54 protein-coding genes are annotated in these 47,064 nt (G+C 35.6%); 6 read left to right on the top strand and 48 right to left on the bottom strand.

The window, feature by feature from the left end; translation table 11 throughout:
• Nucleotides 1-191: 191 nt before the first annotated feature.
• The 3 genes from G4Z05_RS13660 to G4Z05_RS13650 all read right to left on the bottom strand — a co-directional run bounded on the left by G4Z05_RS13660 (nt 192) and on the right by G4Z05_RS13650 (nt 4,527).
• On the bottom strand, nt 192-578 hold the full coding sequence (locus tag G4Z05_RS13660) for a CotD family spore coat protein (protein ID WP_163252384.1): 387 nt from the start codon (nt 576-578) through the stop codon (nt 192-194).
• A gap of 392 nt (nt 579-970) precedes the next feature.
• Complete coding sequence (locus tag G4Z05_RS13655; protein WP_163252383.1) at nt 971-2,233, bottom strand: ribonuclease H-like domain-containing protein; 1,263 nt, start codon at nt 2,231-2,233, stop codon at nt 971-973.
• A complete protein-coding gene (locus G4Z05_RS13650; RefSeq protein ID WP_163252382.1) occupies nt 2,224-4,527 on the bottom strand; it encodes a DEAD/DEAH box helicase in 2,304 nt (767 codons plus the stop codon). Before G4Z05_RS13650 ends, G4Z05_RS13655 begins: the two co-directional genes overlap by 10 nt.
• 204 nt (nt 4,528-4,731) lie before the next feature.
• Here G4Z05_RS13650 and G4Z05_RS13645 point away from each other — a divergent pair, with 204 nt between their 5' ends.
• The gene (locus G4Z05_RS13645) at nt 4,732-5,430 is read left to right on the top strand and encodes a Crp/Fnr family transcriptional regulator (protein WP_163252381.1); all 699 of its coding nucleotides are present in this window, start codon (nt 4,732-4,734) and stop codon (nt 5,428-5,430) included.
• A gap of 120 nt (nt 5,431-5,550) precedes the next feature.
• Nucleotides 5,551-6,027 (top strand): Hsp20/alpha crystallin family protein, encoded by a 477-nt coding sequence (locus tag G4Z05_RS13640; protein ID WP_240465394.1) that lies wholly within the window; start codon nt 5,551-5,553, stop codon nt 6,025-6,027.
• Nucleotides 6,028-6,070: 43 nt separating this feature from the next.
• On the opposite strand, the gene G4Z05_RS13635 is transcribed toward G4Z05_RS13640, so the two are convergent.
• Nucleotides 6,071-6,625: a YppG family protein gene (locus G4Z05_RS13635; RefSeq protein ID WP_240465393.1), complete on the bottom strand. Its 555-nt coding sequence runs from the start codon at nt 6,623-6,625 to the stop codon at nt 6,071-6,073.
• A 179-nt stretch (nt 6,626-6,804) separates the two neighbouring features.
• Here G4Z05_RS13635 and yppF point away from each other — a divergent pair, with 179 nt between their 5' ends.
• Nucleotides 6,805-7,017, top strand: coding sequence for a YppF family protein (gene yppF / locus G4Z05_RS13630; protein ID WP_163252380.1), 213 nt, complete (start codon nt 6,805-6,807; stop codon nt 7,015-7,017).
• A 17-nt stretch (nt 7,018-7,034) separates the two neighbouring features.
• Here yppF and G4Z05_RS13625 read toward each other — a convergent pair whose 3' ends face one another.
• The 3 genes from G4Z05_RS13625 to G4Z05_RS13615 all read right to left on the bottom strand — a co-directional run bounded on the left by G4Z05_RS13625 (nt 7,035) and on the right by G4Z05_RS13615 (nt 9,049).
• The gene (locus G4Z05_RS13625) at nt 7,035-7,406 is read right to left on the bottom strand and encodes a DUF1798 family protein (RefSeq protein ID WP_163252379.1); all 372 of its coding nucleotides are present in this window, start codon (nt 7,404-7,406) and stop codon (nt 7,035-7,037) included.
• Nucleotides 7,407-7,485: 79 nt separating this feature from the next.
• Nucleotides 7,486-7,749 carry a hypothetical protein gene (locus G4Z05_RS13620; protein WP_163252378.1) on the bottom strand — a complete coding sequence of 88 codons (264 nt, stop codon included), beginning with the start codon at nt 7,747-7,749 and terminating at the stop codon, nt 7,486-7,488.
• A 322-nt stretch (nt 7,750-8,071) separates the two neighbouring features.
• Entirely contained in the window at nt 8,072-9,049 is a 978-nt protein-coding gene (locus tag G4Z05_RS13615; protein WP_163252377.1) for a DUF2515 family protein, read from the bottom strand.
• 192 nt (nt 9,050-9,241) lie between these two features.
• On the opposite strand from G4Z05_RS13615, the gene recU reads away from it, so the two are divergent.
• Nucleotides 9,242-9,844, top strand: coding sequence for a Holliday junction resolvase RecU (gene recU, locus G4Z05_RS13610; protein WP_163252376.1), 603 nt, complete (start codon nt 9,242-9,244; stop codon nt 9,842-9,844).
• Between the two features lie 93 nt (nt 9,845-9,937).
• On the opposite strand, the gene G4Z05_RS13605 is transcribed toward recU, so the two are convergent.
• The 18 genes from G4Z05_RS13605 to G4Z05_RS13520 all read right to left on the bottom strand — a co-directional run bounded on the left by G4Z05_RS13605 (nt 9,938) and on the right by G4Z05_RS13520 (nt 25,821).
• Nucleotides 9,938-10,291 (bottom strand): YpoC family protein, encoded by a 354-nt coding sequence (locus G4Z05_RS13605; protein ID WP_163252375.1) that lies wholly within the window; start codon nt 10,289-10,291, stop codon nt 9,938-9,940.
• Nucleotides 10,284-10,949: an endonuclease III gene (gene nth / locus G4Z05_RS13600; RefSeq protein WP_163252374.1), complete on the bottom strand. Its 666-nt coding sequence runs from the start codon at nt 10,947-10,949 to the stop codon at nt 10,284-10,286. Before nth ends, G4Z05_RS13605 begins: the two co-directional genes overlap by 8 nt.
• Nucleotides 10,950-11,013: 64 nt before the next feature.
• Entirely contained in the window at nt 11,014-11,712 is a 699-nt protein-coding gene (locus G4Z05_RS13595; RefSeq protein WP_163252373.1) for a DnaD domain-containing protein, read from the bottom strand.
• A 126-nt stretch (nt 11,713-11,838) separates the two neighbouring features.
• Nucleotides 11,839-13,026, bottom strand: coding sequence for a pyridoxal phosphate-dependent aminotransferase (locus G4Z05_RS13590; RefSeq protein ID WP_163252388.1), 1,188 nt, complete (start codon nt 13,024-13,026; stop codon nt 11,839-11,841).
• A 32-nt stretch (nt 13,027-13,058) separates the two neighbouring features.
• Nucleotides 13,059-13,532 (bottom strand): cell wall elongation regulator TseB-like domain-containing protein, encoded by a 474-nt coding sequence (locus G4Z05_RS13585; protein ID WP_163252372.1) that lies wholly within the window; start codon nt 13,530-13,532, stop codon nt 13,059-13,061.
• A gap of 12 nt (nt 13,533-13,544) precedes the next feature.
• Nucleotides 13,545-13,715 carry a YpmA family protein gene (locus G4Z05_RS13580; protein WP_163252371.1) on the bottom strand — a complete coding sequence of 57 codons (171 nt, stop codon included), beginning with the start codon at nt 13,713-13,715 and terminating at the stop codon, nt 13,545-13,547.
• Between the two features lie 114 nt (nt 13,716-13,829).
• The gene (locus G4Z05_RS13575; protein WP_163252370.1) at nt 13,830-14,681 is read right to left on the bottom strand and encodes a ComEC/Rec2 family competence protein; all 852 of its coding nucleotides are present in this window, start codon (nt 14,679-14,681) and stop codon (nt 13,830-13,832) included.
• 48 nt (nt 14,682-14,729) lie between these two features.
• A complete protein-coding gene (gene dinG / locus G4Z05_RS13570) occupies nt 14,730-17,531 on the bottom strand; it encodes an ATP-dependent DNA helicase DinG (RefSeq protein ID WP_163252369.1) in 2,802 nt (933 codons plus the stop codon).
• Between the two features lie 365 nt (nt 17,532-17,896).
• Nucleotides 17,897-18,280 (bottom strand): aspartate 1-decarboxylase, encoded by a 384-nt coding sequence (gene panD, locus G4Z05_RS13565; protein ID WP_163252368.1) that lies wholly within the window; start codon nt 18,278-18,280, stop codon nt 17,897-17,899.
• 23 nt (nt 18,281-18,303) lie between these two features.
• Entirely contained in the window at nt 18,304-19,152 is an 849-nt protein-coding gene (gene panC, locus G4Z05_RS13560) for a pantoate--beta-alanine ligase (RefSeq protein ID WP_163252367.1), read from the bottom strand.
• Complete coding sequence (gene panB / locus G4Z05_RS13555; RefSeq protein WP_163252366.1) at nt 19,149-19,985, bottom strand: 3-methyl-2-oxobutanoate hydroxymethyltransferase; 837 nt, start codon at nt 19,983-19,985, stop codon at nt 19,149-19,151. The genes panC and panB overlap by 4 nt, the downstream gene beginning before the upstream one ends.
• Nucleotides 19,986-20,220: 235 nt before the next feature.
• Nucleotides 20,221-21,210, bottom strand: coding sequence for a biotin--[acetyl-CoA-carboxylase] ligase (locus tag G4Z05_RS13550; RefSeq protein WP_163252365.1), 990 nt, complete (start codon nt 21,208-21,210; stop codon nt 20,221-20,223).
• Complete coding sequence (locus G4Z05_RS13545) at nt 21,195-22,394, bottom strand: CCA tRNA nucleotidyltransferase (protein WP_163252364.1); 1,200 nt, start codon at nt 22,392-22,394, stop codon at nt 21,195-21,197. The genes G4Z05_RS13550 and G4Z05_RS13545 overlap by 16 nt, the downstream gene beginning before the upstream one ends.
• Before the next feature lie 9 nt (nt 22,395-22,403).
• A complete protein-coding gene (bshA, locus tag G4Z05_RS13540) occupies nt 22,404-23,531 on the bottom strand; it encodes an N-acetyl-alpha-D-glucosaminyl L-malate synthase BshA (protein ID WP_163252363.1) in 1,128 nt (375 codons plus the stop codon).
• Between the two features lie 3 nt (nt 23,532-23,534).
• On the bottom strand, nt 23,535-24,242 hold the full coding sequence (gene bshB1, locus G4Z05_RS13535; RefSeq protein WP_163252362.1) for a bacillithiol biosynthesis deacetylase BshB1: 708 nt from the start codon (nt 24,240-24,242) through the stop codon (nt 23,535-23,537).
• Complete coding sequence (gene mgsA, locus G4Z05_RS13530) at nt 24,232-24,651, bottom strand: methylglyoxal synthase (RefSeq protein ID WP_163252361.1); 420 nt, start codon at nt 24,649-24,651, stop codon at nt 24,232-24,234. The genes bshB1 and mgsA overlap by 11 nt, the downstream gene beginning before the upstream one ends.
• 11 nt (nt 24,652-24,662) lie before the next feature.
• Nucleotides 24,663-25,469 (bottom strand): 4-hydroxy-tetrahydrodipicolinate reductase, encoded by an 807-nt coding sequence (gene dapB, locus G4Z05_RS13525; RefSeq protein WP_163252360.1) that lies wholly within the window; start codon nt 25,467-25,469, stop codon nt 24,663-24,665.
• 1 nt (nt 25,470) lies between these two features.
• Nucleotides 25,471-25,821, bottom strand: coding sequence for a nucleotide pyrophosphohydrolase (locus tag G4Z05_RS13520; protein ID WP_163252359.1), 351 nt, complete (start codon nt 25,819-25,821; stop codon nt 25,471-25,473).
• A 162-nt stretch (nt 25,822-25,983) separates the two neighbouring features.
• Here G4Z05_RS13520 and G4Z05_RS13515 point away from each other — a divergent pair, with 162 nt between their 5' ends.
• On the top strand, nt 25,984-26,856 hold the full coding sequence (locus G4Z05_RS13515) for a YitT family protein (protein ID WP_163252358.1): 873 nt from the start codon (nt 25,984-25,986) through the stop codon (nt 26,854-26,856).
• 29 nt (nt 26,857-26,885) lie between these two features.
• Here G4Z05_RS13515 and G4Z05_RS13510 read toward each other — a convergent pair whose 3' ends face one another.
• From G4Z05_RS13510 to G4Z05_RS13400, 23 genes are all read right to left on the bottom strand, one after another.
• Nucleotides 26,886-27,566 (bottom strand): zinc metallopeptidase, encoded by a 681-nt coding sequence (locus G4Z05_RS13510; protein ID WP_205597561.1) that lies wholly within the window; start codon nt 27,564-27,566, stop codon nt 26,886-26,888.
• 58 nt (nt 27,567-27,624) lie between these two features.
• On the bottom strand, nt 27,625-28,419 hold the full coding sequence (ypjB, locus tag G4Z05_RS13505; protein WP_338036764.1) for a sporulation protein YpjB: 795 nt from the start codon (nt 28,417-28,419) through the stop codon (nt 27,625-27,627).
• Nucleotides 28,420-28,477: 58 nt separating this feature from the next.
• On the bottom strand, nt 28,478-29,071 hold the full coding sequence (lhaT, locus tag G4Z05_RS13500) for a lipoprotein heptaprenylglyceryl N-acetyltransferase LhaT (RefSeq protein ID WP_163252357.1): 594 nt from the start codon (nt 29,069-29,071) through the stop codon (nt 28,478-28,480).
• A 295-nt stretch (nt 29,072-29,366) separates the two neighbouring features.
• The gene (locus G4Z05_RS13495) at nt 29,367-30,140 is read right to left on the bottom strand and encodes a menaquinol-cytochrome c reductase cytochrome b/c subunit (RefSeq protein WP_163252356.1); all 774 of its coding nucleotides are present in this window, start codon (nt 30,138-30,140) and stop codon (nt 29,367-29,369) included.
• Nucleotides 30,141-30,202: 62 nt separating this feature from the next.
• Complete coding sequence (qcrB, locus tag G4Z05_RS13490; RefSeq protein WP_038535845.1) at nt 30,203-30,877, bottom strand: menaquinol-cytochrome c reductase cytochrome b subunit; 675 nt, start codon at nt 30,875-30,877, stop codon at nt 30,203-30,205.
• Between the two features lie 3 nt (nt 30,878-30,880).
• Nucleotides 30,881-31,387 (bottom strand): QcrA and Rieske domain-containing protein, encoded by a 507-nt coding sequence (locus G4Z05_RS13485; protein WP_038535846.1) that lies wholly within the window; start codon nt 31,385-31,387, stop codon nt 30,881-30,883.
• A 141-nt stretch (nt 31,388-31,528) separates the two neighbouring features.
• On the bottom strand, nt 31,529-31,993 hold the full coding sequence (locus tag G4Z05_RS13480; RefSeq protein WP_163252355.1) for a YpiF family protein: 465 nt from the start codon (nt 31,991-31,993) through the stop codon (nt 31,529-31,531).
• A gap of 327 nt (nt 31,994-32,320) precedes the next feature.
• A complete protein-coding gene (locus G4Z05_RS13475; RefSeq protein ID WP_163252354.1) occupies nt 32,321-32,881 on the bottom strand; it encodes a ReoY family proteolytic degradation factor in 561 nt (186 codons plus the stop codon).
• Nucleotides 32,882-32,914: 33 nt separating this feature from the next.
• Complete coding sequence (locus G4Z05_RS13470; RefSeq protein WP_163252353.1) at nt 32,915-34,180, bottom strand: tetratricopeptide repeat protein; 1,266 nt, start codon at nt 34,178-34,180, stop codon at nt 32,915-32,917.
• Between the two features lie 29 nt (nt 34,181-34,209).
• On the bottom strand, nt 34,210-35,109 hold the full coding sequence (locus G4Z05_RS13465; protein WP_163252352.1) for a hypothetical protein: 900 nt from the start codon (nt 35,107-35,109) through the stop codon (nt 34,210-34,212).
• A 94-nt stretch (nt 35,110-35,203) separates the two neighbouring features.
• Nucleotides 35,204-36,490 (bottom strand): 3-phosphoshikimate 1-carboxyvinyltransferase, encoded by a 1,287-nt coding sequence (aroA, locus tag G4Z05_RS13460; RefSeq protein WP_163252351.1) that lies wholly within the window; start codon nt 36,488-36,490, stop codon nt 35,204-35,206.
• A 26-nt stretch (nt 36,491-36,516) separates the two neighbouring features.
• The gene (locus G4Z05_RS13455) at nt 36,517-37,623 is read right to left on the bottom strand and encodes a prephenate dehydrogenase (protein ID WP_163252350.1); all 1,107 of its coding nucleotides are present in this window, start codon (nt 37,621-37,623) and stop codon (nt 36,517-36,519) included.
• 2 nt (nt 37,624-37,625) lie between these two features.
• Nucleotides 37,626-38,744, bottom strand: a complete 1,119-nt coding sequence (gene hisC / locus G4Z05_RS13450) for a histidinol-phosphate transaminase (RefSeq protein ID WP_163252349.1) — start codon at nt 38,742-38,744, stop codon at nt 37,626-37,628.
• A complete protein-coding gene (gene aroH, locus G4Z05_RS13445) occupies nt 38,741-39,154 on the bottom strand; it encodes a chorismate mutase (RefSeq protein WP_163252348.1) in 414 nt (137 codons plus the stop codon). The genes hisC and aroH overlap by 4 nt, the downstream gene beginning before the upstream one ends.
• A 16-nt stretch (nt 39,155-39,170) precedes the next feature.
• Entirely contained in the window at nt 39,171-40,241 is a 1,071-nt protein-coding gene (gene aroB / locus G4Z05_RS13440; RefSeq protein WP_163252347.1) for a 3-dehydroquinate synthase, read from the bottom strand.
• Entirely contained in the window at nt 40,241-41,413 is a 1,173-nt protein-coding gene (gene aroC / locus G4Z05_RS13435) for a chorismate synthase (RefSeq protein ID WP_163252346.1), read from the bottom strand. The genes aroB and aroC overlap by 1 nt, the downstream gene beginning before the upstream one ends.
• Before the next feature lie 163 nt (nt 41,414-41,576).
• Nucleotides 41,577-42,023 carry a nucleoside-diphosphate kinase gene (ndk, locus tag G4Z05_RS13430; RefSeq protein ID WP_163252345.1) on the bottom strand — a complete coding sequence of 149 codons (447 nt, stop codon included), beginning with the start codon at nt 42,021-42,023 and terminating at the stop codon, nt 41,577-41,579.
• 107 nt (nt 42,024-42,130) lie between these two features.
• The gene (gene hepT / locus G4Z05_RS13425; protein WP_163252344.1) at nt 42,131-43,093 is read right to left on the bottom strand and encodes a heptaprenyl diphosphate synthase component II; all 963 of its coding nucleotides are present in this window, start codon (nt 43,091-43,093) and stop codon (nt 42,131-42,133) included.
• Between the two features lie 40 nt (nt 43,094-43,133).
• A complete protein-coding gene (locus G4Z05_RS13420) occupies nt 43,134-43,838 on the bottom strand; it encodes a demethylmenaquinone methyltransferase (RefSeq protein ID WP_163252343.1) in 705 nt (234 codons plus the stop codon).
• 4 nt (nt 43,839-43,842) lie between these two features.
• A complete protein-coding gene (locus tag G4Z05_RS13415; protein ID WP_327990016.1) occupies nt 43,843-44,661 on the bottom strand; it encodes a heptaprenyl diphosphate synthase component 1 in 819 nt (272 codons plus the stop codon).
• Between the two features lie 197 nt (nt 44,662-44,858).
• The gene (gene mtrB / locus G4Z05_RS13410; RefSeq protein WP_163252342.1) at nt 44,859-45,095 is read right to left on the bottom strand and encodes a trp RNA-binding attenuation protein MtrB; all 237 of its coding nucleotides are present in this window, start codon (nt 45,093-45,095) and stop codon (nt 44,859-44,861) included.
• Between the two features lie 27 nt (nt 45,096-45,122).
• Nucleotides 45,123-45,689 carry a GTP cyclohydrolase I FolE gene (gene folE / locus G4Z05_RS13405; protein WP_163252341.1) on the bottom strand — a complete coding sequence of 189 codons (567 nt, stop codon included), beginning with the start codon at nt 45,687-45,689 and terminating at the stop codon, nt 45,123-45,125.
• A 176-nt stretch (nt 45,690-45,865) separates the two neighbouring features.
• Nucleotides 45,866-46,138: an HU family DNA-binding protein gene (locus tag G4Z05_RS13400; protein ID WP_038535872.1), complete on the bottom strand. Its 273-nt coding sequence runs from the start codon at nt 46,136-46,138 to the stop codon at nt 45,866-45,868.
• Between the two features lie 448 nt (nt 46,139-46,586).
• Here G4Z05_RS13400 and G4Z05_RS13395 point away from each other — a divergent pair.
• Nucleotides 46,587-47,064 (top strand): transposase (locus tag G4Z05_RS13395; RefSeq protein WP_205597402.1); only part of this gene is annotated, 478 nt, incomplete at its 3' end.

Genomic DNA, 47,064 nt, shown 5'->3' with positions numbered 1-47,064 from the left:
TAAAGAAACTGGCAAACTGGACTTGGACTAGTCCAAAAATGGTATAATAATTGACCCCGTAGGGGTCAAATTAAAGTTAATATAGACCAAAAATTGCTTAAAATTTGAAAAGGCATTTCGAATTAAGCTTATTCGGAATGCCTTTTGTCTACAATCTGAACAAGGGCTAAATAGCCCTTGTAATAAGAAATTTACGGTCTAGGTCCCATCGGTGCTCCCATGCCCGGAGCTCCAGGGCCAAATCCAGGGCCGCCCATACCATAGCCAGGTGGAACATTTGGCATCGCATTTGGTAAGGCATTTGGTAAGGCATTTGGTAGAGCATTTGCAGCTGGCATTACTTCCGGCATCGCTCCTACAGGTGGACATTGATTGCAGCAATCTAAATGTTGATTGCATACATCTTGGGCACACGAAGCAGTATGCGGACAATAATGTTTATGTTGGAACAAATGATGATTTACAGTTGTTGTGTGTACAGGATGAATGTGCGGAACCACCGTTGTGGAAAAAGTGTGATTTACAAAATGCTTAGTCGGGTGTATAACTGGTGGAGCAAAATTACTACCTAAAAACATAATAAGCTCTCCTTTCTAAAGTTCTGTTTACATTAACAGCCTATGTTGAAAGGAGTACTCTTGTACTAATGAAAATACCTATTTTTCTTCAGCCAAATCCGTTTGTTATAAGCCAGTTAGTTTTATAAAAATGAATAGAAGCTATCTTTTAAACTTGAAAAAACAACAGCCGTTAAACAAACAACAACAAAAAATAAATAAAGAATTGCTTTATACATATAACCAGCTCCATCTAATTTACAGTCAATTTTTCTCAACACAATATTAAATTTTACATTTTTAATACAATATTAACAATATGGAATTGCTGTTTTATGCAAAAAAAATGTGAACATTTTGTTACAAATTTAATCAACAAGAAACAACAATAATTATTATTTTATTTTAAAAACTCAACATGAAGTTTTTAATAATTTTCTCTTTATACGTTTTTGCCTTAACTCTAATTGTTCCAAAGATTGAATGGCCGTTAACTTTAAATTGCTATGTTTTACCCTTTCAATTGCCCGTTGACAAAATTCAAATGCTCTAGCTAAATCTTTTAATTTATGTTCATAAATTTTAGCAAGCTCAACATATGCCTCTACCTTCATTTTCTCATCTCCGAAATCTGCCACCTCTAAAAATAATTGTTTGGCACTTTCCCATTCATGATCATTCTTATATTGATAAGCCAAAGTTAATTTGGCCTTACACGATGTAAAATCGCTACCAGTTGCAATATTCTTTAAAACACTTTTGGCTTGCTGCTTTTCCCCTATCGCTGCATACCAGCGTCCTACTTCATAGATCTCCATCCTCGATTGTTCCTGATCCACTCCACACAATTGAAAGGTCAAATGTGTGTATAGTGTAATGAGTGACAGGATATCCATTTCATTATGCTTAAGCACACCAAGCATACCATCTGGCCTTTTACTTTCAACAAAATCGAAATATATCATCGGAGCCAAAAATCCAGGGATGTCGTCTTTCCTTTCTACTCCAAGAACTTCCTTTTCCACAATCGATAATTTCATCCGTTCCAATTTATGCTTCCAGAGTCTTCTGGCCGCGTGAAATAAATCAAAATGACCAAAGGCAGGGAGCTTAGGTACATGTTCCCTAATAAGGGTATGCCTTGTTTTGACCTGTGGCCAATCAAAAGCCTTTCCATTATATGTAACCAATGTTTTATAATTAATTTTTTCTAAAAAACTCTGATATAAAGGAACCTCTGCTCCCGGTTGTGGAAGGATATGCTGTCGTAAAATTATTGATTCATTTGATAGGCTAGCATATCCTAATATGAAAATCGTATTACCAACCCCGCCTCCGAGTCCGGTTGTTTCTGTATCAAAAAAAAACAATTCCTCTGCATTGTATCCTTTCGCTGATAATGGATGACTGTTTTCATTCTGATTCCATAGTTTTACTGCTGTAAGAAAATCTCGAAAACAATAATGGCCATGCTGATAAGATAAGGGGTAACTAATTTCTCGAATTAAGCAGTAGTTTTGATCAAAGAAATAAGGGTAAACATTTTCTTTTTCCCACACTTCTTTATATGGAACATGGATGACATTTTCGTTTGGTGGCTGTTGGATTTTATTTTTAGTTGACTGTTCAATCGATAAGTGAGGCTTTAACCGATTTAATTTACTCCTTAATGACATTTCTCTACACCCTTAGTTAATGAAAACTGGTTGATAAATGTATCAATAATCTTTAATGCATCATTTTTTGCACTATCATTTTTCATATCAGTTCCAATACAAGAAGGACAGCCGGCCTCACACTGACATTGACGGATCATTTTTTTTGTTGCATAAAATAATTCTGCCATTCCATAATAAAGTCTTTCGCTCAATCCTACCCCTCCCGGGTATCGATCATAAAAAAAGATGGTAGGCTTTTCATTATGATCAGCTTTCACTTGTGGAGTGACATGAATATCCTGTGGGTCAGTCATCACAAATAATGGTGCAACGGCTCGTAAGGCATGTGCAGCTCCAATCAGTCCTTGTTCAAGCCGCTCATTTCCAAGTTCGGTTAATGAGTTATTCAAAGAAATCCAGGTAGCATTTGTATGCAGTTCTTCCTCTGGTAAATGGATAGGACCAGAACCGATATTTTCATGTGTTTCAAATTTGATTTTTTTAAAAATGGTAGCCATTGCTCTCACGCAGACATCACCATATCCAATTTCAGCACCATCTAATTCTTGAAGTCTGTCTATCTCTAACACTTTCATTTGAACGGCTAAGTTAGCATCTGTAAAATAGTCTACATCTACTTCACGAACAAACGCTTTTTTCTCCTCCCAATCCAGCTTCTCCACCTGAAATTGTTTTCCTTGATGTAAGTAGATCGCTTCTTCATGAAGTAATGTCATAGCTGAAAAACGATCCATTTCCCCAATAACCTTCACATTGGCTACATTTGTTTGATCGATAATAACGACATTTTCCTGAGAAGCCGACCTTAGACTAATATTATGGGCCGGAAAGGAATCATTCATCCAATACCATTTATCACCGTTCTGAAAAAGAACGCGTTCCTCGGTCAAATAATCTAACAAGTCCTCTGTATCTAACCCGCCAAATTTCTCCCCTTTTTTAAATGGCAGTTCGTAAGCAGCACATTTCATATGATCTATTAAAATAATAAGATTATCAGGATGAATCCTCGCTGTTTCCGGACTTTTATTGAAAAAATAATCCGGATTTTGAATGATATATTGATCAAGTGGACTTGAGCTAGCAACCATTATGACAAGGGATTCTCCTTGTCTCCTACCTGCTCTTCCAGCTTGTTGCCATGCACTTGCGATTGTTCCAGGATAACCTGACATAATACAAACCTGAAGTTGGCCGATATCCACTCCTAATTCCAGTGCATTCGTGCTAACAACCCCATATATTTCCCCCGATCTCAATCCTTTTTCAATCTTTCTCCTTTCCGTTGGAAGGTATCCTCCTCGATATCCCATAATGGATTTAGTACCTAATTGGTGTTGTACTAATTCCTGTAGGTAAGTTAAGATAATTTCTACTCTTACACGGCTTCTAGCAAATACGATCGTTTGAATTTTGTTTTTCAATAATTCACCGGCAATCTTACGAACCTCTAATGTAGCACTTCGTCTAATATTTAACGGCTTATTTACAACCGGAGGATTATAAAAGAGAAAATGCTTTGTCCCAGTAGGTGCACCATTATTATCGACAAGCTCCATTTTCTTATCTGTCAATTTTTCCGCTAATTCTAATGGATTGGCAATCGTTGCAGATGTGCAAATAAAAATCGGATTGCTACCGTAATATTGACAGATCCGCCTCAATCTTCTAATTACATTTGCCACATGACTACCAAAGACTCCACGGTACGTATGAAGTTCATCAATCACAACGTATTTAAGATTCTCAAATAATGAAACCCATTTTGTATGATGAGGTAAAATTCCCGAATGAAGCATATCTGGATTTGTAATGACAATATGGCCTGCTTTTCTTATTCTCTGGCGAATATTTGCTGGAGTGTCACCATCATATGTATAGCTATTAATATCGAACTTTGCCTTCTCAATAAATTCATTCAATTCACTTTTTTGATCTTGAGCTAATGCCTTCGTCGGAAATAAATATAAAGCTCTTGTTCCGGGATCAGTAAGTATCGTTTGGATTATCGGAAGATTGTAGCATAATGTTTTTCCAGATGCAGTTGGAGTGACTGCTACAATACTATTACCCTTCATAATTGTTTTATAAGCAGTTTCTTGATGAGTATACAACTGGTCAATCCCCCGTGAGATTAAAGCTTCCTTCAAAAGTGGATGTAAATTTTCTGGAAGCGGAACAGTTTTAGCAGGGCTCTCAGGAATGGTTCGCCAAGCAACAATATTTTTATTAAAGTCATCATTCATTTTAAATTCAGTTAATAGATCTTGTAGATTTTTTTTATATTTCATCGTACTCACCTCAACACTTCCATTTTAACGAATAAACGTTCGGAGTAAAAGAATATATCAAAAACCCCAGCGAATTTCACCGTTTTATTTTCCTCTATCTATTCTTTTTTTGCTTATTTTGTGCATAAGATTTAAAATTAGAAGAAAAGAGATTTTAATTTTTGTTAAAATAGAAGCATCTCAATATATTTTGTAGGTGATTCAATGAAAATAGAAGAAATTAAAAAAGTATTATCTGAATTCACATTGTTTCGTTCATTAAATGATACCGAATTATCTAAGATAACCGACATTGCCATTGTAAGGGAATGGAAAAAACATAGCCATGTTTTCCATCAAGGGGATCCACTCGAAAATGTATATTTTATTTATAGTGGGAAAATAAAAATTTATAAAAGTGATATAAGTGGCAAGGAACAAATTGTCGCAATTATGAAGAAAGGTGAAATGTTTCCTCATGTAGGCTTTTTTAGAAAAGGCAACTATCCGGCCTTTGCAGAAGTACTTGAACCTTCTATTCTAATTGCCGTTCCCATTACACGCTTTGAACATGTTCTCATTGAAAATCCCGAACTTTGTATAAAAGTATTTAAAGTTCTTGGGGAAAAAATTGTTGATTTACAAAATCGGTTAGAGGAACAAATTTTAAATAATACGTACGAGCAAATTGTAAAACTTATTATTCGACTCGCTCAAAAAGATGGGAAAGAACAAGAAGATGGAACCATACTTTTGAAATCTGAATTTACAAATAAAGATCTTGCCAATATGATTGGGACAACGAGAGAAACAATCAGCCGTACACTTACAAAAATGAAAAAAGATGAGTTAATTGAAGTCGATCATGACGGAAACATGATAGTTGATGTTAAACTTTTGATGGAAGAAATAAATTTAATCTAGAATCATGCACCGCAATCATTTCATTGCGGTGTTTTTCTTTTTACCTAAAGAGGGAGGGCACCTACCTTGTTCAAATTGCATATATTATCGTGAAAATACTGGGAAAGTGAGGTTTTTAAGTTGTCTTCTAATCTTCCAGGAGATCATAAAAACTCAAAAAAACCTGAACCTTTTGGAGAATTAATGAAATCCATGAATGAGTTTTTTAATGAAAAACCGATCAAAGGTTTTCTCCAAACAATGGATGAATTTTTCAAAAGACCATTTCCTTTTGATGCTGGCTTTCGTTTGGATTTGAGAGAAACGGATAATGATTATATTGTTACCGCAGAACTGCCAGGTGTAAAAAGAGAACAAATCCATATTCATGCTAATGGAAATTACTTAACCATTACTGTCGAAAATAATGAATTGGAGACTAGAGAGGATGAACGGAACAACAGTTTTCAAAGAAAGTATTTAAGGCAGCACTCCAGTAGAACAATTACACTTCCCCAATCCATTAATGAGAAATTGGTGAAAGCATCCTATAGGGATGGATTATTACAGATCAAGATTCCTCGTATTAAAGGAACCGTTATTGAAATCGATGATTAATATTTTTCGCTAATATTTCAGGACGGCAATATGCCGTCCTTCTTTATGTTTTAAATATACCTCCAAAACTTTTAACGAGAGATGTCACTTGTGAAACTGCATTCATCATTTGACCAGCAGTATTTATCATTTTGTTGAGGTCCAAAGTTCCATCTTGTGATTTAAATGAATTCATGAAGGTTTGTAATCCTCCTGGTGGTTTAGGTATAAAGCTTTGTTTTGGATAAGGATTCATTAATGGATACCCACTCATGGGTTGATACGGATTTGTCATCATTTCCTCTTTTGGTTGCAATGGGTTTTGAAATAAAAATTGAACATCTTTCTGTAAATGATTCTGATTATAATGTATATGTGTTGGCATAATACCAGATTGAAAATTTTGGCCAAATGGTTGTATTGTATGCGGTACATTTACAACTTGGTATAAATTGGAGTTCAGGCCACGAATTTGCATTGGAGGTGGATACATAATTGCCTGATTTCGATAATCCTGTTGCCCATCCCATCGCACTCCAAATGAACCGTGATGAATCATTTGTGATGGAAACCCATAATGATAATTGTCCATCAGTCTCATCTTGCCAAACACAGGCATACATCTCCTCCGTATTTTTCTCTGTTACACACTATGAAAAATAACGCTAAAAGGTGTTACATCGAAATATTAGAGACTGTCGCAAACAGAAGAATTTTGTCTGAAGTTTAAATTTTTTAAAAACTAAGGAATTTTTTATTTTATGGTACGATAGAAAAAATGGTGAAGGAGGATCTACTATGGACATTAGCGAAATTAAAAGCAGATTTTTTCAAAGTCGTGACTACAGCACTGAAGATGTTAATGCATTAATGGATTTTGTTAAAAAAGCCTATATCCACAACGAAATTAGCATAATAGATTATCGCAATTATGTCCGTGAACTAGAAAAACTAGGAGCGGTTTTACCTGAACATACCGCTAATGACTCCCTCATCAAAAATAGTAATTAAAATCAAAAGAGATGCTTCTAGGCATCTCTTTTCATTTTTTCAAGTTCTTTTTTAACCTCTAGCAAAAAATATTCAACTGTCCGATACATATCCAAAAACCTTTTTTTACTTGTTTCTGAAAAAAATGATTGAATAGATAATTGTTCTATATAACTTGAAATGGTATCTATCTGTTTGAAATGTATAGTTTTTGGGGAAGCCTCTGAAAGCCATTTTTTCATTAACAAATTCCACTCGTCATTTACAGCCTTTACCTCATCCACAAATGGTTTAATTATTTCATAAAAATCCTTTTTATCCCTAGTTTCTTTTACTTCATAAAAATTTTCCATGTATATCTTTTGGTACATTATTAATTTCTCTGTTTTATTATATAGCTCCTCTAGCATTTTGATCTCCCCGGTTCATACAATATAAAAAGCAGCAAGGATAACCATGCTGCTATTCTTTCTAACTATCTTATCGATATTAATAACCCATTTCAAGATTTAATGATTGTGATACGATTGGTGTTCGATTGATTTCTTCTCCAATTAAATTTTTATTTAACTTTATTTCAAGCATAGAAAGCTTTTGTTTTGAAACAGCCAATTTCTCCTGCTCTTCTTTATTTAAATTTTTCCTAAGTTCAGAAAAAGAAGCCTCTAAAGCACACTCCAACTCTTCTAATTGTTCATGAATATCCGTTAACTTATTTAACAGTTTTTCCTTTTCAATGGATCGATCAGCCATGTTTGAACCCTCCCTGTGAATTCTTATTGTTATTATTCTCCTTCTCTATTTTGCTTCCTGCCCTCTTGACAAAACTAGAAGCTATTCGGCAAAGAAAGTGCCTATCTGATAATTCCACATTTCCATTCGACAAACATTCATTCGAATGAAAAAGACAATTACGTACATCCTAAAATTGGAGGTGTTAAAATGGCTAAAAATAAACAAAACAAAAAACAAGGGCAACCAGTCAATGAAGAAAAAAGAGTTGGCTATGGTGATAAAAAACTAGAAGGACCTAACCGTCCAGCAGAATAAAAAGCAAGGTTTATCCTTGCTTTTTTTATTCCCATTTTTTAAGATGAAAAACTTTATGAAATGAGAGTAGAAGCATGAGTTGATTAGACTTTTCTATGTACCAGTCTGTTAGATGGATTGGGTTCCGATGTTTGACCGGATATTTCATCCAAATGGAAGGAACTTTTCGTTTCTTACTCCAATCATTCGAAATATTTTGCTGATGCTCAATAATGGGGTACGTCATTCTTAAAATTGGAGTTTTTATCCCTGTCTTCACCTTGAAATATTGTTCATAATCATTTCTTGATCCTGTGTGAGAGGTTTTTTCCGCAAATTCAAAGAAATGTGGGAATAATCTCGGATGAAATAAGATGTTAGCCAATCTCTTACCTAAATTAATCCGTTTATAAAGCGATCGAAATCCATTTACACTCGCCCCATAAACTTCCCCTCCCGTTGTAGGAAATAATACACAACTAAAATGCAACCAATCTTGAAATTGAAACATAAGAGAGCGAAATACTCTTTTCTTTAATAGCGGATGGTCAATCACTGGAGTTTGAATCACATTTTGCTCATTAATAATTAAAGCTGTCATTAACCTAAAACGATCTTTTTCCTTCCAATATTTATACCATTCCTTTTGTATAAATGAAGAAACATGAAAATATGGTAATAAATGAAACATGGGGCGGTTCATTTCCCTCGAATATTGATAAATCAAAAGCTGGGGATAAACATCGTGAAAAATAAGCCAATTTGCTCGTTCAAACACTAAAAACAGCTGTTTTCTATATTCAGGTGCCAATAGTTCACGAAATATAGAACCTTCAAGATCACACATATTCCAACCACCATTACGTGATACCATACTCGCAAGAAATGCCCAAAGAATATCTCGATTATTTTTAAAATATGAAAAGTAAGCATTGGTCCTCGAGATATTATCCATGTTTCTCTTATCAGTTTCAAAACGAATTTGACGAATAAGGTTTTGTTCTTGTATTGTAAGATCGTTCATTTAAATATTTCGCACCCTTAAAATAAAAATAGACTTTTAGGTAATATCGAAAACTTTTAGTTTGATGAAATTCTTTTAATGATGAACAATTTGAGTTCAATTATTAAAATTTGCTTTAAGTTTAATTTTATTCACCTATCAATCCAAAGTTTTGTTATGATAAGGTATGATTTAAAGAGGTGAATATAATAAATGAATTATCCAAATGGTAAAAAATTCATCAAACAAGAACAAAAAAAGAATTTATCGATTTACGGGAAAGATAGAGGTATTTATAGTAACAGAGGGATGACGCTAGAAGAAGATTTAAATGAAACGAACCAGTATTATCGTGAAAAAAATATTGCAGTCATTCATAAAAAACCCACACCCATTCAAATTGTTCATGTAGATTACCCAAAACGAAGTGCTGCTGTTATTAAAGAAGCCTATTTTAAACAAGCCTCTACAACCGATTATAATGGTGTTTATAAGGGTAGATACATTGACTTTGAAGCAAAAGAAACGAAAAATTCGACCTCTTTTCCATTAAAAAACTTCCACGATCACCAAATTTTCCATATGGAGCAAGTGCTTAAGCATGGAGGCATTTGCTTTGTCATCATTCGCTTCTCCATAAATGATGAAATCTATTTACTTGAAGCAAAACACTTATTGTCTTATTGGGATAGAATGAAAAATGGAGGCAGAAAATCAATAACAAAAGAAGAAATCAAACAAAATGGATATTTTATTCCTATTGGTTATCAGCCAAGAATTGATTATATTAAAATAATAGATAACTTTATAGGTTAAAGAATAGAAAATTATTAAGGTAAATTGGAACAACAAAGGGACCTAGTTTTATATTAATAACAAGCTCATAAATAGCAAAATCGTCTAAGTAAACTACTTAGACGATTTTTTTAAAACAAGTTTCTTTGCATACAACTTTTCTTGTTCTCCCATTAATTCTGAAAGCTGTCTGAACGAATGATATAAATTCGGTCTAGACTTAATAAAACTTAACCTTTCTTCCAAATTGACAGGTTTAATTTTCAACTGTGATATTGATGTTGTATTTCTTTCGTTTTCTTCAATGTCATTCGTGAAATATAACAAGTCCGTAAATAATTCAATACCTCTTTGCATGAAGTCGGTGGTTTCTTTCTGCTTTCGTTCCTGTATAAGTACTTCAATCTGTGTTTTTATTTTTGTCCAATTTTCCAGAATTTTTGATACCTGTTTTGACGAATTATTCATGGCCTACATCAGCCTTTTTCTTCATCCGCTTTTTCCCTTCCCTGCACAGGTCCAATAATGGACAGCTCGGACACTGCGGATTTTGAGCCTTGCAATGATAACGGCCAAAAAATATTAATCGGTGGTGAGTAATTGACCATTCTTCTTTCGGAACTTTCCTCATTAAAGTTTTTTCCACCTCAAGGACAGAATCCTTCCAACGACAAATACCAAGACGCTTACTTACTCGTTCAACATGGGTATCCACCGCGATGGCAGGAATTCCAAACGCAACAGAAACCACTACATTCGCGGTTTTTCTGCCTACACCAGGTAGTTTTGTCAATTCATCCCTGTCAGTAGGAATTTCACCATTATATTCTTCCAACAACATTCGACAAAGTTTTTGAATATTTTTTGCTTTATTTCGGTAAAGACCTATTGAACGAATATCATTTTGTAATTCTTCCAGTGAAACCCTTAAATAATCTTCAGGACTTTTATATTTCTTAAATAAATCTTTTGTCACTTTATTTACAAGGGCATCCGTACACTGTGCAGATAAAGAGACTGCGATAATCAATTCAAAAGGGTTTGAATGATTTAACTCGCAATGAGCATCCGGAAACATCGCTCCTATTTGATCCAAACAATAGCGAATTTGTGTATTATTCAGCAAAAATATCACCTGCCTATTAAACATAAAAGAAACGAGAGGTTTCTCTCGTCAAACGGTTTCCTATTTATTGCTCTAGCCAGTTATAAAATGGAACGGAAGACTGATGGATTTCTTCTTTTGTCATCGTTTTTTGTATTTGCTTTTGTCGGAATTTACGCCCATGATTTTTAGCTTGTTCTATTGTTTTAATTCCATTTTTCTTCCATTCAAAAAGAATTCTATCAATATAACGAAAATTTAATTTTCCAGACATCACAGCTTCCCGTAGAGCAGCCTTGATAATGATAGGATCATGATGATCATCATCCATCCACATGGCCAATGTCTCACATTCAAATGGTGATAATGGACGACCAAATTCCTTTTCAAAGCAAGTATACAAATCCGTTTCTTCTGCCATTTTCGTCGATACTTGATTATTTTGACGTTGGGCCAGAAATTGTGTAACAATCCTTTCCCATAATGGCTTAATCGAATACTTCTCAAATCGTATTCCATCCGCCGAATATTCATCTATAATTTCCAGAAATCCTCGTTGAATCATTCTTCTAAGAATTTCATTACATTCGGCCGTAGAAATTGTCATTCGGGCTGAAATTTCTTCCGGGGTGGGAAATTGATTCCCTTTTTCTAAAAAGGTAAGGATATTTAATAAAAGAACGAGTTCTGTTTCGTTTAAATTTAAATTACGATATTCAGAAAATAAAATAGAGGGAATAGTTATATTTCCTTCTTCAAGCCATGCCAATAAGTTTTCTTTCATTGATTGGACACCTCCTGTTAAGTATATCATGAACACACCATCTAAGTAATAGCATTAGGTATCCAGCTATGGTAAAGAAATCAAAAAGTCTGCTAGTAGCAGACTTTTTGATAATATAAAAAACTTTTATGCACGCATTTTTGATTCCACAAATTGATGAATTCTAGATATAGCTTTTTCCAGTTGTTCAAGAGAAGTTGCATAAGATAATCGTATATTATCTGGGGTTCCAAAACCAGAACCTGGAATCACAGCCACATTTGCCTCAACCAGTAATGCTTTAGCAAAGTCATCTACATTTTCAAACCCTGTATTTATTGCTGCCTGTTTCACATTTGGATACAAATAAAAGGCTCCTTGAGGTTTTACACAAGTAAAACCAGGAATAGCAGTTAATTTTTTATAAACAATCTCTAATCTTTCCTCAAATGCTTGACGCATGGTCTCAACAGGTTCCTGTGGTCCATTATAAGCAGCTATGGCAGCATATTGAGCTGTAGTCGTTGGGTTTGAGGTACTATGACTAGCGAGGTTTGTCATGGCCTTAATAATTTGTGAATTTCCTGCAGCATAGCCAATTCTCCACCCTGTCATAGAATGGGATTTGGAAACACCGTTAATAATAATCGTTTGTTCTTTCAATTCCGGAGAAAGTTGAGCAATGGAAACATGCTTTGCATTGCCATAAACTAGTTTTTCATAAATCTCATCGGAAACTATAAGAATATTTTCTTCAAGACAAATTTTCCCTAATTCAAGTAACTCTTCTGCTGTGTAAATAACACCAGTAGGGTTGCTTGGCGAGTTAATAATGACTGCCTTTGTCTTGTTGGTAATGGCTTTTTTCAATTGTTCCGGAGTTATTTTAAATTGATTCTCTTCTAAACCTTCAATATAAACTGGTACGCCACCTGCTAATTTTACTTGCTCAGGGTAACTAACCCAATATGGAGTAGGAATAATAACCTCGTCTCCATCATTTAATAATACTTGAAACAATGTGTAAAGAGCATGTTTGGCTCCATTTGTCACAATTATCTCATTTGGTTCATAGATTAAACCTTGATCCATTTCAAATTTTTTACTAATTGCCTGTTTTAAAGTCGGAAGTCCCGCTGAAGGCGTGTATTTAGTATGACCTTCATTCATAGATTGGAAAGCTGCATCCAAAATATGTTGTGGGGTATTAAAATCAGGTTCTCCCGCTCCCAATCCAATTACATCTTTCCCTTGTTCTTTTAATTCCTTTGCTTTTGCTGTTATGGCCAATGTTGAAGAAGGTGTAAGAGACAACACCCTTTTTGCCAGCTCCATTACCATGTTCTCTTCCTCCCATCAAGTTTCTACTAAAGATTTTCAATTTCTTTTAACCATTCTCCAGTTTCAAAATGAATATAATAATAATTTATTAAATTATTATTTGAACGATAATGAATCTCCCATAATGGAATATTTTTTTCCATTCCCAACCGCACTGAGATAATTTCCACCGAATTTTTCTCTTGCAGCAGTTTCTGAATGGCGTCCCCTTTTGCAAGTCCATTCTTGGCTTTTCTTACAATTACTTTTTTACTTTTTTCAGGTATCCATATAATGATTTTTTCACCACGTTTATTTTTCCCTTCAATAACGTTAACGGTCTCTTGACCATGATAAAGATGAAAATCCTCAACTTCTTGAATGTCTGTCTCTTTTTTTGCCAGGGAGTATGCTTTTTTTTCTGCCATTTTCAATGGTTCCATTGCATTTACATAAACCTTAATGCCAAATCCTAATATAGCAATCGTAAAAAATACGAATAAAAAAATCCATTTTTTCATCTAAGATCACTCTTATGTACGATAAATAGTAAATATCGCTTTATTTTTATCTTCTTGATCCAATGCAAGTCCAAACATTAAATCATTATGTTTAAGGGTACGATTAAGCAAATCAACTATTTTATATAAGTCTGAATGATGCTCGACTTTCACAGTCGATAATATTTCAATTTTACTTTCCATCCAAATTCCTCCATAACCTTCAACTCATCCAATAAAAAATTCTATCCACTATTATATCAGTTTCAGTTTGAACTTGCTGAAAAACATGCACGTTCAAAAAAATTTTTTCAAGTATTATTCTTTTTCTCCAGTAGGTATCTTAAAAATTTCATATTTCGTTTCTGTAAATTTCAAAGTGACTGTACCATGTCTTTTAGTAAAATAAACTTCTGCCCACGAATCATGTAAATGATGCAAAATATCAGAATCAAGATGCTCCTCTTCCGGAGTAAATAAAACAGCAATTTGAGGATTTAAAAAATGGATCAGTTTTCGGGAAACTGAATTATTTTTTGTACTATTAGGGACTTTAAAAACATGTATATCCTCTAGATTTTTCTTTAATAGTACATCCTCCGCTCGGGAACTTAAAGAAGACATGATAAAGATTCGATGTTTAAAAAAGCTTAATAAAACATCCAATCCTTCATTTTGCTCGTTACCTGCAAATTGTACTTCAGCAGTAAGGTCAGGAAGTAAGTTCTTTCTTTCTCCTTCCCCCCAAACAATTACTCTAGGATTAGATGATAATGATATTTGGTTTGTTAATTTTTTAGCTATTTTTGGAGTTGTCATGATTTCTTCAATATCATAAGTATCAATTAACTGATTGATTTGATGAATGGATAGGTTTGATCCATCTTCTGTTAAGATTAAAGTTTGTAGTTTCTTTACATCATAAAGTGTCAGCCATTCCTCTAATTCTATCTCCGTATCTTCTCCACCAATATTGATTAACACGGCCTCTTTATTGGGTCCTTGGATTAAGGTTGCTTCCCCTGCAGATAATCCTATAAACGTGATAGCCATTTCATGGTCCTTCAAGTTTAAATCAATATTCTCTACACTATTTGATACGGATGGAGCAGCTTGTACAAATGCTGTACCAATGAACAAGAATGATATTAAGAGTAACCATGTTCTCATATACATTCCTCCTATATAGCTATAGGATATGTACTCTTCCAAAATTTATCATAACCATGATTGGATCAACCTAACCAATTCATCTATTTTACCTTTTTTTATTGGTATTGGTGGAATCGAGTTTAAGAAGCATTTACCATACTTTGAAGAAATAATTCTTTTATCGAATACCACTACAATCCCTCTATCATTTTCTGTTCGAATTAAGCGACCAAAACCTTGTTTAAATCTTAATACTGCTTCTGGCAACGAATATTCATAAAACGGATTACCGCCCCGTTTTTCGATTAATTGACATTTCGCTTCTGTTAATGGCTCATCAGGAGGGGTAAATGGTAGCCTTACGATAACCAGACAGGATAAATCTTCACCGGGTATATCGACACCTTCCCAGAAACTGCTTGTACCAAGTAAAATAGCTTTATCATAACGTTGAAAATTCCTCGTCAACCTTGTTCTGCTTCCACCTGTAATCCCTTGAGCAATCAATACATAGTCATCCAAAAAGCCACTTTCTTTAATCAAGTCATATGTTTTTTTCAACATTTCAAATGCCGTAAATAAAATGAGCATTCTCCCCTTTGTCGCCTCTGCAACTGTAATGATGTTTTCTGCAATAGCCAAAACATATTCATCCGTTGTTACGGAATTAATATCTGGCAAATCATCTGGAATAATCATCCTTACTTGCCGTTTATATTCAAAGGGGGAGGGAATTATCCATTTCAAGGTGTGATTCGGATCCAATCCCAATTTATTCATCAAATAATTAAAGGATTTATTAATTGTTAAAGTGGCGGAAGTTATCACCACTCCTTTTTTCTTATTAAAAAACTCTTCCCTTAAATTAGCTGCTACAGATGCGGGCTGTGCCATAAACGTAGTAACATTTTGTGGTGTACGGACATCCACCTCAATCCATTTCACATCATTAGATTCTCGTATAAAACAATGGATCAATGCCTCCCTAAGTTCATTCAATTCATTAAGGAACTGATATATTTCTTCTACTTTTCTCTCTTCTAAATCCGATAAACTGCTCTTTTGTTCATTGATCCAGAAAAGCCAGGAGTTAATAGCATTGTATAAATCCTTTATCAAGAATGTACATCTTTCAGCACTATGTAAAACAGCTTTACTATCTTTACTTTTATCTAAAGGAGAAAATCGAATTTTTATGCGATACGACCCATTCGTATCATTTTTTTTGCTTTTAGCAAAGTACGCTAATAATTTAAAGAATTCATCTACTTCATAGCTTAAGTCAATAACCATTTGATTTATCTCGAAAGGATGAAGGAGTGTATCATTTCGTACAGGAATCGAACGAACTATTTCCTCCAATTCATTTAATAGCCCTTTTTGGTCAAAGGTGCCGAATTGACTTAATAACATTCTTGTAGATAAAAAATCTAATGAAAAGCCGAAGTATTGGGCAGCTACTTTTTCTAGATGGTGGCCCTCATCTATTACAACCAAATCATAATTAGGCAATATTGACCCTTGATGTTTAATATCACTTAGTAATAGAGAATGATTGGTTATAATAAAATCTGCCGTATTAGCCTCTTGTATTGATCTTAAATAAAAATCCCATTCCCGCCATTCTTGATGGGTTGAAGAAAAAGCAGGGTCATTCTTAATTTTATTCCAAAAAAGGAGACCTCCGCTTGACAAATTTAATTCGTCTTTTTCACCTGTTTCGGTTTCCGTTAGCCAGACAAGAATTTGCATCTTTGTCAAGATAATATCATAGTTATCATTTTCTTCCTGAAGGACTTGATAAAATCTTTCCAAGTTTATGTAATGACTTCTTCCTTTTAAAAGAATAGCCTTAATATTAAACGGTAGAATTTTATTAAGTAAAGGAATCTCTTTTTTTAAGATTTGTTCTTGCTGTTGAATAGTATGTGTGCTAATAACGATTGGGCGATTATGATTTTTCGCTATATACGCAGCTGGAAACAGGTAGCCGAGTGATTTTCCTACACCAGTCCCGGCCTCTATTAACGTATGTTTTTCATTTTGGAACGTATAATAGACAGCATCCATCATTTCAAACTGCCCTGTTCTTTTTTCAAAACCATCCATTCCGTTTTCTAAAAATTTAACCTTGGCACCCTCATTATCTGGGTATGGTTGATTTTCGAAAGAATGCTTTGTTTCTGTTTTAATAGTGGTTTTTCTTAAGGCAAGACCATGAAATATTTCAACAGATTCAGATAAGACATCTTCCCTATCAACCAAAGTCTCCAATAATTCTTCAAGAAACAGTTGCAAATCGCTCTTTAACCCATCAGATAATGGCAATAATTGCCGTATAGTAATCATTGGAAGGTTAGATAATTTTCTTAATAATATTAAAAATAATTCAGCAGTAACCTCTGCATCACTATCCGCCTGATGTGGACGATCATGATGGAGATTCTCTTTTACCGCAAGGTCTGAAAGCTTATAGCTGTCAGATGTGGGAAATAATATTCGGGCCATTTCAACAGTATCGAGGACCGGCCCAAAAAATCCTTCAAATCCTGCCCGAATTAATTCTTCTTGTAAAAAGGATAAATCGAATAAAATATTATGAGCAACAAAATATGCCCCTTCCAATAAATCCATTATTTTAGGCGCGATTTCAGAAAAAATGGGTGCATCTTTAACCATCTCATCATTAATTCCGGTTAATTCTTCTATAAAAACAGGAATCGGCTTTTGGGGATTGACTAATGATGAAAATCTTTCTGTTATTTCTCCGTTTTCTATAACAACAGCGGCAAATTGAATAATTCTGTCCCCTTTTTTTGGAAGATTCCCTGTAGTTTCTAAATCAACGACAACAAATTTGTTTGACATTACAAACACCCCAAAGTTTCGTTCCTTAAACGGTACCACAAAATGATTAAAAAGAAAACAATTGTATGTAGAATGGATCCAATAACAGAATCCTTTTGAAAATAAAAATAGAAAAAAAGTTTAAAAAAGATAAGCTCCCTAGTTAGTGAACGTTTGACTTTCTCCCAAATGAAATCACTTCAAAAGCAATACAAATTCTAAAGAATATTCCTTCCTTTCAAGCCCGCAAACATAGAAAATGGAAGATATCCGAGTTAATTCGTTAAATTTAAAGTCAACTCAACTAGGAGCTCACGAAAACCATATCTTCATTCCAAAAAATATACTCCTTATTAGAAAAATCCCCGAAAAATCGGGGATTCATTCTACATAACTGTCAAAGCTGGTTCTACTTCAATCAGTTCTTTAATTTTGTTGTTTTCATCCATGATTGCAACTTTTGGAGTATGTGTGTGTATTTTTTCCTCTGGAACTAGTGCATAAGAAATAATAATAACAATATCACCCTTTTGAACAAGCCGTGCTGCCGCACCATTTAAACAAATAACCCCACTGCCCCGTTCTCCTGGGATGATATAGGTTTCAAGGCGTGCTCCATTATTATTATTTACAATTTGTACTTTTTCATTTGCAACCATACCAACTGCGTCTAAAATATCTTCATCTATCGTAATACTGCCAACATAGTTTAAATTAGCTTCTGTCACAGTAGCACGGTGAATCTTCCCATTCATCATATGGCGAAACATCTAATTTGTTCCTCCTCTATATTCTAATTAATATCCATGATCAAATTATCAATTAGACGAACCTTAGTAAATTTTACAGCAATCGCAATGATTATCCTACCATCTAATTTTTCCAATGGTTTTAACTCGGGATAGGAATATATGTCAACATAATCAATTTCTCCAGTACATTCACCATGAATCATTTCTTTGATCATTTCGGATACAACGGAAGGATTTCGTTCCCCATTCTCAATTGCTTGCTTCGCTGCCATTAAACTTTTATATAAGACTGTTGCCTGTTTTCTTTCTTCTGGCAACAAATTGACATTTCGTGAACTTTTAGCAAGTCCATCTTTTTCACGAACAATGTCAATCGCTTTTAACTCAATTGGGAAGTTAAAATCTGAAATTAATCCTTCGACAACCGCAACTTGTTGAGCATCCTTTTTCCCAAAATAAGCTCTCGTTGGCATTATGATATGAAAAAGTTTTGTTAAAACGGTAGCGACTCCGTCAAAATGTCCAGGACGTGATTTCCCGCATAATACATCTATTCTATCGCGTACTACTACTTTTACAGAAGGTTCACTAGGATACATTTCTTCCACCGATGGATAAAAAAGATAGTCCACTTGTTCAGCTTCTGCCAATGTTCGATCACGTTCGAAATCCCTCGGATAGGTAGAAAAGTCTTCCTTTGGTCCAAATTGCAGGGGATTAACGAAGATACTTAAAGCGACGATATCATTTTCTTTTCTAGCATTCTGAATTAATGTTAAATGACCTTCATGCAAGAATCCCATCGTTGGGACAAAACCAATTGATTTTCCTTGGCTTTTTATTTTTAAGACTTCCTCCTGCATTTCTTTTATTGTTGTTATAACCTTCATTCACGACCTCCATAAAGTACCTTAAGTTCCTCTTCCTTCATCGTAAAGGTATGCTTTTCCTCTGGGAACTGTTTATTTTTGACATCCGCTATATAAGCTTGAATCGATTCTATGATGAACGGATTGATAGAATGATATTGCTTCACAAATTTAGGAACGCGATCCACGCCATAACCGAGAATATCATGATAAACCAGCACCTGACCATCGACATCCATTCCCGCACCAATTCCAATGACCGGGATAGATAAAGAATTGGTGATGGTTGTGGCAATTTGTTTAGGTACGCATTCCAATACAAGTGCAAAGGCGCCAGCTTCTTCACATTTTTTAGCATCTTCCATTAATTTTTTTGCAGCCTCTGCATCTTTTCCTTGTACCTTATATCCACCCAATATACCGACAGACTGGGGAGTTAATCCAAGATGTGCGCATACAGGAATTCCTGCATTAGTCAGAGCTTCAATGTGTTCCAACACATTGTCTGCTCCTTCCAATTTTACTGCATTTGCCCCAGTTTCCTGAATTAATTTCCCAGCATTGATTAACGTATCTTTTACAGATAAATGGTAAGTTAAAAATGGCATATCAACGACAATAAAAGTGTCTTTTGCTCCGCGCTTAACAGCCTTCGCGTGATGAACCATATCTTCTAACGTGACCGGAATGGTGGAATCATATCCAAGAACGACCATCCCCAATGAATCACCGACTAATATCATGTCTACGCCGCCCTGCTCTGCTTGTTTCGCAGACGGATAGTCATAGGCAGTCAACATGACAATTTTTTCTTCTCTTTCCTTCATTTTTAAGAAATCCGTTGTTTGCTTCATCTAATTCCCTCCTTTAATATGGGAGAGGAGATAAAACAAATTTACAGAGTAAATAAAAAAATCCTTCTGATGGCAGAAGGATTCCATACTCTTTTCACATGTTCCATCCCTCTGTCCCGGTCCGTTAAACGGATCTAGGCAGATACCTTTAATTTTAGTATGACACTAACGGTGCAGTTCCTTTAGGATACTGCCCAAAAAAATTATAGCAAATTATACAAAAGCTATACAAGATTCATTTACCCGTTCTTAGCTCTATATCCGCTGAGTAGATATGATGGATAACTCCATTACTATCTTCTAATACTAATACCCCATCATCTGTAATACCTAATGCTCTACCTTCTATGGTATTGGTTAATGTTCTAGCCTTAATCATTTTTCCAATACTTACTGCGTACCCTTCCCATAAAAGTTTGATTGGGTAAAAACCTTGATCCAAGTAAAGCAAATATAATTTTTCAAAATGCTTGAATATACTTTTGATTAAGTTTGCGCGAGAAATTGGCTCGCCTTTTTCAACTAATAGGGAACTGGCTATACCCTGGAGTTCAGGAGGAAAATCCTCTTTTTTCTGATTTACATTTATGCCCATCCCAATAATAATTGAATGAATCCTGTCCGCTTCTGCCTGTAATTCTGTCAGAATCCCAGTTATTTTTTTTCCGTTCATTAAAATATCATTCGGCCATTTGATTTCAGGTGTAAGTCCTGTCATTTCTTCCATTGCCTGGGCAATGGCAACTGCCGTTAATAGTGTCAGCTGCGGCGCTTTAGTTAACGGAATATTTGGCCTTAAAATCAAGCTCATCCATATGCCAGTATATTTAGGAGAATACCAATTTCTGCTCATTCTCCCTTTACCTGACTTTTGTTCTTCGGCAATCACAACCGTACCTTCTGGTACATCTTTTGAGGCAAGTATATGGGCAATCTTTTGGGTAGATTCCACACTTTCTTCATAGTGAATATTCTTGCCAATGAAGGAGGTTGTCAACCCGAGCAAAATTTCATCTGCCGTTATTTTTTCTGGAGTTTTAAGGATACGGTATCCCTTTCTTCTAACAGCCTCTAATTCAAATCCTTCTTTTCTTAATTCTTCCATATGTTTCCACACAGCTGTTCTAGAACAACCAATCAACTCTGCCAAATACTGCCCCGATAAGTAGGATTCTCCTGAATTTGTGAAGGCATCCAGCAGTTTTTTTCTTAATTCTGACTGCACTTCATCAGCCACTCCTTAATTTTTCTTTTTTCGTTCTCAACTTCTTGGAATATGATAGCTCGTTCGATCCTCAGCAATGATTCCTTTACCCATGGCCCCCCTGGCTGTTTGAACCACTCTATTAAATCACTACCAGTTACATCCAATTCTTTACTATTTTTTATTGGAAGTTGGTCATACTGATCAATCCAATACTGAATTGATTGTTCCTCTTTTATTCTATTTATAGTTAAATAAAGCTTTTCTACAGATGTAATGGTGGACCTTCCCGCTAAAAATAAATCATAGACGGTCCATTCCTGTTCAAGCCGCTTTGTTAAATATAAAATAATTTGTTTTATCTCTTTTATTACTTTTACCGGCAGCCGCCATTCTCTTAAAAATGTTTCAATAGACCGTCCGCTATGATTTAAACAATATAAAAGTAATGACCACATTTCTTTTAAATTAAGATGCTCACATTCAAAAGTATGCAATAATTCTATTTGCTTGTTTTGCCTTTTTAATCCCGGTAAATAAGATACTAAATTTGTTTCAAGAAGTAATTGAATTGCTTTTCTTCTATTAATGCCAATTAATAACTTTTCAAACTCTGTTCTTTTCCTTTCAACTGCTATTTTTTCAAGCAATGGAATAAGTTGAGTGAGTGCCTTCATCGTTTCTTGTTCAATTTGAAAGGAGAGCTGGCTGACAAAGCGGACAGCTCTCATCATTCTTAAAGCATCTTCCTGAAAACGATCGGTTGCTTGACCAACTGTTTTTATTATTTTTTGTTTAATTGCTTCCTGCCCGTTAAAAGGATCAATTAACCTTCCGTTTCGGTCCATCGCAATGGCATTCATAGTAAAATCTCTTCGTTCAAGGTCTTCTGTCAAGTTACGAATAAATGATACTTCTTTCGGCCTGCGATAGTCCTGATATTCCCCTTCCGTTCTAAAAGTTGTTACTTCATAAGATTGATGATTGTGGATTATCAGAACAGTACCATGTTCAATTCCTATATCCACTGACTTCGGGAATATAGCCTTAACTTCTTGGGGAGTAGCCGATGTAGCAATATCTACATCACTGATCGGTTTATTTAACAAATAATCCCTTACAGAGCCACCAACAAAGTAGGCTTCAAAACCTGCATCTTCTAGTTTTTTTAATATAGGAATTGCCGATAAAAAGGGCTCAATCATAATTTCACCTTATTTCAAAAGCTTAAAATATAGCTCTTCATATTGTTCAACAATTCGTTCGGTCTTAAACCTTGATGCTACTGCCTCTTGGGCATTCATTGAAAATTGCTGATGTAAATTTAGATCATTCAACAAAGCAATAGCTTTATTGGAAATATCCTCAATATCTCCTAATTCACATATATAACCCGTTTTTCCGTGTTCAATAACTTCCGGTATTCCGCCAATATTTGTTCCAATGCAAGGAACACCGCAAGCCATCGCCTCCAATACTGCAAGACCAAAACTTTCCTTTTCAGATAATAATAGCATTAAGTCACTGATTGAATATAATTCCTCCAAGTTTTCTTGCTTTCCAAGAAACATGACTTGATCTTCTAATCCAAGCTGCTTAGTCATTTTACAAACAATTGTCATTTCGGGCCCATCTCCGACCAAGAGCAATTTTGCCGGCATGACAGCAGAAATATTGGCAAACGATTTAACAACGTCTGATACACGTTTAACTGCACGGAAATTGGATACGTGAATGATTACTTTTTCTTCTTCCTTAATTCCAAATTGCTTTTTTAAATGGTTCGCATCACGTTTTCGATAGATTCGATCATCAATAAAATTATAAATCGTTTCTATCTGTTTATCGGGATTGATTAATTCAAAGGTCTCCTTAACCAAAGCATTCGAAACGGCTGTAACCATATCGGATTTTTCAATACCAAACTTAATTGCCTCAGTAAGTGATGGATCATATCCTAAGACAGTAATATCAGTACCATGTAGTGTTGTAACAATTTTTAAATCACGGCCAGCCATTTGTTTAGCTAATATAGCACAGACAGCATGTGGAATAGCATAATGGACATGTAATATATCTAATTTTTCTCGATTAGCTACTTCTGCCATCTTACTTGCCAGTGCAATGTCATATGGCGGATACTGAAAAACAGAATATTGGTTTACCTCCACTTGATGATAATAAATATTATGATAGATTTTATTTAAACGAAAAGGGAGACTCGATGAAATAAAATGTATTTCATGGCCCCTTTCCGCCAGCATTTTCCCCAATTCGGTTGCCACAACACCAGAACCGCCCACTGTAGGATAGCAAGTAATCCCAATTTTAAGTTTTTTCATATGTTATTCTCCTATCAAATCATGCTCCAAAAGAATTGGAACTTTTGTTTTAAAACCTTCAGCAAAAGTTGTGCCGACTAGTTTGCCAAACATTCTTTCTCTCGCTTCCACTGTTTCTATATATCCATTTACAAGAGGAGTTTGAACACTGTCATCAGTCAGTACAAATTGACTTTTATATGCTCTTAAAGCAGCTAACTTTTTATCAATAAATTGTGTAATATCAATTGTAAAATCCGGTTTATGGAAACCATTTATCATATAAAAATAAATTCTTTCGACCCGATGCGGTTCATTGAAATCTGTTTGAAATTTTTTTATTCCTGCAGAAAAAACAGCTTCTTCAACTAGGCGGGCACCATTCCCATGATCGGGATGACGGTCTTCGTAATAAGGTGCAAATACCACCTTCGGCTTATAAATTCGAATGATATTTGCAATTTTTCTTATGTATTCATCCTTAATATATAATCCCCTATCTGGAAAACTAAGTGAAGTTCTCATGGATACTCCCAATATTTCCGAGGCGCGAGTAGCTTCTTCTTTTCTTAATGATACAGTCCCATTTGAAGAAAGCTCAGCATCCGTTAAATCACAAATTCCTACACGCATTCCTTTCGAGACATATTTTGCAATGGTGCCTGCCATGCCAATTTCAACATCATCGGCATGGGCTCCAAAAGCAAGTATATGTAAAGAATTATCCTTCATTAACCTCACCATTTTCTTTTATAACATTTCTCCAATCAAGCATACCTAATTCCATTCCTCTAATTAATAACTCCGCCGTCCCCATATTTGTAGCTAGTGGAATAGAATAAACATCACATAAGCGAACTAAAGCCGTTACATCTGGCTCATGTGGCTGGGCAGTTAAGGGATCGCGGAAAAAGAAAACGGCATCCATTTGATTTTTTGCAATCATTGCGCCTATTTCCTGATCGCCCCCGAGTGGACCTGATTGGAATCGAGTAATAGGTAAACCAGTTGCCTCACTAATTCTATGACCTGTCGTTCCTGTTGCAAATAATGTATGCTTGGAAAAAATATTCTGATAGGCAGTTACAAATTGTACCAAATCATTTTTCTTCTTATCATGAGCAATTAATGCAATATTCATATAATTGACTCCTAATCTAATATATTTTCAAGCCCATAGACAAAACGATTGTTTTTTACGACCGTTTCCACTGCAATCTTGATCCCTGACATAAAGGAGCCCCGGTGATAGGAATCATGACGAATTGTTAAGGTTTGTCCATCAGCTCCGAATAAAACCTGTTGATGGGCAATTAAACCAGGCAAACGAACAGAATGAATATGCATTCCATCATACAATGCACCTCTTGCCCCATCGATTGTTTCCTTCTCGTTAGGATGACCTTGCTTCTTTCGTTCCCTCACTGCTGAAATCATCTCAGCTGTTTTAACGGCAGTACCGGAAGGAGCATCTAACTTTTGATCATGATGTAGCTCAATAATCTCCACATCATTAAAATATTTTGCCGCCATTTGTGAGAATTTCATCATTAGAATGGCTCCGATTGCAAAGTTTGGGGCAATAATACATCCTAATTCTTTTTCATTACAAATACGTTCTAGTTCTTCCAAATCTTCCTTCGTAAATCCGGTTGTTCCCACAACAGGGCGAACATTATATTCAAGGGCTGTTTTTGCATGGTACATTCCAACTTCCGGTGTAGTTAAATCAATTAACACATCTGCTTTGACGTACTGGAGACATTTTTCTATATCCGAAAAGACTGGTACGCTATGTATAATGGATTGAAATCCTGGTAAATCACTCAGCATCATCCCGTCATGTTTATAGTCTACTGCAGCGATTAACTCAAAATGTTCTGTGTTCTCTACCAGTTTTACTGCTTCACTACCCATTCGACCACGTGGACCGGCAATAATGATTTTAATCGTTTCCATCCTATACACTCCTATCTTCCTGAGTTTTTCTCGTCCACCTATTTTTATCTCTAGTTCTAAATTTGTTCATTACTAGATCATGTGCTTCTTCTAAATCAATCTGCAAAGAATTTGCAAGACAGATTAGGACGAAAAGGAGGTCACCGAGCTCCTCTTCAATAGCCTTCTCCTCTTCTGTAGACTTCTTCGGTTTTTCACCATAGTAATGATTTATTTCTCTAGCAAGCTCCCCTAGTTCCTCTGTAAGTCTAGCAAGCATTGCCAAGGGGCTGAAATATCCCTCTTTAAATTGGCTAATATATTCATCTACTTCTTTTTGAAGTTCTTTCATGGATTTCTCCTTCGCCACCATTATCACCCCGCTAAAAAATCTATTTACATGTTAGCTAAAAAATATAGGATTTACAAATGTTTTCGTTTCAGTAAACCTTTTCTCACAGATTGCTCTTATTCCTTTTATTCGATATAATAATTTCCGCCATGAAAGAGAAAATATGGAAGAGGAGGAATGATTATGATATTTGGAATGAAGGTTAAAAATATATTTTTTATTCTTTTAGGAGCGGCTGTTTTTTCCTTTGGACTTGTCCATTTCAATATGCAAAACAAACTGGCAGAAGGTGGATTTACAGGAATTACATTATTACTATACTTTTTATGGAATTTTGATCCATCTTACACGAATCTGCTTTTGAATATTCCATTATTTTTAATTGGTTGGAAACTCCTTGGAAGAAATGTTTTTTTATATACTATAATTGGAACAATGAGTGTCTCTATTTTTCTTTGGATTTTTCAACGGTATACTATTAAGATGCCTTTAAAAGATGATTTAACATTGGCAGCTCTTTTTGCGGGTGTTTTTGCCGGAATAGGATTAGGAATCATTTTTCGGTTTGGTGGTACAACAGGCGGGGTAGATATTATCGCCAGACTCGTACAAAAATACGTTGGCTGGAATATCGGAAAGACCATGCTTATATTTGATACCGCTGTAATCACGCTATCTTTACTTACATATTTAGAATATAAAGAAGCTATGTATACACTTGTTGCGGTATTTGTTGGAGCTCGAGTCATTGACTTTATTCAGGAGGGCGCCTATACAGCAAGAGGCGCCTTAATCATTTCGGAGAAAAATGAAGATATTGCACAAAAGATTATGAAAGACATGGAGAGAGGGGTAACTGCCCTAAGAGGATATGGCTCCTATACAAAAAATGATAAGGATGTATTATATTGTGTTGTGGCTAAAAACGAACTCACCCGTTTAAAGAATATCATTACTTCCATTGATCCACATGCATTCGTATCAATTTCTGTCGTACACGATGTTCAAGGTGAAGGTTTTACACTTGATGAAAATAAAATGCCGATTACCGATTAAAAAAAGCAATGTCGATTGACATTGCTTTTTTAATCTTCACTCCGAGTCATTCCGGTGTATATAAGAACTAATCTTAATAATTCAAGTACAGCTACAGCAGCTGCGGCTACATACGTTAGTGCCGCGGCATTCAGCACTTTTCTCGCTTCCCCTTCTTCTTTATTTGCCACTAGTCCTAAAGATACTACTTGATTCATTGCCCGATTTGAGGCATTAAATTCAACTGGTAATGTAATCACTTGAAAAAGCACAGCTGCCGCCATAAAAATGATTCCTAATAATAACATCCCACTCAACTGAGCAAAAATACCAATCATAATTAATATCCAAGAAACATTTGAACCTAAATTGGCTACAGGGACAAGGGCATGTCTAAAGCGTAAAAATGCATATCCCTCTGCATCCTGAATTGCATGTCCGACTTCATGCGCTGCAACAGCAGCAGCAGCGATGGAATGTCCATGATAATTTTCTGGCGAAAGTCGAACAGTTTTGGAACGTGGATCATAATGGTCACTTAAATAACCATGTCCCTGTTCTACATTCACATGATATAGACCATTAGCATTCAAAATTTCTCGAGCAACTTCAGCGCCTGTTCGATAGGTAGAGGAAGGGACTCGAGAGTATTTAGCATACGTACTTTTCACCCTAAATTGTGCCCATAAAGGTATTAGAACAATTAAAGCAAAATATAACAAAAATCCCATTATTGAAACCTCCTATTCAGCCCTTGATGACGATCCAGCTGGATACCGAATTGACGTCTCAATCTTTATGCTCCCTTGACCGATCTTTTCTCAATTCCTTTTCACCTTGATATTTTCTCCAGCCTACATAGGATAGGGTCATGATTATAATACTACCTGTTGAAATGATTACCCACCATAAAGATGGATCGGCCTCATCATCTTCAATGTTAGCAAAAAGATTTTTTAAATCGGAGTCTAGCTTATCAAGCTCCTGCTGACCGTCTAAATTATTCAATACTTCTGAACGATATTCATCGATAAATTTGATTCGTGCATCTAATCTTTGTATATTTTCCACCGGTACGTCAATTTTCATACTAGGGTATATGATATTATAAAGGGATAGAAATTGATTAAATTTCGAATGAAAATGCGATGAATCACCATTACGTGCAGCTTGTTTTGCTTGATGAAATGTAGTCATAATTTGATTTTCCATCTCTGTCCATAAAGGCTGATGACTGGTAGCGATGGCATCCATGACAAGACGGAATTTAGTTAATTTCTGAATTCGCTCCTCATGTTTCATATCAGAACTTACTGCAGCTTCCATTGCCTCATCATGCGAAGTATGAATAATTCTTACCTCATCCACAGATAAAGGCTGCGTTGATCCTGTAAATATTTGAAATTGATCAGAAAAATATTCTAGCAATTTTTTCGCATCTTCATATCTATGAAATTTAACCATTTGGAGAGCTTCATCTGATATATCATCTAGTTTCTCCAGCGGTGTTTGTGTCTCTGCATATACTGAAAATGGAATAAGTAGAATAATCATGACAAATAAAAGGAACTGCCTCAGTTTCACATCTTGTCCCCCTTTCTTTACTATTAAAATGTATGAAAGGGTGGACAAGGTTAGACCATTAATTTAAATCAAGCTTTAAACTATTTACACGAATGCAACAGTAATAGGCCAAACCGATTGAAACAATCGACAGCCAGAAAGTAAAATAGCCTATTTGTGGAATAAATTGATCAAGCATATGATATTTTGGAAGCATTAAAAAAACATAATCGATTACATCATTGTGAAGTGTCCATATTCCAGCAATCACCAAATGCCTCAGTCTAAAACGGTAAAATGGGGCATATAATATACCCTGAACAGCCATAGCAAGATGTGAGCCAATTAACATATAGCCAGCCCAATCCAATTCTCCTTGAACAATAAAGACAAGGATGTTCATGACTACTGCCCAAATGCCATACTTAAACAGTGTAACTATCGCCAAAGCCTCAATCAATGGCCAACATTTATTCAATAGAAAGGCTAATAGTACAAGTAAAAAAAACAAACTTGCTGTCGGACTGTCCGGTACAAAAGCAAGAAAAATCCATGGTGTCTCTTTTAGCTGCCAACCATACCAATAATAACCATAAACAGTACCAACAATATTAATCACTAATAAAAGTTGAAGAATGGACCGATTTGCTAAGAGCGGATAGATTGAGCGCACAATGACTCCCCTTTCGTCAATTGCTAATAGATGAGAAAAGTGCAAGTGCCCATATGGCTCGTCCAAAAGCTCTCTCTATTTGTCTTGTCATGCTTATACTTCTGTATTCCATGAGGAGCACTTTCACTGAGAAAAAAACCGATGAGATGGATATAATTGGATACTAACCACAAGCAAAGAGAGAAGTCATTAACCCGATTGGGCACTTGCGACAGACCATTCTCCAAATTGAAAATAGTACTTTAATTCTTATTAATAAAAAAGCTGACGTATTTCGTCAGCTTTTCACAATAATTTATTCTTTACCAAGGCCTGCAATGAATTCTGATAGCTTCTTAAGCTGTTCATCATCGCCTTTAAAGATACCGCCTGGCATTGAACCTTTACCTTCTTTGGCAATTTTTGCAATCTCTTCCGCACTTAAACCTGTATTAGTTAATGGCGGTGCCCCAGCTCCACCTTGAAGGTTATCACCATGACAGGAAACACAAGTGTTTTCGCTAGCAATTTTATAGCCTTCACTTGACTTATCTATTTCTACTTGTTCCACAATTTGACCTTGGCGTTTTGCCGCTTCCCAGTCATGTGTTACAACAGATTGCCAAGTCAAAAATGTGATAGCAGCAAGAGCTAAAAGCATAAATCCAGTAGCTAATGGTCGTTTGCTTGCTCTACGCTCTGGTCCACGATCAATAAATGGAGCCAATAATAATCCCCCAAAAGCAAGACCTGGAATAACCATAGCTCCGATAACAGTATACGGACCTGACGCATACGAATACTTCAATAATTGATATAAGAATAAGAAATACCAGTCTGGTAATGGAATGTAACCTGTATCTGTAGGATCTGCTATCCGTTCAAGCGGACTTGGATGTGCTACTGTTAGGCATAAAAATCCAACAAGGAATACTGCCCCAATCATCCATTCTTTCAATAGAAAGTTTGGCCAGAATGCCTCTGTCTTGCCAGGGTACTCTGAGTAGTCCTTTGGAAGCATTGGTTTTCGAGATTCACGCGCTAAAACGCGAGAATCACCTACAAACTTCATACCTTTACCGCGATGCATCGAGCAATCCCCCTCCTTTTTCCGTAGAGATAGTAACTTACGCTATCCGGTTTCATTTCATATCATAGAGGTCCGGAAATACCTTGTCTACGAATCATAATAAAGTGTGCTGCCATTAATCCCATCAATGCTGCTGGTAAGAAAAATACATGAATTGCAAAGAAACGAGATAATGTTTGAGCACCGACAATTGATTCATGACCGGCCATTAATATTTTCAAATATGGTCCAATAAGTGGTACTGACTCCACAATTTGAAGAGTAACTTTTGTAGCAAACAGCGCTTTCATATCCCAAGGCAATAGATAGCCTGTTAAACCTAATCCAAGCATGACGAAGAAAATTAGTACTCCGACAATCCAGTTTAATTCACGAGGCTTTTTATAAGCACCTTGGAAAAATACGCGTAATGTATGTAAGAACATCATTACAATAACAAGACTTGCACCCCAGTGATGCATTCCGCGGACAATTTGTCCAAATGCTACTTCATTTTGAAGATAAAATACAGATTCCCATGCATTTTTAATATCTGGTACATAGTACATGGTTAAAAACATACCAGAAAGAATTTGAATAACTGTTACAAAAAATGTTAGCCCACCAAAACAATAAACGAACGCAGAAAAATGATGCGCCGGATTAACATGCTCTGGAACCTCATGATCAGCGATATCGCGCCACAAAGGCGTAATATCTAAACGCTCATCTACCCAATCGTAAATTTTGTTTAACAATGATTACGCCTCCTTTCGTGGTTCAGCTTTTCCTAAATAAAGGAATCCATCTTTTTCCTTATATGGATATACATCAAGTGGTGCCAATGGTGGCGTTCCAGGAACATTTGTACCATCCTTCGTATAACGGCCATAATGGCATGGACAGAAGAATTGGTCAGGATGCTCTTTGTCCCCTCCAAAGTTTACCGTACATCCTAAATGTTTACAAACCGGTGATAAAGCTACAATCTTACCTGCCTCATCCCTATAAACCCATGCAGTTTCAGTAACTTCAGACTCGTACCAGGCATCCTTTTGTTTGTAGGAAAAGTCCACACGAATTGGCTCTTCAGTAATATCCGCCACTTTTTGTGGTGTGGCAATGAAATCACCGCCTGCATCAGCCTTTAATACAGGATCAACTGCAAATCTGACCATTGGCATTAACATCCCTGCAGCCATGAAACCGCCAACACCTGTTAGTGTGTAGCTTAAAAATTGGCGTCTTGAAACACGCTCTTTACTCATGATTATCCCCCCTCTATTCATGAAGTTAAGTCCAGCGGACAATAAATAAACACTTATAAAACTAGGACATAACAATGATATATCAATCTTCAGACAAGGTCAATATCATTACTATTTTAAAAATAGAGATTATGTATAGTTTTACCTTTTTTCATTCCATTTATTTGTAAAAAGTGCTAATAGCTGTTTAGCTTGACTATCGATCATTTTTAATTTTTGCGAATCGTTCATTTGTTCAAGCGGAATGGAAGGAACCCAAATAATTGACCCTGAAACCTTATCCTCTTTTGTTCGCCAATTAATATCAGAAGTCAAATAAAAAATATGTTTAAATTCAGCCTTTAAAATGGTATTCTCCCAATTTTTTAAATCATCTAATACTTTTTCACTATCATCATTAATTAGATAGGTAAAAGGTGGGAACAATACGATTCTCCCAGTGAATTGCCTTTCCAAATGGCTCGAAAGTAATGTAATAAACTCAGCAGCTTCTGCAGATTGCTTCATTTCTGCTCCCGTAGAAACAAAGTATAATGGAACAAGAGCAGTATCTACATATTCTTTTGCACTTAGATAGGTTTCAACCTCTTGTGGTATCCATTTCATCCTTTTGCACCAACCTTTAAAAATTCACTACCCCTATAATAACATTATTTCCTATTACTGATGAATAAATTGAAAATTTTTCATGAAATATACAAAAAGGCAAGTACTATAGTCAACAGTGTAATCCTAAAAGCTATAGTCTAGTGTTGATTGGGCTAATTCGAATCCTTGCTTTGTTCCATTAAGGAAATTCGAAGTGCGGGTGGCGATCCAATATTGACCGATTTTAAAGTGAATATCGAACACAACCTGCTGTAAGGTTTAGCACTTAATTATTCCAGAAATCAAAAAATGTATGAAATCATAAAAAAGGAAGCTGGCTAATCGCTAGCTTCCTTTTTGCTCTGATTGAGGAAGATTATTTAACTTTTCTGTTAAAATGGCAAATGCTTTTCGGTCATTATTATCAAGAGCCTCATCAATCATTTGAAGAAGCTTCTCACGCTGAAAACGCTCAATACTGCTTTGCAGCAACTGTTCTGCAATAATTGAATCTTTCTCATTTACTTGCAAATGTTTTGGGACGTATGGATTCTCTTCTAAAACTGCAACATATTGATGTGCTTGATGGGATGCATGAAAATTAAGCTGAATAAAAATGTCTTCATCACGATTTAGACGAATATCATGAAAAGATTTCTCCGCATCAGTCGTCATTACATTCTCTTTATAAAACCGAAACGGTACTTTATCGACACAATGTGTAGACATAATTAATCCTCTTGGACAATACTGAGCCTGCTCAACAAAATGAACTTTTTCCATTAGTTGGTCATGGCTCATTAGATAATTTAGAATCCAAACACATTCTCTTCTTTTTAATTGGTAATGATTTAGAAACCAGCGAATAAAATCTTTCTTCTCGTTGACAGAAACAGGGGTTGTCATGGTCTTTTCCCTCCTCTGCGTATTCAGCTTTTATTATGCATTTAAGTCTGTAAGACGTTCTACTAAATCCATGTACTCACTATTTGTTGGGTCAATCTTTAGCAGTTTTTTAAACATTTCGGCAGCAAGGTCATTTTTTCCTTCTTCAATCAAAAAATATCCATAATCATGTAAAAAGTTCTCATTATTCTTAAAGAAAGTATATGCACTTTCGTATTTGTCTAATGCTTCCGAATATCGCTCTAGATTTTGAAGAGATAGTGCCAAGTCCCATAAAAGTTGTGGCTCTTCATCCTCTAAAATATCTAGCTCAGAAACCAAATCAAGTACGTCTTCATATCTTTCTTGGTGAAGCAAAAGCTTATTTAACGTGAGAGCCGCTTCAGCAAAACCTGGGTCCAACACAAGTGATTGACGTAAATACTGTTCCGCTTCCTTCGGCTTTCCAAGTTTGATAGCAATTTTACCGCCAAAATAGAATAATTCCTTATTAAAATCGTCTTGCTGAATTCCTTCCCTGATTGTATTCAAACTGTTTTCTAGTTCTTCTTCTTGCTCATAGGCTTTAGCCAAATGTAAATAAAGTGAATGATATTCCGGATCTAGCTCTTTTAATTCATTAAATTTTTCAATAGCTGTACGATTATATCCTGCTTGAAGTGCTGTAAATGCATAACCGAAAAGAGTATTAATCTCTAATTTCTCTTCAAGTGACTTATCATAATAAATTAATGCCTCTTCAAAAGCCCCCGAAGAACTTAACAAATCAGCAATACGGCCGTTAATATTGACTCCAGCTATTTCATCCGTTTCCTTTAATACAACTTCATAAGCCTGCATTGCTTTTTTTATTTCTCCTTGTTGGCTATAAAGTTCACCTAAAGCAAACTCAATTACAGGTTCATCCGGAAGTATTTCCCTTGCTGTCAATAACTTTCTCTCAGCTACTTCATACAAACCTTGAATTTGATAAAGATCAGCCAGCAATAGTAATGATTGGCCATAAAAAGCATCTTGTTCTGAAATTTTTTCTAAAACAAGTATAGCCTCTTCTTCCTCACCTGATTCAATTAAAATTTCACCTAACAATGCAAGTAGTTCTCCCTCTTCAGGGTAGATTTTAAGCAAGCTTTCGATAAGCGCTTTTGCCTCATCTAAAAATCCGTAGTGAAACAATTCTTCTCCTAGAAGGAATTTTTCCTCATGGGAGCCTTTTTTTAATATCATATTATATTCAGTTAAGGCCTCTTTATGTTGGCCGTTTTCAAGCATACGTATGATTTTAGTAATTCGTTCCATTGACTAATACCTCGTAAAAAGTAATTAAATTATAATGAAAAAAATGATGGTTTCCTAACCTCAACAAATTCCCCATATCCTGGCATAAAAATTACTTTTGATCCGGCGCGGACTATTTTACCCCTGTGTACTGTAACGGCAAGTCTATCACCATGATAATGAAATAAAGTCTGTTCATCAACATTCTTGATTTCCCTTGATTGAAAATATAAGTTGTAGCTTAACTCTGTCCCGTTTAATAGACTACCTTTATGAGGGTACAACCCAATTTGATTGAGGACTTTTACAGGCAATGGCTCATTTTCCTTTAACTCCTCATAAATGGCTGGAATTTTTTCCTTTATCACCGTCTCTTTCCATTTCAACAATACGGTTTTTCGCTCCTTCTTTTGCAAAGAAGATATCACTGGTATAAGTGGACAATTATATGGAAACAAAGCATCCTTAATCCAGCCCCATGGAACCGCTTCCAACTCATCCTGTCCTGAAAGCTCCACAAAAATAGCAGGTATTTTTTCTTTTTTACATTTTCTAATAAACGATGGTGTGACAAGCCTTATTGGAATTCTTACTCCTATCATAATATCCACCGGGCTACTGTTTAGCTTCATTTTAAACTCTTTCAATTTAGCAGCTAATTCATCTTCATAGATAACTTTGATATAAGTTAATAACGTGGTGCTTCCCTTTCGTAAAAAATTCTCAATCATAAATTGTTTCATTTCTTGAAAAGTATTTGTTGAAGGAATGTTAGAGTGTAAAACAACAAACGTCGGTGTCATAATAAACTGTTCAAAATTCATTCTTATAAATTGATAATTTTCGGAGCGGTTGTGTATGGTTGTAATTCTGTTATTATCAATTAAAAATGAACGTAAAATAATTTTGTTATTTTTTAGAATATTGGCATTTTCAATAATATAAGCCATCCAACCACCCTTTTCCTCTCTTTATGACAAGCTATGCAGCATATTTCGAAACTATGACTTAAGGAAAAGGAAAAGCTGCAAAATGCAGCTTTTATCATAGTAGGCTATTTAAGTGTGTGAAAAAGTTTGGATAGGATACAGAGATAGATTCCGGTTTTTCCAAAATAACATCCTCATAACATAATAGGGCAGCAATGGCAAGCATCATGCCAATACGATGATCTCCGTGACTAGAAACAATGCCACCTTTAAGTCTTGTTTTTCCATGGATAATCATTCCATCTTCAGTTGCCTCAATAACAGCTCCCAGTTTTTTTAATTCATTTACAACTGTATCAATTCGATTAGTTTCCTTTACTTTCAATTCTTCAGCATCTTTAATAATGGTTACTCCTTCTGCCTGTGTAGCCATTAGCGCGATGATCGGAATTTCATCAATTAATTTAGGAATTAAATCTCCTTCAATAACTGTGCCCTTGAGACTTGAAGTTTTAATGATAAGGTCACCTGAAGGTTCAACTGAACTATTTTCATTTTGAATGATTTCCAAATTTGCACCCATATTTTTTAAGACTTCAATAATACCAGTTCTAGTCGGATTTAAACCAACATCTTTTAACACAATTTCACTTTCTGGGACAATGGCACCTGCAACTAAAAAGAAAGCAGCAGAGGAAATATCTCCTGGAACATGTACATGGACACCCGTTAGCTTTTGACCACCTACCACGGTTATTTCTTGGCCGTTCCTATGGATCTCACCACCAAATTGGCGAATCATGCGTTCAGTATGGTCCCTTGTGCTGGCAGGCTCAATTACTGTTGTTTCCCCTTCTGCTTGTAGACCTGCCAAAAGTATAGCTGACTTAACCTGTGCACTTGCAACAGGGAGTTGATAACGAATTGAATTTAATTTTCCACCACGAATTGAAATGGGGGTAAATGCCCCATTTTTTCGACCATCAATCTTCGCTCCCATTTTCGATAATGGTTCAGTTACCCTCGTCATTGGTCTTTTAGCTATGGACTCATCTCCTGCAAGTGTTGAAAAAAATGGCCTACCAGCTAAAATCCCCATCAATAAACGAATCGTTGTTCCTGAATTTCCTACATCTAACAGTTCAGTTGGCTCTGACAATCCTTCTATACCATTACCAAAAACCCTTACTATACCATCCTCTTCTTCGATTCTCACACCCATTTTTCTGAAACAGGAAATAGTGCTTAAACAATCATCACCAGGCAAAAAATTAGTAACAACCGTTTCACCATGAGCAATTGAACCAAACATAACAGAACGATGTGAAATCGATTTATCACCAGGAATTTTTATTTCTCCTGTCAAATTACTGGCATTTGACTTAAGTTTTAATGATCCCATTACTTTCCACCTTTTGCTATTTATCTTTAATAACCGATTGAGGTTGTATAATTTGTATAAGTTAGAATACATTTTTCTGCACGCTGACGATCTTCATCCGTTTGGAAACTTATAACAAGTACTCCATGAATATCCTCTCTTGTTTCAAGGATTCGAATATTGGTAATACTAATTTTCTCCATTGCCAAATATCCTGTAATTTCGGAAACAACCCCAGGGTAATCCGGAATATCGACAAATAAGTCGTAAAATGCAGGTATGGCCCCTTTTTCTTTTGTAGGTAATCCGTCCCGAAACTGTTTGGCTTGAGAAAAATATTCCAATATCCCTTTTTCATTTCCTTCTTCTAGTAATTCTTTAACAAAATTCATTTCTTCCTGCCACTGATTTAATAATTTTATTAAATTCTCACGGTTATGCATTAAAATATCCTTCCACATTTGCGGACTGCTTGAGGCAATACGGGTAATATCTCTGAACCCTCCAGCTGCCAGGCGAGGAATTATATTTTCATTACCGCTTAATCTTTCTGTTTGCCGTACAATAGAGGCAGCTATAATATGAGGGAAATGACTGATAACTCCCGTTAAATAATCATGTTCTTGAGGAGAAATAGTTAAGAACTTTGCTTTTGTCCCAATTAACCAGGCTTTTAGAAGTTCAATTTTCTCGGATGTTATATGATCTTCAGGTGTTAACAAATAAAAAGCATTTTCAAATAAGATTTCTTTGGCAGCTGAAACGCCACTTTTATGAGAACCTGCCATTGGATGTCCTCCAATAAACGTGATTCCCCGCTCCTTTAATTTTGTTGCCATTTCGACAATTTTCTGTTTTGTGCTGCCGGTATCCGTAATCAATACATCAGGCTTTAATGTCAGCTTTGATAAGGCTTGAATAATAGATTTTGTATCGTTCACAGGCGCTGATATAATGATAAGATCAGACTCCTGGGCTCCATCCGGAATATTTTCAGCTATTTCATCAATAACTCCTAACATTTTTGCAAGCCGAGCTTGTTCCCTATTAATATCAAACCCAATAATTTCCGCCTCAGGATGCTCTTTTTTTATACAAAGGGCAAGCGATCCCCCAATTAATCCTAAACCAATGACAAAAACCCGGCCTTTCAACATTATTCCCCCAATATTGTATGCACTTCTGATTTTTTTTCAGCAAGGAACTCTTCAAGAGCTTTGATCACTCCCTCATTTTGCTCCTTGGATCCTACTGTAATTCTGACCGCTGTCGGAAACCCTAAAGCATTTCCAGATCGAACAATGAATCCCCTCTCCAATAAAAATTGAAATACCTTTTCACTTTCCACTTTAAAATCAATTAAGATGAAATTTGTTTGCGACGGAAAATAACGAAGATCGTTTTGTTTACAAAATTGATAGAATTGATTCAGCCCTTGTCTATTCTTTTTCTTACATTCTTCTACAAATTTTTGATCCGCTATAGCTGCGGCAGCTGCTATCTGAGCCACAGTGTTAACATTAAACGGCTCTCTTGCTGGCTCAAGCGCCTTAATAATTTCCTTTTGGGCTACTCCATATCCAACTCGTAACGCAGCCAGTCCATAAATTTTTGAGAAGGTGCGTAAAACTATTAAATTTCTATATTTTCGGGTTAGCTTAATAGAATCATAGTAATCATCTGCAATTACATATTCATAATATGCCTCATCAAGTACGACTAAAATATGTTCTGGAACTTGATCAAGAAAGGCAACTAATTTGCTTTCTGGTATGTAGGTACCAGTCGGATTGTTTGGACTACACACCCAAATAACATTTGTCTTTTCATCGATGGCTGCTAGCATGGAGTCCAAATCATGTTCACCATTTTTATCAGGGACTTCCTTTATTATAGCTCCCTCTAATATTGCATTATGCTTATATTGTGAGAAGGTATTTGTTGACATAACTGTACTAGCATTCGGATGGAGAAGTGCCCTTGAAATCATTTGAATCAAATTGTCGGAACCATTCCCAAAAATGATTTCTTCTTCATCAACTTGTAAAAATTTTGCCAATTCCTCTCTTAAATTGGCTGCATTTCCGTTCGGATAAATAGCCAAACTCTCAGTATGAAAACGGAGTGCTGATTTCACCATTTCGGAGCATCCAAAAGGATTTTCATTGGAAGCAAGTTTTACGATCTTCTCAAGCTGGTATTGCTTTTTAACTTGCTCAATTGATTTCCCAGGCTGATATGGAGTCAGTTTTAATAATTGCTCTTTCCATCTCATCTTCCCTCATCCCTCTCTTTTATTTCAGTAGAAACATCCGAATCAGAAACATTTCCTAAATCCGGTCGCAACACTTTGGCTCCCTTTAAATACACATGATGAATCTCATTTTGTGGCTTGTTAGTATTGACATGCATCATTACTCTAATACATTTCGGTAAAGAATTAGGAACAGGAATTTCCCTCATGCACATTACAGGTACATACGTCCATCCTTCAAAATTTCTAAGTACTTTAGCGGGAAAGACAGCATTAATGTCCTCAGTTGTGGATATAAATACAGAGGCGACGGAATCAGGATGAATATGATTGACTTCAATTAATTTCATTAAAAGCTCTTGAGCAGCAGATAATATTTCCTCTTCTGTATTCGCACTGACCGTCGTCGCTCCTCTCACCCCTCTTATCATGTCTTCACTCCCTCATTTAAAAAACTTTAATCTCCTCAACAATGGTGGAATCTGAAATTGTCTTAAGGATTGGTCTACCGATACTCTCAAGCAACACAAAACGAATGGATTCTGCAATTGATTTTTTGTCGTGTTTCATTTTTCTTAATAAGTTCTCAACAGATAATCCCTTTGGAATTTTTGTTTTATATCCGAGTCCTTCTACCCATTCAATAAATTCTTCCAATTCAAAATCAAGCCCTGCTAATTGCTTACTTAATTTTAAGGCAAATATCATCCCAATCATCACAGCTTCGCCATGAGTAATGCTCCCATAGCCCATTTCTGCTTCAATGGCATGGCCAAGAGTATGACCGAAATTCAAATAGGCTCTAATCCCTGTTTCCTTTTCATCTTTTCTGACAAACTCATTCTTAATCCTAATGCCTTTTGTTAATAACTCAGTTAATTGTTCAGCTGAAATAGCATTTAAATCTTGCACAGATGTTTTCAGCCAATAATAAAAATCAACATCATGTATCAATGCATGTTTAATAACTTCAGCAAAACCTGACCGTACTTCTTGGGGTGGTAGTGTCCTTAGCAATTCCAAATCATAAAAAACAGCTTCTGGTTGATAAAAGGCACCAATCATATTTTTTCCAAGAGGATGGTTTATGGCCGTTTTTCCACCTACAGCACTATCATGTGCCAAAATGGTTGTCGGAATTTGAATAAAAGGGATGCCTCTCATAAATACAGACGCAACGAACCCTGACAAATCCCCCACTGCTCCACCGCCAAATGCTAGAATGACAGATTTACGATCAAGCTGATCTTCCAAAGCTTTTGATAAAGCTGCATAAAAGACTTCAAAAGTTTTAGCCTTTTCTCCGCTTGGAGTGGTAAATATGATTGGATTCCATGGATTTAATACAGATGATAATTTATCCAAATGCAGATTAGCCACTGTCTCATCAGTAATAATGAAAATTCGAGTTAAATTTGTGAAGTAATCATTAAGAAATGTCCTAAGTTTATTAAGAACACCTTCCCCTATATAAACAGGATAATTTTTGGACTCTGTTTGGATGTGAATGGTTTCCATTAGAATTCCCTCGCATATTCCCGTTGCTTGTTAATTTCCTCCACAAATGTTTCAAAACGATCACTATAAAATTGATCGACAAGAGCATTTGCCAATTCCCAAGCAACAACATTTTCTGCAACAACGGCTGCGGCAGGGACAGCACAGCTATCTGAACGCTCAATACTAGCAGAAAATGGTTCTTTCGTTTCGATGTCAACACTCATTAACGGCTTATACAAGGTTGGGATAGGTTTCATTACACCTCTAATAATGATCGGCATACCTGTGGTCATCCCACCTTCAAATCCACCTAATTGGTTTGATTTACGATAATAACCTGATTCCTTTTCCCATGCAATTTCATCGTGTACTTCACTTCCTGGTTTTCTAGCTGCTTCAAAACCAATGCCAAACTCAACACCTTTAAATGCATTAATACTAACGATTGCAGCTGCTAATTTCGCATCCAGTTTTCGATCATAATGAACGTAACTGCCTACACCTGCAGGCATCCCTGTTACAATGACCTCTACAATTCCACCAATTGAATCCCCATTTTCCTTCGCATCATCAATAGCTTTCATCATTCTCTTTTCTGCATCTGGGTCAGTCGTACGGACAGGTGAATTTTCCGTACGATCTTTAATTTCATCTAATGTTAGTGAGTAATCAACTCTCGCTTTCACTCCACCAATTTCAACAACTTGCGATGCTACCTTAATCCCTACTAGAGATAAAAGTTTTTTTGCTACTGCTCCTGCCGCTACACGTACTGTGGTTTCACGAGCGGAAGAACGTTCTAATACATTTCTCATATCCCTATGGCCATATTTAATGGCACCATTTAAATCAGCATGCCCCGGGCGAGGACGACTAACTTTACGTTTCACTTCATTTTCTTCGTCTTGTCCAAGCGGTTCAATTCCCATGATCTTTGTCCAATGCTTCCAATCATTGTTTTTCACTACCAATGCAATAGGAGAACCTAATGTATACCCGTGACGTACACCCGCAACAATTTCCACAGTATCCTTTTCAATCTGCATTCTTCTTCCTCTACCATAGCCCTTTTGCCTTCTTGTCAATTCTTCATTTATATCCTCCGCAAGTAGCGGCATACCTGCCGGAAAACCTTCTAAAATTGTTGTAAGTTGTGGACCATGAGATTCTCCTGCTGTTAAATACCTCATACCTATTCTCTTTCTCCCTTCAACTCATTAAAGAATTATGTATCAATATACCATATACAAGCTAAGAAACATAGTAGAATAATTCAGAAAAAAGAAATTTATTTTGTAATCGGATACAAAAAGGCACCTGTATTCCCTTATACAAGTGCCCTTACTATTTTTATTAATAAATCCATTCATTTACAAGCTTCTTATACTCAACTAACTCATCTTCTTTAAAGAATAAACCAATTTCACGAGCTGCGCTTGCAGGTGAATCTGAACCGTGAATTACATTTTTACCAACTGTTAAGCCAAAATCACCGCGAATTGTTCCAGGTGCAGCATCCTTAGGATTCGTTGAGCCCATCATTTGACGTGCAGTTGCAATTACGTTTTCACCTTCCCAGACCATTGCAAATACAGGTCCTGATGTGATGAAATCAACTAATTCGCCAAAGAATGGTCTCTCCTTATGTTCACCATAATGTTGTTCAGCTAATTCCGTTGGAATGTGCATTAATTTCGCTCCAACAAGCTGAAATCCTTTCTTTTCAAAACGGGAAACGATTTCACCAATTAGATTGCGTTGTACGCCATCTGGCTTGACCATCAAAAATGTCCTTTCCATTCTCCCACTCCTAAACCCATATGTATGATAGTTGCCAAAAACAACCCATCAAAATTTTACCATTGTTCATAAGAAATAGCAAGAAAATTCAGGAGAGAACATAACTTCTAAAATTTCCGTCTACCGATATATTTTGCAATATCTCGAAGTGCTTTTTTTGCACGATTTTCTGGAAGTTCCGCTAGTATTGTCAACGCCTTTTTTAAGTATTGATCACTTAAGGAAATTGATTTTTCAATAGCCCCTGACTGCTTAATTAATTGTATAATATCTTCCATCTCAGAAGGCATTGTATTTTCATTTACTTTTTCAATTTTTTTGCGAACCTCACAATTTTCCATGGCATATAAAACAGGAGCAGTAATATTGCCCTGTAACAAATCACTTCCAGCTGGTTTTCCAAGTTCTTTTTCAGTTGCTGTAAAATCTAATATATCATCAGTAATTTGAAAAGACATTCCTACATAATAGCCAAATAGAAAAAGTTTTTTATGTATGGATTCATCTACGTGTGCTGCAATGGCACCCAATTGACAGCTAACAGCAATTAACAATGCCGTTTTTCTTCTAATTCTTCGAAGATAATCCCTGAAATTTTGACTGAAACGATATTTATCCTTAATTTGCTGAATTTCTCCAACAGTAACTTCTACAATTGTATTTGCCAATATTTTATGGGCCAGTGGATTTTCTATATTAGTCATTAATTCTAATGCCAATGCAAATACATAATCACCGGTATACATCGCAATTTTATTATCCCACTTTGATTTAACCGTAGGCTGACCCCTACGAATATCGGCATCATCAATGACATCATCATGAACAAGTGATGCCATATGTATAAGCTCAAGAGCAACCGCGACATTTTTCATCCTATGAATATCATATTGACCAAATTTACCCGCAAGTAAAACAAAAACAGGACGAATTCTTTTTCCCCCAGCTTGTAATGTATGCCTTGAAGCTTGTCGCAAAAGAAGAGACTCCGGTTGAATCGTCTCTTCAAGCTTTTTTTCTATTAAGTTAATATCTGAATTCAAAAATGAATACATCATTTTCAATTTCACTTTGTATTCACCCTGCTTTTCATCCTGTCTTGTTACTTTATTATTTCTTATGTCCTATATGAACGGCTGCTGCACCACCGCTGTATGGTTTATATGTCACATCAACAAAGCCAGCTTGTTCAAACATTTTCGCCAATTCCTTCATTCCTGGAAAATCACGTGCCGATTCTTGCAACCAGGAATATTCATGATAGCTTTTTGCGAATAATTTACCAAATAACGGCATAATAAAGCGAAAATAAAAATAAAAAAGTTGTCTATAGCCGATCATCGTAGGCTGTGATGTTTCAAGACAAACCGCAATTCCACCCGGCTTAACAACTCGGTGCATCTCTTTTAATACCTGCAAATAATCGGGCACATTTCTTAACCCAAATCCAATGGTAACATAATCAAAACTGTTATCAGGAAAAGGTAACTCCATTGCATTGCCGTGAATCAGTTTTACTTGCTTTAGTCCAAGACGACTGACTTTTTCATTTCCAACTTTCAACATATTTTTGCTGAAATCCAAACCAATGACTTCTCCATTTGGACCAACCGCTTCGGCTAGTGCAATTGTCCAATCAGCAGTACCACAACAAACATCCAGCGCTTTCGCCCCCGATTGGACATTCATTCGATTCATTGTATCTTTACGCCATCTAATGTGTTGTTGAAAACTGATTACCGAGTTCATTTTGTCGTAGTTATCTGATATTTTTTCAAAAACATGATGAACCCGTTGTTCTTTTGACTGCTGCATATTTTTACCCTTCTTCCGCAAAAGTTTTGGCATATGGCTGGTATTGATTTAATAATGTTAAAATTTTGCCTTCTAGTATATGATTTAAAAAAGGAGACTGTTGGAGCCTTTTTTCAATATTTCTTTTTGAAAGTTCAAGGTAATCATCACAAACTAAGATAAGCTGGTTTTTCTGCTCAATCGACATATCCGTTATTTTATATTTTTTTACTGGGAATACGGTTGGTTTTAGTGCATCAAACAAAAATGAACGGCCCTTTTGAATAAATTCATTTTTCTCATTTAATAGACGTTTAAATAACAATAAATAGGAAACCAATTCATTCCAAAAATCTATTTTAAAATATTCAAAAAGCCTTAATAGTAATGAACTTTCAATCATCATCATGCTTTGCATAAGCTTTTGTATTTCGGTAGTTTCTTTATGGTAAACAGCTATTTTATGTTCATTCACTTCTTTTATGCCTTTGGAAAGAGCTCTAATAACTAAATGATCCCCTGATTCAGCCAGCAGCTTATAATATAGACCACTAAAATAGTCGCCTGCCAATACAGTCAACTGACGTATTTTTTCATCTTTTGCTGTTGATATATATTCATGGGTATCAAGGGCGATTTGTACCAGCATTGTTGAAAGAACGTAAGTTTCTAATTCATTATCAGACAAATCAAGCTGATCCATAATTGAAATAAGGATTAGGAGCTTTTCATCGTCGATAATTGGTGCCTTAATATATTTTAGCAAGTAAGTGTCAAAAACACTTTTTTCGACTTTCTCTTTTATGGACAAATATTTGTGTCGAATATCTTGCAATTTTATCACCCTTGCTTCCCCAAAATAATGTGTATATGTATTTTCATTCCTAATCTTGAAATATAAATCTTACCCATAAAATTTTTGTAACCTCAGCCAGTAAATCAAACAAGACAAACACCATTATATCATATATGGGCATTTATGGGCATGATTTCACAAAATAAATCAAATAAATCCATTTCAATGATTTATTGCAATAATTATTATTTCTTAATTTCACTTTCAATTTCACCGAGCTGTGTCAAAATTTTCGCATTCCCTCTAATTTTAATGGCTGACGTATGCTCAGTAAATTGGGCGATGAGCACTTCTCCTTTGTCAAGTTTTTCTGAATGGTGAAATCTTGTATCTGAACCTCTCGTCAAACCAATCACGCTTACTCCATCATCAATGGCTTTAATTACTATGTAATCACTGGTTTGTGGCTCGTGCTTTTCCAATATTATCACCCCTATTTGGTATAATATCTAATTTTTTATTAATGAAAGCACTTCAGCGCGTGCATTTGAATCTTCGGCAAATACTCCACGAACGGCAGTAGTTATCGTTTTTGACCCTGGCTTTTTTACCCCGCGCATTGTCATACACATATGCTCCGCTTCTACTACAACCATTACTCCATGAGGTTCAAGCTTTTCCATCATACTATCTGCAACTGTTGAAGTTATCCTCTCTTGGAGCTGTGGTCTTTTTGCTACAACTTCAACTGCCCTTGCCAACTTACTTAGACCTGTTACACGTCCATTACGCGGAATATAGGCCACATGAGCTTTACCATAAAAAGGAACAAGATGATGCTCGCACATAGAATAAAAAGGAATATCCTTTACTAAAACTAACTCTTCATGTTCTTCACTAAAAATGGTTTCAAAATGGTGTTTTGGATCCTCATTTAATCCACTGAAAACCTCTTCATACATTTTCGCTACACGTTTAGGAGTATCTAGTACCCCTTCACGATTTGGGTCTTCTCCAATTGCTTCTAATATTAAACGTACCGCTTCTTCAATTTGGGCACGATTTACTTCTGCCATAATAATTCCTCCCAAAATTCCCAACAATATTGATAATAAATACATATTAGCACAACCATTTCCATGCAAGCAAAAAAACTAACCCAGTTGTGTTAAGACCTTTTCATAGAAAAAGGCCACGGAACAATCCATGGCCTTTTTGCCTAAGCATTCGCTTAAAGCACATATTTATGTAATTATTTTACTGCCTCTTTAAGCGCTTTACCTGGTTTAAAAGCAGGAACCTTGCTAGCAGCGATTTCGATTTCATCACCTGTTTGCGGGTTACGGCCTTTTCGTGCTGCACGTTCACGTACTTCAAAATTACCAAATCCAATAAGTTGGACCTTATCACCATTTTTTAAAGCTTCTAAAATTGTATCAAACACTGCATCAACTGCTTTTGTCGCATCTTTTTTAGAAAGTTCGCTAGCTTCAGCAACTGCATTAATAAGTTCTGTCTTGTTCATGCCTTTCACCTCCTCCCAAAGTATGTTCAAGTTAATGAAGAATACTTATCTACATTTCTAAACAAAATTTCTAAAATATATACGTCATAGCGAGGATTTCTTGTATATTTCATTCAATTTCCTACTTTTTGTGAAAAAGTGGACTAATTTCGTCTTAAAATCCCGTGAAATAAGGGTTTCTACGCTATCACGTAATTCTGTTAAAAGATTATCATAATCAATAGAGCTAATCAAGAAGATTTCAAGAAATTATGGGAATCTTTTCTTTCATAACACAAAATTCTACTATTTTGGCCAAACGTGGAAATTCCATTTAAAATAATGAATTCAAACCAATAAAAAAGAGACTCCTAATGGAGTCTTCAGACTGTCGACAAAATCCTTTTTTAAAGGATTTTGTCGACATTTTTTGTATAATTATGTTATAGAATATCGAGGTGATATTGAAATGCTTACTAAAAATACACAAGTAAATCGAGATCAATTAGAAATGATTACTTTAGACCAGCTGGTTCCTGAAAATCACTTGGTTCGTAAGATAGAAGCTGCTATTGATTTTTCATTTATATATAAATTAGTTGAGAATATGTATTCATCTGAACGTGGTCGTCCAAGTATTGACCCTGTTGTATTAATTAAGATGGCTTTTATTCAATATACCTTCGGTATTCGCTCTATGCGCAAAACTATTGAAGAAATTGAAACAAATCTTGCTTATCGTTGGTTCTTAGGTTTTGGGTTTCATGATAAAGTCCCCCACTTCTCAACCTTCGGAAAAAACTATGAAAGACGTTTCAAGGATACAGATCTATTTCAAAAAATCTTCTACCGCATTCTAAAAGAAGCTTCTGATAAAAAGTTGATTAGTGCTGAACATGTATTTATTGATTCTACGCATGTTAAAGCAAGTGCAAATAAACGTAAAT

It is taken from the genome of Neobacillus thermocopriae, from assembly GCF_010975035.1.
Classification (GTDB): Bacteria; Bacillota; Bacilli; order Bacillales; family Cytobacillaceae; genus Neobacillus; species Neobacillus thermocopriae.
Note: the sequence above shows the minus strand (reverse complement) of the source record. Positions and strands in the feature narration are given on the sequence as shown.

Excerpts from the sequence above, each read along its gene's own strand:
- panB (WP_163252366.1), bottom strand. The coding sequence starts at position 19,985 with ATGAAGCAAACAACGGATTTCTTAAAAATGAAGGAAAGAGAAGAAAAA.
- G4Z05_RS13620 (WP_163252378.1), bottom strand. The coding sequence starts at position 7,749 with ATGGCTGATCGATCCATTGAAAAGGAAAAACTGTTAAATAAGTTAACG.
- G4Z05_RS13660 (WP_163252384.1), bottom strand. The coding sequence starts at position 578 with ATGTTTTTAGGTAGTAATTTTGCTCCACCAGTTATACACCCGACTAAG.
- G4Z05_RS13475 (WP_163252354.1), bottom strand. The coding sequence starts at position 32,881 with ATGACAACCCCTGTTTCTGTCAACGAGAAGAAAGATTTTATTCGCTGG.
- bshA (WP_163252363.1), bottom strand. The coding sequence starts at position 23,531 with ATGAAAAAACTTAAAATTGGGATTACTTGCTATCCTACAGTGGGCGGT.
- G4Z05_RS13635 (WP_240465393.1), bottom strand. The coding sequence starts at position 6,625 with ATGCCTGTGTTTGGCAAGATGAGACTGATGGACAATTATCATTATGGG.
- G4Z05_RS13465 (WP_163252352.1), bottom strand. The coding sequence starts at position 35,109 with ATGGCTTATATTATTGAAAATGCCAATATTCTAAAAAATAACAAAATT.
- bshB1 (WP_163252362.1), bottom strand. The coding sequence starts at position 24,242 with ATGAAGGATAATTCTTTACATATACTTGCTTTTGGAGCCCATGCCGAT.
- hisC (WP_163252349.1), bottom strand. The coding sequence starts at position 38,744 with ATGAGATGGAAAGAGCAATTATTAAAACTGACTCCATATCAGCCTGGG.
- G4Z05_RS13485 (WP_038535846.1), bottom strand. The coding sequence starts at position 31,387 with ATGAGTAAAGAGCGTGTTTCAAGACGCCAATTTTTAAGCTACACACTA.
- G4Z05_RS13515 (WP_163252358.1), top strand. The coding sequence starts at position 25,984 with ATGATATTTGGAATGAAGGTTAAAAATATATTTTTTATTCTTTTAGGA.
- G4Z05_RS13595 (WP_163252373.1), bottom strand. The coding sequence starts at position 11,712 with ATGAAAGAAAACTTATTGGCATGGCTTGAAGAAGGAAATATAACTATT.
- aroC (WP_163252346.1), bottom strand. The coding sequence starts at position 41,413 with ATGAGGTATTTAACAGCAGGAGAATCTCATGGTCCACAACTTACAACA.
- aroB (WP_163252347.1), bottom strand. The coding sequence starts at position 40,241 with ATGGAAACCATTCACATCCAAACAGAGTCCAAAAATTATCCTGTTTAT.
- panC (WP_163252367.1), bottom strand. The coding sequence starts at position 19,152 with ATGAAGGTTATAACAACAATAAAAGAAATGCAGGAGGAAGTCTTAAAA.
- G4Z05_RS13470 (WP_163252353.1), bottom strand. The coding sequence starts at position 34,180 with ATGGAACGAATTACTAAAATCATACGTATGCTTGAAAACGGCCAACAT.
- G4Z05_RS13585 (WP_163252372.1), bottom strand. The coding sequence starts at position 13,532 with ATGAAAAAATGGATTTTTTTATTCGTATTTTTTACGATTGCTATATTA.
- yppF (WP_163252380.1), top strand. The coding sequence starts at position 6,805 with ATGGACATTAGCGAAATTAAAAGCAGATTTTTTCAAAGTCGTGACTAC.
- G4Z05_RS13575 (WP_163252370.1), bottom strand. The coding sequence starts at position 14,681 with ATGAGAACATGGTTACTCTTAATATCATTCTTGTTCATTGGTACAGCA.
- recU (WP_163252376.1), top strand. The coding sequence starts at position 9,242 with ATGAATTATCCAAATGGTAAAAAATTCATCAAACAAGAACAAAAAAAG.
- G4Z05_RS13590 (WP_163252388.1), bottom strand. The coding sequence starts at position 13,026 with ATGGAGCTGGCAAAAAGGGTGTTGTCTCTTACACCTTCTTCAACATTG.
- G4Z05_RS13480 (WP_163252355.1), bottom strand. The coding sequence starts at position 31,993 with ATGAAATGGATACCACAAGAGGTTGAAACCTATCTAAGTGCAAAAGAA.
- G4Z05_RS13605 (WP_163252375.1), bottom strand. The coding sequence starts at position 10,291 with ATGAATAATTCGTCAAAACAGGTATCAAAAATTCTGGAAAATTGGACA.
- G4Z05_RS13400 (WP_038535872.1), bottom strand. The coding sequence starts at position 46,138 with ATGAACAAGACAGAACTTATTAATGCAGTTGCTGAAGCTAGCGAACTT.
- G4Z05_RS13545 (WP_163252364.1), bottom strand. The coding sequence starts at position 22,394 with ATGATTGAGCCCTTTTTATCGGCAATTCCTATATTAAAAAAACTAGAA.
- G4Z05_RS13655 (WP_163252383.1), bottom strand. The coding sequence starts at position 2,233 with ATGTCATTAAGGAGTAAATTAAATCGGTTAAAGCCTCACTTATCGATT.
- dapB (WP_163252360.1), bottom strand. The coding sequence starts at position 25,469 with ATGGAAACGATTAAAATCATTATTGCCGGTCCACGTGGTCGAATGGGT.
- folE (WP_163252341.1), bottom strand. The coding sequence starts at position 45,689 with ATGGCAGAAGTAAATCGTGCCCAAATTGAAGAAGCGGTACGTTTAATA.
- G4Z05_RS13520 (WP_163252359.1), bottom strand. The coding sequence starts at position 25,821 with ATGGTGGCGAAGGAGAAATCCATGAAAGAACTTCAAAAAGAAGTAGAT.
- G4Z05_RS13625 (WP_163252379.1), bottom strand. The coding sequence starts at position 7,406 with ATGCTAGAGGAGCTATATAATAAAACAGAGAAATTAATAATGTACCAA.
- G4Z05_RS13580 (WP_163252371.1), bottom strand. The coding sequence starts at position 13,715 with ATGGAAAGTAAAATTGAAATATTATCGACTGTGAAAGTCGAGCATCAT.
- G4Z05_RS13495 (WP_163252356.1), bottom strand. The coding sequence starts at position 30,140 with ATGCATCGCGGTAAAGGTATGAAGTTTGTAGGTGATTCTCGCGTTTTA.
- G4Z05_RS13510 (WP_205597561.1), bottom strand. The coding sequence starts at position 27,566 with ATGGGATTTTTGTTATATTTTGCTTTAATTGTTCTAATACCTTTATGG.
- G4Z05_RS13650 (WP_163252382.1), bottom strand. The coding sequence starts at position 4,527 with ATGAAATATAAAAAAAATCTACAAGATCTATTAACTGAATTTAAAATG.
- aroH (WP_163252348.1), bottom strand. The coding sequence starts at position 39,154 with ATGATAAGAGGGGTGAGAGGAGCGACGACGGTCAGTGCGAATACAGAA.
- dinG (WP_163252369.1), bottom strand. The coding sequence starts at position 17,531 with ATGTCAAACAAATTTGTTGTCGTTGATTTAGAAACTACAGGGAATCTT.
- panD (WP_163252368.1), bottom strand. The coding sequence starts at position 18,280 with ATGTTTCGCCATATGATGAATGGGAAGATTCACCGTGCTACTGTGACA.
- G4Z05_RS13645 (WP_163252381.1), top strand. The coding sequence starts at position 4,732 with ATGAAAATAGAAGAAATTAAAAAAGTATTATCTGAATTCACATTGTTT.
- G4Z05_RS13615 (WP_163252377.1), bottom strand. The coding sequence starts at position 9,049 with ATGAACGATCTTACAATACAAGAACAAAACCTTATTCGTCAAATTCGT.
- aroA (WP_163252351.1), bottom strand. The coding sequence starts at position 36,490 with ATGGGATCATTAAAACTTAAGTCAAATGCCAGTAATTTGACAGGAGAA.
- ndk (WP_163252345.1), bottom strand. The coding sequence starts at position 42,023 with ATGGAAAGGACATTTTTGATGGTCAAGCCAGATGGCGTACAACGCAAT.
- G4Z05_RS13420 (WP_163252343.1), bottom strand. The coding sequence starts at position 43,838 with ATGCAGCAGTCAAAAGAACAACGGGTTCATCATGTTTTTGAAAAAATA.
- mgsA (WP_163252361.1), bottom strand. The coding sequence starts at position 24,651 with ATGAATATTGCATTAATTGCTCATGATAAGAAGAAAAATGATTTGGTA.